This is a genomic window from Veillonella sp. CHU732, assembly GCF_003992085.1.
Taxonomy (GTDB): domain Bacteria; phylum Bacillota; class Negativicutes; order Veillonellales; family Veillonellaceae; genus F0422.
Map to the genome: position 1 here is coordinate 1 of NZ_RQVC01000014.1, position 57,671 is coordinate 57,671.

Below are 57,671 nucleotides of genomic sequence, written 5' to 3' on the forward strand. Positions count from 1 at the left end.
AGAACTTTAGTGATTGCTGCTGTTAAAGTAGTTTTACCATGGTCAACGTGACCGATAGTACCAATGTTAACGTGTGGTTTATTACGTTCGAACTTTGCTTTTGCCATTGTTAAAATAGCCTCCTTCATTACAAAAAAACTAATTACCTTTATTATATATGATTAGATAGAGAAATACAAATACAGTTTAGTTAATTTATAGGAATTACAGGCATTTCTACTCCACTTTTTGATAATTTTTGTGAAAGTCTAACCTATCTCTATAGAGCACTATACTAGACTACGTAGTACCATATTACGATCCCAATAGATATTTAATACATGTACTTACAATTGCTACTCCTACATATAAAGCAAACACTTTCAATTTCGTACTGTCTAATATACGACTCATAATATGTACCTCAACATATACAATCCAAAGTGCTACTGCAGCCGCCACAATAACTAGTAACCAAATCAAATCTCTACTAAGGGGAAGTAACAAGCCACCCAGGATCCATAGTATAGGGATTAAACATGCAATATATAGATCGGAAAAGATTTTTCCATACATGAACCCTTTCACCACATCAGCCCAAGTCCCTGTAGATTTTGTCAGTTTATACAATCCATAGAATATAGCACTACTAAAAAATATAGATACTATTTGAACAATAAATATGAGTATAGCTGCTGCAACAATAATCAAAGACCCATAGGCGGCAATATCAAGATAATGCACAGGCATAAAAAATCCAACTAATGGGGTAACTATAGCACCTAAGAGTGTACAAAATAAAAATTCTAACCCAAAAAATGTGAGCAAACCTTTTTTAATCGTTCCATATTGTGCCACTTGATCGGCCCCTTGCCCCGTAGGATGTAAAATCAGCTCTTTTAAATCACTAAACCATGATGTCATATGTACCGCTCCTCTCGCATAGATATATTATCATTTATAATATGCAATCAATTGCTGAATCGCATAGATATCCACCGCATCTAAATCACCAATTTTGCTTTTGAAGTCTGTTATTATTAATTGCAACGGTTGACTCAGTCTAACAGTTGATGGCTTAGTTAATCCTGCATCACTCCAACGCATTAAATCATATTCCCCAGGATATGTATCTCTCGGCTTATGACTAGTTACTTTCAACGAAATAATAAATGCTTCTTGATTCTCTAATACAACAACTGGTCGTACCTTTGATTCTTCTGAATTTTCAAACTTTACAATCGCCCACCATACTTCCCAACTATTCGGCATAGTCATACTCCTGTGGTAACACTAAATGGTTAGATTCATCTCTTGTCCCAACGAAGTCTTTCTCTGTAAACGGCAATGTAAATTTATCAACAATTTCAATATGTCCATAGTATTCTGTAATTCGATGTTTTGGAATAATTTTATCCCCAGTAGAATAGTACACTTCATACCAAGGAGTCCCTTTTTCGTGAGATTTATTCACCAAAGAAGATGTAGACATTGTGCTATATTTACGCAACACATCTAACAAGTATAATTGCTCTTCTTTGGTCAACGCTTGTCGATCAAATGATTGATTAACAATCCCATTTCTTCCATATTCTTTAAAGGTTTTATAAACAGATTTAACAACCGGGCCTAAATCCCATGCTTCAAAATCTTCTTCAATAAGAGTATAACCTAATGATGAAATGCTCCCAGCTTGAGCAAAGTACAACAATTTATTCAATCGTAAATTAGTCATCGCATCTTCATTAGGAGTATTAGCAACTATTTCAATAAAAAATTTCGCCACATCTATCGCTTTAGCCATAGAGCCACCACCTTTCTATACTCTCATTATACAAACTCAAACTATGGATTTCAATGGATAGCTAATTTTAGGCATAAAAAAATCCTCACCTAAAGTGAGGTTATTGGTGGCGGCACACGGATTTGAACCGCGGACACACCGGGTATGAACCGATTGCTCTAGCCAACTGAGCTATGCCGCCAAGTATATGGAGCTAGTGACCGGGATTGAACCGGTGACCTTATCCTTACCAAGGATACGCTCTGCCGACTGAGCTACACCAGCACATTCAATCACTAACGAATTAACATGGTTGCGGGGACAGGACTTGAACCTGCGACCTTCGGGTTATGAGCCCGACGAGCTACCAACTGCTCCACCCCGCGATGAAAATGGTGGAGGGAGAAGGATTCGAACCTTCGAAGTCGAAGACGGCAGATTTACAGTCTGCTCCCTTTGGCCGCTCGGGAATCCCTCCAAAAAAATGGAGCTGGCGATAGGAATTGAACCCACAACCTGCTGATTACAAGTCAGCTGCTCTACCGATTGAGCTACGCCAGCACATTTACATATATCATTATATATGTTCTTATGTAGTTTGTCAAGAACTTTTTCCTACTCTGTAGTGGTGTTCCTGACTACTTGTATATAATAACATACCTCTATATTATAATGCAAGTGTTTTATAAAAAATTTTTTAACCTTTTTCAGAAAATTTTGTACGCCTCCCCAGAACGCCGTTGGGGATAGGAAATAGCGTGGCGTTCTTTTTGCTTACATATACAAACGTAAGAAGAGCACGACATGTTCCGAAGCAAACCTAACCACTGTATCAGTTTGCGTAGGAATGTGTCGTGCTCTTCCCTTTGCTCAATATTAAGCTAAAACGCCACGCTATTTCTTAGTCGAAACAAGTTGTTTCAACATCTCTATATCGTTCCGTAGTTGTCGATTATCCGATTGTAAATTAATAATAGCCTGTTCTTGACGATCATTTTGTTGTTTTTCTTCTTGTAACGCATCGGATAATACAGAAAGAGATGCATTGTCCCCAAAGGCACCAGCAGCTTTACCTCCCTTACCAAAGCGAAGTGTAGCTCCCAAGTTATAAATCATTTGCCCCTCTGAGAAAGCCGCCCCTGCATTAAACATCGTTCTTTCATTGGTATAGTGCGCCACACCTAAGGCATAGCCTATTTTCTCTTCCTGTTTGCCTATACCTACCATCACTTGTGTTGGTTCATCTACTTTATATTGGATAGGTTTTAGAGCTGCTAAGGCCGCTGTCATAGCATTCCCTTGATGAATTTCACCACGCAATCCTTTAGCCGCTGCATCAATCGTTTTGTATGTAGCTGTTTCCAAGGATTTTAATTGAGCTACATTGACACCATCCGTATCTTCAGAGCCCGCTGCTAGACCTATCAACTGTCTTGTATCTCCTGTTTCCGAATTACCAATGGATACAGCACCTCTTGTAGATTGCCATGTACTTGCCGCAGTATTGCTAGTAGTGCCTTGTTTGGCAGTGCTTATCTGTAATGTCCCAATAGCACCTTTTACTACAAACTCTTCAGATGGATCATACCCCAGGGCACCTTTATTTCGGTTCCCTAATGTATACGATCCTAGTGCCACACTATCAGCCGCCTCTGTTTTAGCCGATGTACCAATAGCTACTGAGCCACTGCTGCCATCCCCAGTAATCGCTTCAAGTCCTATACTAATAGAACCGTTTTCTCCACGCGCCTGAGCCTCTCGTCCCAATGCCAAAGTATTATTACCCATAGCCTGTGCTTTATACCCCATACTGATGGCACCTGCTTTATCACTTCGTGCTTCTCTACCGATTGCTACGCCATAATAATTTGCAGAAGATGCCCCAGCGCCTATGGACACAGAATCACGTTCAATACTCGACGCTGACGCCCCTATCGCTACAGAATTATCTCCAGAAGCATTACCTCCACCAGCTTCATAAGAATCATTACCTGCTGCCTGCACACTTCCTAAACCTATTGCTAAAATACTAGCCATTAGCAAAGGTACTACACAATGTCTTTTCATCACTTACCTCATTTTATCCTATCTTTTATCATATATCTATTATCTTGCCATCTGTTTTAGTTGCTCCACATCTTGGTGCAACTGTTGATTTTCTAGTTCCAACTCTCGTAGTACTTGTTTTTGACGTTGGTTTCTAGTTTGCTCTCGTTGTAATGCTTCAAATAAGCTGTCTATTGATAGATGAGTTCTATCCGCGGCTAAGGATGTCCCTTTTTTGCCTAATCGTAAAGTAGCACCCGCATTATACACCAATTGATTTCCTGAAAGTGCTGCTCCTGCATTCACCATCATTCGTTCATTCCTATAATGAGCTACCCCTAAGGCATAGCCACTATGACCTGCATATTGTCCTACCCCTGCTAACACTTGCGTTGGTTCATTTACTTTATAAGCGACTGGTTTTAGTGCAGCAAGAGTAGCCGTCATCGTATTTCCCTGTCTCGCCTCATTCCGCAACTGTCCAATCGTCCTATCCAATGCACGATGCGCTGCCAAATCTAACGATTTTAGTTGTGCCACATTAATGCCATCAGTATCTTCTGATCCCGCTGCTAACCCTATGAGCTGTCTTGTATCCCCTTTTTCAGAATTGCCAATAGATATTGCGCCTTGTCCAGACCGCCAAGTACCCACTATCTGATTCATTTCTGCTTTCTTATTCGATAGCTCTGCACCTTTTTTCTTTAATAAATCATATTTTTTTTGCGATTGAGTCCTTATAGCATTTAATTCCTCTTGATCTGTCACTTCACCCCGTGTTAATTCACCTATTAATGCTGCTCTTTTTTCAGATAATTTATATATGTCCCCTTGAATCATTTCATATTCTCCTTGCAAAACTTTATATTCTGCTTCTTTAGTTGCTATTTCCGCTTGTAATGCAGTAGGTAGCTGTAAGCTACCTTTCGCGGGATCTTTTATAACAGCTATATTCAAAGGATCGTATCCAACTACACCCTCATCACGGTTAGATACTGTTTGAGACCCTAGTGCAACAGAATTAGTTTCACTCGCCCTTGACGATTCACCAATGGCTATACCATTTTCATCACCAAAGAAAGCACGTGTCTTATACCCAATACCCATCGATTGATTTCCATATAATACAGTCAATCTTCCCAATGCTATCGTGTTGAAAGCACGACCTAATGCATTATATCCAAGATTAGTAGACCCGTCATCACTACTTGCTCCTGCATACGCTCCAATAGATGTACCCTTATCATTCGCTTGTGCAGATACTGTCCCCACCACTACTGCATTATCACCATAAATCTGAAATTCCCCTACTCCGACAGAGTACTCACCCCCGAGCTGTATCCCATACGAAGCATAAGACCCCTGTCCTACTGCCTGCACAGTTCCATACTCTATAGCCAGCACAGCGGTCATCGCAATAGCTGCTATCGACTTACTATTCATACACTTACCTCTCTTACCATCCATTCTATTCACCTACTAATTATATATGAAATACTGATATACAATACCATTCAAATTACATTGTGTCAAATAACTTTTTAGAAACTTACCCCCCCAATTCAAGTTGTAAATTCAAGATACATATGTAGTAGTTTTTCGTTTTAAAATATGGCATACTAAGTATACAAAAAAAAGAGCCATCAACGTTTGATCGGCGTTAGGCTCATCTCAAATAGCTTTAAAATCTGATGAAGCCTAACGTGCTAAGGTGTACTTGACCTTATTCGTTAGGCTTTTTCATTACTTATATAGTAAATCCAAAAGTGCTATGATTAACACATACCAAACGTAAGAAGACCGCAATATACCTCCGAAGAAACATCATGAAATGCCGTTTCTGAGGGGGGTGTATTGCGGTCTTTCCTTCTCCCAAGCGACGCAATTTTGTGTAGTAGCCTTGTGGCGTTGCTACATCATACTTACACAAACACAAGAAGAGCACGGCGTGCCCCCGAACAAACATTATGAAATACCGTTTGTGAGGGGGTATGCCGTGCTCTTCCCTCCCTCCAAGCGACACAATTTTGCGTAGTAGCCTTGTGGCGTTCCCTAACTGACTAAATCACACAAACGCAAGAAGAGCACGGCGTGCTCCGAACAAACATTATGAAATACCGTTTGTGAGGAGTATGCCGTGCTCTTCCCTCCCCCCCAAGCGACGCCATTTTGCGTAGTAGCCTTATGGCGTTGCTACATCATGCTTACACAAACACAAGAAGAGCACGGCGTGCCCCCGAACAAACATTATGAAATACCGTTTGTGAGGGGGTATGCCGTGCTCTTCCTTTTGCATAAATGACGTTATCACAACGCCATAGACTTCATAGACGAAACAAGTTCGCTTTTCTTTTGAGTTGACAACATAATTTCTCTAACAAATTTGTCATCTAATGTAAACAATAGGTAGGTATGTTCTAACACCGGATGGCGATAGCCATAGACTACACCTTTAGTAGTATCATGCTGATTAGCAGGTTCTTCAAAATCTGGCACTCCGTAGAGATAGAGCAGTAAGTATTTAGAATCTCCCAATGAAATGCCGCGTTTCGTCGTACCAAGCGATGAGTTGATCATGACACGAGTGATTTCGTGTTCCTTGTTATATGCGATAACTACATCCTTATACCCTAAAAATTCCTGACCGTACAGCTTGCCTCTTTCTTCCCAAGATCGATTAGGATCATTGGTAAATGTGTCACCTAATCGGTAACCCATCAAAGAGAAATCTGACTCTGTCATTGTATTAGGCTTAAACGTTTCTAATGTAGTGGCTGGTATAGCAAAACGAGGCCAGTCTTGACCCGTAATCATTCCCAAATGTGTCACTTTCCCATCTTTCAATGAAAGCCACACATAACCCACAGAACTGTTAGAACCTGCTAAAGAGTCACTAGTATAAGAGTTCTCCACCAACTGTGAAAACTCCTCCTTTTGCATAGAACTTTTTTTGTTTTTTGTTATAGTTTTTTCTTTACCAAGTTCGCCTATATATAGCCACAGCAATGAACCATCTTTGTTATCACGCCACATAGCCTGTGGTGCGCCCCAAGCAAAGAGCACTTCCCCACGTGTAGCGCCTACATGTACATCTTCATGTAAGAAGATAGTCGATTTATCTGTCCATAATAAGTCGATAGGATATGCAAGAGTTTTAGGCTGTTTCGCATCATGTATGTGCTTTAAAGCCTTTCCATCTGTTGCGGTCCCCTCAGTCATACTAGAAGTTTTATGCTCTCCTGTGCTGTTATCTTTACTATATTTAGGCGCATTAGCTGCATCAGATTTACTTGTCTCTGGCTTATTTCCCGCAGTATCTTCAGACTCCGTCTCTACAGAATCACCTACCCCATCAACATCATTCTCACCTACAGTATCACTAGCATGCATAGTAACGGTTTTCTTTTTACCGATAACGTCTAGCTTTTCTTTCATCACATCCACATCAGGAAATGCCCAAGGTTCATGTTGTTTTGCTTCTATACGTGCTTTCGCCTCTGCTTCGAGTTCTTTAACAAATGCATCGGTAATAACGAGCTGTGGTATACGATTCGCCGTATAGGAAGTACCTACTAGTTCTAAGTTTTCTTCTTCCCCTTCTACAAAAGATGCTTTTTTCTCTTGTAAGAACTTACGCAACGCCAACTCTTCTGCCACCTGTTCTGGTGTTACAGTAAAGGTCGATGTCCCTACGGTTACCTTCCGTTGCACAGTGGTACCATTGTGCTTTGTCTCTAATACGGTTTTCCCTTTCGCCGCATCTGCTGTTGCTACGTTCTTTTCATCCGAATCTTTCTCCTTGGCAATCGATTCAGTCGCCTTATTTACGGCATTTGCACTACCATCTTGTTCAGTAACAACAGACCCCACCTGTTTGTTGATTGTATTTTCACTAGTATCTTGTCCTAGCACAATCTGCGGTTGTACTCCCACCATGCCTACTACTGCCATAGCTGCTAGGGTAACTTTCCAATTAGTTTTCATGGTTACGTCGCTCCTCTAGTTGTTCTTTCACCCAAGTAATCCATGGGGAAAGCCCTTCTGCCTGTGTACAGCTTACTTGAAAGATAGGCACACCTGGTTGTAGGGAGTTAATATCTCGAATAGCCTCATCCATCTTAAATGGTACATAGGGTAATAAATCGACTTTGTTTAATAGAACTGCCGAAGATTCTTTGAAAATCAATGGATATTTTAGTGGTTTATCTTCCCCTTCAGTGATAGAAAGAACAGTGACTTTCATATCTTCACCGATGAAAAATTCTGCCGGGCACACTAAGTTACCTACATTTTCAATGATGATTAAGTCCAACGCATCCAAATCTAGTTCACCTATGGCCTCCCGGATCATATTCGCATCTAAATGGCAGCCGCCTACCGTATTAATCTGAATCACTGGTACCCCGGTAGCATGAATGCGCTCCGCATCTTTATCGGTAAATAAATCACCTTCGATAACCGCAATACGATAGTCCTTAGATAAGGTTTGTAACGTGGCCTCTAATAGAGAGGTTTTGCCTGCCCCTGGGGATCCCAATAAATTCATCACTAAAATATGTTTATCTTTAAATTGTTGTTGTAGTGTTTCTGCAATGGCATCATTTTTTGCCAATACATTTGTCATTACTTGTACTTCCATAGTACTCCTTTAATCCATATCAATGGATGCCACACGCAATTCTCTGCCTTGTAATTCTTCTACGGCAAAGCTTTCACAGTGTGGGCATACATGACGATACTGTTCCATTGAAAATTCTTGGTGACAATCTAAACAACGTCCTTTCATAGGGATTGTTTCTATCTCTAGCTTCGCTCCCTCTGCCGCTGTTCCTTGTGTGACCGCATCAAAACAAAAATGTAATGCCTCTGGCTCTACCCCAGACAACGCACCAATCTGCACTTGTATAGCATGAATGATGGTGCCTTCATTCGCTTTCAATGTATCTAGCGCCACATCTACAATTCCCTCAGCGATGGCCATTTCGTGCATAATACGCCTCGTATAATCCTTCTAACATCATGGTAGTCGTCACAGACCCAACACCACCTGGCACAGGAGTGATGGCAGATGCCACCTCACTAGCAGAGGCGAAGTCCACATCACCTACAGTCTGTCCCTCTAACTCATTGATTCCTACATCAATCACAATGCAGCCCTCTTTCAGCATAGAGCCATGCACCATATGTGCTTTACCAACCGCAGCAATAACCACATCTGCCTGTGCTAGTTCAGCTGCTAAGTTTAGTGTTTTAGAATGACAAATCGTCACTGTCGCATTACGTTCTAGCGCCAGCAATGCCACTGGTTTACCTACCACTTGGCTACGGCCTAGAACAACCACTTTTTTGCCTGCTAGTTCAATGCCATAATGGTCTACGATAGCCATGCAAGCCTTTGGCGTACACGGCACATACCCACCTTTACCAGAACTAACCAATCCAATGTTATAGGTAGTTAACCCATCAATATCCTTCGCTGGATCTAATCCACCAATCACCGCTTCACTGTCAATATGTTTTGGCATTGGCATCAATGGTAATACGCCATAAATGCGTTCATCTGTATTGAATCTATGAATCACCGCCTCTACCTCTTCTTGCGTAGCTGTTTCCGGTAATTCTACTAATTCAGTGCCAAAGTTTGCCCCTTTTGCCACTTTTTCCATGAACGTAGCATACATTTTGGCTGCATTATCGTCACCCACTAGTAAAATACCTAGTGTGATCGTTACACCTTGGTCTACTAGCACTTGCATCTTCTCCAGTAGCATAGCTTTACGAGCCTGTGCTACCGGTTTACCTAATAATTCTATCATGATATCCTCACATTCATAATCTCATAGTGTATCCCTATGTCATATCTATCTCTATGTACCTACACAGCCTACGAATCTTACCGACTAAAATGAACGGTAATCGATTCACCTTGTTCCAAGGTACTGCCCACGCCCTCATCTTGCGAAATGGCATAGCCTGTACCGGTTGGTTTGAACGTTAATCCAGCTTCATGAACCCAATCGCGAACCTCCCCATAGGCATGTCCCACAAAATTTGGCACAATCACAGATCCATCTTTATTACGATGTACTGCTAATACATTAGTTCCACCTTTTGCCTTATCTTTGTCATTGTGTTTACTACGAGTTGGTGAAAGCTTATAGTACCGCACTAATTGTGACATCACATCTTGGAATACTGGCGCTGCAATTTGACTGCCATAGTATGTGCCTTGCGGGTCATCAATCACAACTAAGGCAACAAAGTGAGCATCTTCTACAGGGCCGTATCCAATAAAGGATGCAATATACCGGCCATTCAAGTAACCACCATGTTCGGCATCTAATTTTTGTGCCGTACCTGTTTTACCGGCAAATTGGTAGCCCTCTACGTAGGCTTTATGGCCGCCCCCTTCAGAAACTTCTTTTTCCAAAATATCTGTAATCTGTTTGGCAATACTTTCAGGGATAGGTTGGCCTTGCTCTATATCTTGTGCTTCTCTGAAAGTAGATCCATCTGGGTTCACGATGGATTTAATAATATGAGGTTTCATCATTTTGCCCCCATTTGCCAAGGCCCCATAGGCTTGTACCATTTGCAATGGTGTTACCGCACTCCCTTGTCCGATAGACATAGTGGCAGTATCTAATTTACTCATTGTCTTCGGATCAAATAGGATTCCATCTCCCTCAGCCGGCAGTTCAATGCCTGTGGCTTTACCAAACCCAAATCGTTTGACATAATCTGTCAAAATATCTCCACCGGTAGTCGTACCCAAGTACACCATGCCCGTATTAATGGAATATTTTAGAATATCTAGTAAGCGAACTTTACCTCTGCCTTTACCGTCCCAGTTTTTTATCGTATGCCCATCGATTAGAATGGTACCCGTATCATTGTACACTGTATCTAGTTGCCATTTTCCAGCTGCCAGAGCGGAGGCGGCAATAATCGGTTTGAACGTAGACCCTGGTTCATAAATACTTACCACCGCATTGTTCCGATAATCCTCAAATTTCAGTTTATTCACATCCGTAGACATGCCTCGATTTTTGTTCGCCATTGCCAAGATTTCCCCTGTTTTAGGGTCCATAATAATCATGGCTGCACTGCGAGCCTTTGTATCTGCCATCGCTTTATCCAGTGCACGCTCTGCAATAAACTGCACCGTAGTATCAATGGTGAGATTTACAGATTTTTCTTGATCTGGTAAAAATTGAGACTGTACGGACTCAAAGACAGGTCTACCTGCTGTATCGTTATAAATGCTGACTTTTACCTCATTACTGCGAATCACATCATCTAAGTCTGCCTCTAATCCTGCCTTACCTTCTGCATCGGCTTTGCCATCTTCATTGAATCCCACAAATCCAAGGACCTGCGCTAATAAAGTATCATTCGGATAATAGCGACGGCTCTCTTTATGTAAGGTAATAAAATTGAACTTTGCTTCCTTGATGGCTGCTTCTATACCATTGGAGTTCGGCACATCTAAGAGGCGATCAATCCAGACAAAGGCTGTATCTTCATTTAATTTTTTAATAATTTCTTCTCTGGAAATACGCACATACGGTGCCAATACATCTGCCACCTCTTCCGGCGTTTTCTTAGCCACCACCCGCATCATCGTAGGGTCCGCACTGACGGAGTTAACGGTCACGCTTAATGCCAAGGGGTTGCCATTCCGATCAAAAATAGTACCTCGTGGAGATTGCAATACTCGATCTGTAATAAATTGATTAGAAAACCGCTTTGAATAGGTATCATTAGCTACAATCTGTATATATCCGTAGCGCAATACGATGAGTGACGCGATCACAAATATAAACGCAAACCATCGCAAAGCATACTCATCTAATTGTTTTCGTGCTTGTTGCACTGTCATGGTTACTACTCCTTTTCTTTCAGTCGACGATACTTGGAAAGCCCTGCCTCCTGTAACGCCTCTGGAGTGTTCATAATCTCTCCATTTTGCACACGTTGCAATAACGTTTGCATCACTTCTTTTACATAGGGTTGTACCATAGAGGGCAACCCCTTATCATAGTGTAAATCTTTTGTATGTACGGGCATAGTCTGCGCCATGGACACCATTCTCTGTCCATACATTTCCGATGGGGCTACCTGCTTCGTGCCACCACCAATGACATCGGCTACCCCTAGTTGTTGTAAATATTCCATGGCTACCGTTAATTCTTTTGTTTCGCGGAACACGCCACCCTTTGCTTCTTTCTGCATCCATGTATGTAAATCTGCTGATGCATTTGCCACGTAAAAGTGAAAGCGCATATGTCGTTCCACAAGCCATACCACAAGATTGACAAACTCTTTGCCATAGCCTAACCGTGTCAGTATATCACGTGTCATATTGGCTCCTACCGTATCGTGGTTGCGATCCGTAATCCGCCCATTGTGAAAGCCTCGAACGCCTTCCACACCTTTGCCCACATCATGGAGCAACGCCGCCCACCGCAACACTAAATTGGGTGCCACCTCTCGTACGACGGCTAAGGTATGACGCCATCCATCATGAAGATGATGTTCGGGGGCTTGCGGTAAGTCTACTAAATGGGTTAACTCCGGCAATATAGGAATCCGCCGAGATTGCCCCCCTGTTGTTTGTTGGCAATATTGGTCGTTCAAATGACTGCGCACCAACGCATCTAAGCCGAGGTCCACATGGTCACTGAGCAACATTTTTTCAACTTCTATACGTACCCGCTCTAGGGATAAGCCTTCCACTCGATACAAGTTCGGCTCGATTCCCGCCCATGTGTTCGGGTCGATAGAAAAACCCAATTGTCCAGCAAACCGACATAAGCGAAACATGCGCAACGCATCTTCTTGAAAGCGCTCTTGACTAGAACCAATCGTGCATAAACGGCGATGTTCTATATCTTGTAAGCCACCGACTTCGTCCCGTATGTGCCCACTTTCAGTAAGAGCCAAGCCATTGATTGTAAAATCTCGTCTCCGCACATCCTCTGAGAAAGTCGATGGATAGTGTACAGACACTGGTCGATGACTATCCTCACCATATTGTTCACTCCGATAAGTGGCCACCTCATACGAATGCTCTCCGTAGGATACCACCACCACTCCAAAAGTTGCTCCTACTACATTCGTCGTCGTAAACCCTGAACTTCGCAGCACTTCGATGACCATCTCTGGCATAGCCGAGGTGACAATGTCATAGTCATGAGGAGTGCGCCCCATCTGTATATCTCGCACAGCGCCGCCCACAATATACGCCTCATACTCTGCTGCTTGTAAAGTTTGCAAAATACGTACAGCCCCTTGGTAGGCAGCTGTTTCTCTGTATGCTAAACTCCCCATACTACATCCTCTCTATTTCTGATGCGCCAAGCGGTTCGTAATGTCCATTCCCGTTTTAGTACGTGCTAAACCGCCTTCACTGGTTTCACGAAGTGCTTCTGGTAACGCTCGCCCAATAGAATCCATAGCTCCGATCACCTCGTCTGCTGGAATACGACTACGCAAGCCTGCCATTGCCATTTCTGCCGATGCCAACGCATGAACTGCGTAAATCCCATTCCGCTTCACGCAAGGCACTTCCACGAGACCTGCCACTGGGTCGCAGACCAAACCGAGTACATTTTTCATGCACAAGGTCATAGCCGTTACCACTTCTTCTGTAGTACCACCCATCATAGCTACTGCACAGGCTGCTGCCATGGCTGCCGCCGTACCGACTTCGGCTTGACAACCACCCACAGCACCCGCTACACAGGCTTGGTTTGTCACCACATTACCAACCCCAGCAGCAGCTAAAAATCCATTAATATACGCTGTATCATCACAGTTGTATACTTCTCCCACTGCGTGCATGACCCCTGGTAAAATGCCACAGGCCCCCGCCGTAGGGCATGCCACGATGCGGAACATCTTCGCATTGGCTTCATTCACGGATATAGCATAGCGCAAGGCTCGGTATGTAAGATCACTCAAAAAGACAGGTTTCCGTTCGTCTAACTGTTTCGCCTGACCTCCAGACATACCACTCTTACTTTTTCTTGTATCCTCTATCCCATCACGAACAGATTCTTTGAAAATTTGAATGCGACGGCGTATTTCAGTTAGCACATCCTCTTTTGTAGAGTCCGTACTTTCTATTTCTGCCCGCAAGACCACTTCAGAAAAAGAAATACTTTCACGGTCTGCAAGGCGTACAATATCTTCAATAGTATCGTATAAATAACTCATAGTATCCTCTATTCCAATGGTTCAAAATACATGACAGAAGAAATGCCCGCCACTTTCTTAATTTGTTGTAGCGTCTCTCCTTCCACATCTGAGTCCGTAGAGATAAGCATTACCGCTTCCGACCCTTTTCGTTTCCGGAACACGCGCATGCTGGAAATATTGATACCTGCTAGGCCTAAAATATGTGTGACCCCTGCAATGACACCAGGCTGATCTGTATGGAACACAATAATTTGGTGTTCTTCTCCGGTAATCTCTACATCAATACCATCAATGTTGGTCACTGCTACCCTACCACCACCTAGGGAAGATCCAGTCACGGACATATGCTTGCCATCTTTTCCATACATATTGAACCGCACCGTATTCGGATGGCCTGCATCCACTTCGGACTCGATGAAAGTATACTGAAAGTTCTCTTTTTCTGCCATCTCCAAGGACTCACGGATACGGGCATCATCTGCATCCATGCCGAGTAAGCCTGCCACTAACGCACGGTTCGTACCGTGACCACGGTAGGTTTTCGCAAAGGAACCATAGAGTGTCATAGTGACACTTGCAGGACGTTCATGAAACATAGAGAGCGCCATCTTTCCCAAGCGCGCCGCCCCTGCTGTATGTGAACTAGAAGGACCGATCATAACCGGTCCAATAATATCAAAAATACTACTCAAAGTAGGTACCTCCTATTATCTATGTAGGAATATCTTATGTATTATCTGTATCTTATATCATACCATATTTGGGACCTTCTCGTAAAAAAGAATCCGCACGAGGAACGCCGTTACGAGTAGCAGCCTTTGTGGCGCTCCTTACTACCTAAATCACACAAACGCAAGAAGAGCACGGTGTGCCCCCTAACAAACATTATGAAATACCGTTTGTAAAAGGGTATACCGTGCTCTTCATTTCCCAAAGGAACGCAGTTAGGCGTAGTAGCCTTTGTGGCGTTCTTTACTACCTAAATCACGCAAATACAAGAAGAGCACGGTGTGCCCCCGAACAAACATTATGAAATACCGTTTGTGAGGGGGTATGCCGTGCTCTTCCCTTATGCTAATGAAGAACGCCACAAGGCTGCATAGCGTCACAAGAGACGTCTTAGCCTAGGATTGCTTTCATATCTTCTTCTGGTGTTGTAATCGGATGTAAGTTGAATTTTTCAACTAAGATGCCAAGTACTGTGTTGGACAAGAATTTTGGCAAGGATGGTCCGATATAGATGTTGCGGATACCTAAGGACAATAATGTTAATAGGATACATACCGCTTTTTGTTCGTACCAAGACAATACTAATGTCAATGGTAATTCGTTTACGTCACATTCAAAAGCGCCTGCTAATGCTACTGCTACTTGGATTGCAGAGTACGCATCGTTACATTGACCCATATCTAAGATACGAGGCAAGCCACCGATTTCACCGATGTTAAGGTCGTTGAAACGATATTTACCACATGCAAGAGTCAATACCATTGTATCTTCTGGAGTTTGTTTTACGAAATCAGTGTAGTAGTTACGTCCTACTTTAGCACCGTCGCAACCACCTACCAAGAAGAAGTGTTTAATTGCGCCAGCTTTCACCGCATCAATTACTTTATCAGCTACGCCAAGTACTGTACCATGACCGAAACCAGTTGTTACTTCTGTACCGCCGTTGATACCAGTGAATTGTTGTGGCTCTTTGTAACCGCCTAATTCAATAGCGCGTTCGATGACTGCAGAGAAATCTTTTGTGCCATCTTCGTTGTGTTCCACATGACCGCAGCCATCGAAACCAACCATGTCAGTTGTGAAGATGTTTTTGATATATGTTTGTTTTGGTGGCATAATGCAGTTTGTTGTGAACAAGAATGCACCTGGAACGCCATCAAATTCTTTTTGTTGGTTTTGCCATGCAGTACCGAAGTTACCTTTCAATTGAGGATGTTTTTTCAATTCAGGGTACGCATGACATGGAAGCATTTCACCATGTGTATAGATGTTAACGCCTTTGCCATCAGTTTGTTCCAATAACATTTTTAGGTCGTGTAAGTCATGACCTGTTACGACGATGAAAGGACCTGGTTCTACTGTCAAAGGTACAGTTGTAGGAACTGGAGTACCGTATGTAGTTGTGTTTGCTTTGTCTAACAATGCCATGCACGCAAGGTTGATGCCACCGAATTCCATCAATAAGCCTAACCATTCTTCTGCGCTGTGGTCTTTTGCCATTTCAACAAGGCCTTTTACAAACCACGCATCAACTTCTGGATCATTGTAGCCCAATACTGCTGCATGCCATGCGTACGCAGCCATACCACGCATACCTAATAACAATGTGGAACGTAAGGATACGATGTCTTCATGACCTTTCCACAATTCTTCCCAATCAAAGTTAGGAATGTTCGCATCTAATTTGTTGTGCGCATTGTTGATTACATCGATGAACTCTTGTACACGATCTTCAGAGAAATTTACGTTTGTTACGCACATGAATAAACCACGTTTTAACAATTGTACGTTTTCTAACGTTACTTCTGTAGCTTGCATTGCACGAGCTAAACCAATCAACGCCGCTGTTAATTCGTCTTGTAAATTTGCAACCGGTGCTGTTTTACCGCACACACCTTGTACTGTACAACCATTTGGTTGCGCTGTTTGTTCACATTGGAAACAGAACATACTCATGATAAACCTCCTTGGGAACTTTGCCCTTAATATGTATACTACAACATACTTTTTGTATTACTTTAGATATTTTACTAGACAATCCCTTTCATAGTGAAAGCCCTCTCCAGGGCAATCTAGCAGTGTCTTGTTATCTATACATGTAGTATAGTATACTGAAAGCAGAAAAAACGTATCCTTGGCTACACTTTAAAAACATTTTGAGAAATGAAGAGGGAAGTATATGAGATTTGAAGTTGAAAAAATACGATGCAGAAAAGAAGGATTCGCTGCCGGTAGAGCTAAAGCTATAGCCGAGGGCAAAGCTGAAGTTAAAGCTGAAGTAGCTCTTGGCATGTTAGAGGATAACTGGTCTTTAGAATTGATTTCGAAGTATACGAAACTAACTGTAGAACAAATTATAGAAATTGGTCGAACCCATAGATTGATATAGTTACGTAAGAAAGAATAATGTTATATATCTAAAATATATGGTATAATTTGAATAAGAGCCGGAGGTGATTCTATGCATATCAAACCCTTTGAAGAACTGACCATTCAGGATAACTTTATGTTCCAAAAGGTAATGCGCAATAAGCGTATTTGTAAGGCAACAATAGAACGGCTGTTAGATATCCAGATTAAAGATATCACCTATCTCGAAGAAGAAAAGTCACTGCATATGAACCCAGACAGTAAAGGTATTCGACTCGATGTCTACGTCAACGATGTGGATGGTACTGTCTTTAATGTGGAAATGCAAACTACTAAAAATATGGAGGAATTAGTAAAACGAGTACGATACTATCAAAGTATCATCGATTTACATAACATTGAAAAAGGCCAAGACTACACCGAACTCAATGATACATATATTATATTTATATGCACCTTTCCAGTATTTACTGGGGAGCTCCACAAGTATACTTTCAGAAATGTTTGTTTAGAAAATTACAAAATAGAATTAAACGATGGAACCACAAAACTATTCTTGAGCACTAAAGGTACAGAAGACGATATTTCAAAACCGTTACAATATTTTTTAGATTATGTAGATGGTAAATCACCTGCTGATGAGTTAGTAACGGAAATGGACTCCGTCGTTGATAAAGTACGACATTCTAAAGAATGGAGGTTAGAATATATGACACTCGAAATGGAATTAAGACGTCAACGGAAAGAAGGTAATGCTGAAGGTAAAGCCGAAGTAGTTCTTGGCATGTTAGAAGATAAACTATCCTTAGAAATGATTGCCAAATATACTAAGCTCACCATAGAACAAATCAAGGAAATCGGTAAAGCACACTCTTTAATTTAAGGTTTGCAATATAACGCGATTTATATGGCAGTATATACTGTCTTTGTACGATACAAAAAGGGTCCCTTTGGACCCTTTTGCTATACATCATATGCACAGTCATAGAACATATAGTTATATCACGCTATCATTCTAGTATTCTGTCACTCTATCATCACATGCTTAGAGCACACTTATCATTATATTCCTATACCACATTATAATTTTCTAGTTATCGGAGGTCCCATGTCGACATTACATCCAACGTTAGAAACATACATGAATACGATTCAACAATCTCCCCTATGCGCACACATTGCACCAGAAAATTTATCACTTTTCTTGTCTCAAGCGAATGTGAAAGTACAAAGTTTCAAAAAAAATTCTTTCATTGCCATTGCTGGGGATCCGATGGAAGGCATCGGTATCTTGCTAGAAGGGCGTGCCTTATTAACACGAGAGAACATGCTGGGACAACGAACCATCGTAACGGAACTGCAACCGTCCTCTATGTTCGGGGAAGCTTTGCTCTTTAGTAATCATCCCCTATGGCCAGCTACGATCGAAGCCACGAAAGATGCCATCGTTTTGTTTTTACCAATTGAGACTTTCACCAAAGCATTTCCGGACTGCCAATCCTGTCAAATCCAGTTGCTTACAAACCTCATGCATGACCTGTCTGAAAAGGCGATGCAACTGACCCGCAAAGTGCATTATCTATCCCTAAAAGGGATGCGCGAAAAAATCTTCGCCTATTTTATGGACCTTCACCGAGTGCAAAAAAAGAACATCCTCACCTTGCCACACAATCGGCAAGAAATGGCGGACGTCCTCAACGTGAGCCGCACCGCCCTCAGCCGTGAACTAGGTCGTTTGCAAGACGAACGGATCATCCAATTCCACGGCAAAGAAGTTGAGCTTGTAGATATCGAAACTATTCAAGATTTTTCATTTTAACAATACTAAAAGGGACGCTGTACAACCTGCGTCCCTTTTACTATATTCCAAATATTACCATCCACTAGATATACTATACGAATACCACAACATAAAACCCCCTACCGCTTCCAAGTCTTTCGACCTGGAAGGGTAGGGGCTTGTTGCATTCTATCTAAATATAGATTTAATAATTTCAAATCGACGTAACATATCTTCTGGTAAACGCAAGCAGTTACAATATTTTTTCAATAAATCTTTCATATCTATTCCTTCTTGTATATTCCCTCCTAGCAATATCTCTGCAGAATAATCTTCAATTATAGTTTGAGCTAGCGGTGTACCCTCTGTAAAGATGATCATCATAAGTATCAACCCATATAATCCATTGATACTCCCCTTATCTTTTTTTGAAATATCCCCAGAATATTTTCTAATGACATACTTTGGATATAACCTATACATGGTTTTACCCGGCAATTTAAATCCAGGCTGACATGTAATAAATTTCAGATTATGTGCTGCATAATTCCTAAACTTTCTCAGCCCTTCTAAAAAACTTATAATGAGTTCAATTTTTTCATATACTAACACCGCATCAGATTGTATAAGTAAATTTGCTACTTCCGCTTTATCTTTGGTACTTAAAAATTTAAACATATTAATCGAAATACCAAATGATGCATTTTTTAATAGAATCCATGGCGGAACATGATTATGAGATTTTATATAATATTTAGTAGGTGCTTTACTATGTTTAACAGACAACAACCTCATAATATCTATTTTAAGATTGTTGAACAATAATCCTCCTGCTTTTTTCTTATAATATTTAGGATTTAAATATATCTTTTCATCAACGCCTATATTCTTTGCAATCACATATGATAACTTTTGCTTAAAAATAGTTTCAATGATTAAGCTATATTTTATAGTAAGTGCTTGTACCCTTTTATCTAAATACCAAAATGCAAATAGATCTTCAATACTGGTATTTTTAATATACACCTTATTTTTTATGAATACTTCTTTATATCCATTAACAAGATCATAATATGACACTGTCATTAATATATTTTCTGCTAATACTGGATCTAAAATAATAAGTCCTTTATTTTGTAATACTTCTACTTGTTGAGAAATATCTTGAAACGGTTTATCGTAGTCCATAAGTATCTCCATAAATAAAAAGGACACTGCCAAAGCAGTGTCCTAGTGACCAACGCCCTAAGCGTTGCAGCCAATCTACTAACACAACTATAGCACTATGCAAATAAACTGTCAACAGCTAATACATCTAACTATTAATTATTTTTCTAAATAATTTATTTATGATTCATCCTTATTCATAAAGGACCTCCACAACCCCTAAAACTTTATCTAGTATTTTCATTTTTTGAGCATACTTATAAAGTTTTGCTAAATCTTTATTTGAACTACTTACATAACGATTTAATACTTTCGAAAATATCTGGCTATCTATAGCCTTTCTATTCTTTATTAAATCACAAATCGTTCTTTCTAAATCATATACTCTCACTGTATTGCCATACATCGTTTTACAATCAACAATTCCAAGTTCATGTACTTCTTTTGTTACATAGTGCTTTATAACATTTTCATCCATTCGATGCGGATTATATCCACGATACAAGGTCACCTCTAATTTATTTGGTATACTATCCATCAATTGATGTAGATACAGTGCTGATAGATAAGAAAAGATTGCTACTTTATATCTCTTCTGAAAGAAATAATATCCATCGTACTGTCCCCCTTCCACCATATAAATCCCTCTATCCACTCGCTGTAGACTGCCTTGCTCAACCATTCTTGTTAAATAAATACTCGGTATATTCTCGGATATCACTTCTTCACTCAGCAATATCCCTCCACTTTGTTTTAACTTCTCTTCTAATATTTTTTTATAATCCATATACTACCTACCTATAAAGTTTTATTTGTGCTAACATTATATCATTTTATTAGCACAAATACAACAATAAATAACACAAAAGCCCCTACCGCTTCCGAGTCTTTCGACCCGGAAGGGTAGGGGCTTATTGTATCTTCTGAGGAAGTTACATCTTCAGGACTTATTTCATTCCCATAGCCTGCATCAACATTTTGATTTGTGCTTTCATTTCTTCATTGTCTTGAGCCATTTTGTTGTAAGATTCCTTCATTTCTTGGTTTTCTGCTTTCATACTTGCATTATCTGCCAGTACTTGTTCGTACGCTACTTTCGTGCGTTCGTTCTCTTGTTTCAATGCAGATACTTCATCTTGCATTACATATACAGAGGAGATCGGGCCCGCTTTATAACGTTCAGGAATTGCTTTTTCTTCTGGGCTCCAGCCAAATTTATGAGTCACCCCAGCATTCACCATATTTTGATGTTGACCTAATGTAACACCTACGTGGAACATAGTCGCTTCTTGCGTGTAATGAGCAAGGCCTACAGCCGCTGCTGTTTCACTACGATAATTACCAATGCCCGCCATGATTTGTGTCGGTTCTAATGGATCATATTGTAATGGTTTCAACGCTGCTAAAGCGGCTGCTCTCGCACCAGCTTTATGAGCTTCGCCAGTCGCTTGGTTCAGAACGTTGTTAGCTGTCGCTTTCAACTGATCTACGTTGACACCGTCAGTGCCGTTGATACCAGGCGCCACATTTAGAATGCGATTACCTCCATTATCTAAGCCATTTGCTGTCAATGTCACAGGAGGGTTCGCTTTGCCATTGGAATTGTTGGATTCAATCACCACACCCAATGGTGTCACATTCGTCGTAATCGCTGGTTCAGGTTTACCATCTTTGCCAGGACGATATACAGTGTATTCACTGCCTGATCCGTCATGTTTCACGGTCGTATTAAACTCTGCCGGTTTACCTGTTTTCTCATCGATTACAGGTTTCACCTTTCCATCTTTATCGATGAAAGTAGGTTTAAATACGCCTGTGTAATCAGTAGAACCATCACCCATGTGAACATTTTTCGCCAACTTAACTGTCATAGATGCCGGTGTTTTCACTGTTCCATCTGCATTTTTAACAGCTTCTTTAGCAATGACACCGATATTATTGTCAGTCAACTTAGTCGCATCTGCGCCACCATTGATATTCAATACTTCGCCAAGGCCAACCACAGCCGTCACATCTTTGTTATCGCCTGTGAATTTACGAGCCTCTGCCAAACGGTCGCTAACCACTTTCAATTGATCTTCCGTCGCTGCTCGACCAGATACAACCGTTGGGTTTGCTACATTCCAATCTTTGTTTTGCAAGCCTGTTACAAATCCTTGTTTACCGTCAATGGATACAGCTTTGTCGTCAGCTTTGCCACCACTGAAAGTAGTCACTCCCTTATCTTTGAATTCAACTTTTCCGCTGTTTTCTTTATTCGTAATGGAGTTGATACTTGTTAAGTCGCTAGCTAATTGTACTTTTAACTTGCCATCTACGTTATTCACGCCAATGTTTTTGTCCGTTAATTTCTCTTTATCTGCGCCACCAACAATATCTACTGTTTGATTCAACTTCTTAGCGATGACTTTGGATTTGTCAGCATCTTGTGCATCGTCACCAGCGTATTTCACGCCATCGTCCATCGTAGCTACTTCATGTTTCACCACAATGTCTTTACCAGCATTGTTAGGATCTGGATGTTTCGTTTCATATACGATACGAGTCATACCATCTTTACCATTAGCGCCATCTGTGCCGTCTACACCAACAACACCTTTGTCACCTTTAATGGAAAGACCATTTTTACCATCTTTACCGTTCAAGCCGATAGAGCCGTCCTTACCGTTGATCACAACTGCCGATCCGTCTTTACCGTTCACACCGATAACGCCGTCAGAGCCTGGTTTGCCATCTTTGCCGTTAACGCCTGGTTCACCTTTTTCGCCCACTGTTACCACTGCATCTGTGCCAGGTTTTCCGTCTTTACCGTCTTCACCTTTTACAGTGATTGTATTAGTTGTTAAGGATTTAGATGTTAAATCTTTGTTCAACTTCACAGTGACCGTTGTATTACCGTTAGCATCTTGCTCAATGGATGTTAATACGTTTTTGCCATCATAGTTTTTGTCTGCATCCGTAGCACCTGCTGGAATTTCCGCCGTACCTTGGATTTTCACAGTAGAGCCAAGTTTATTTGTTTTTGCTCCACCAGTGTTTGCATCAAAGACTAAACCTTTGTCGACTAAACCAGTAGTAGCAGATTTCAATTGGTCTTCTGTAGCTGCTCTACCAGATACAAATGTTGGATTTGTTACATCCCAAGTTTTGTTATCTAAACCAGTGATGAAGTTACCTTCTGTTGCTGTTGCATCAGCCGCCGGTGTTGTACCATCTGCACTTGGTGTAACAGATTGTTTACCTACGGTCACGCCAGAGGCTGTCACGGTACCTGCTGTGCCATCCATTGTCACTTGTTTCGTAGCATCCGTGCCCAATGTCACTTTGTCTGCTAAACGAATGTCATAATTATTATGACCATCTTTCGCTGTTGTAACCGTTAAGGAAAGATTTTTATTCACATCTTTGTCTTCATCGTTTACAGACACAGTTGTTTTCGCTTTGCCAACTTCATCTTTTAACTGTTTCACATTAACCGCATCCGTATCATCTGTACCAGCCACTACATTCGTGATTTTATTACCACCATTGTTTAAGCCAGCATTTGTTAAGGATACGCTAGGACCTGTACCTTTCGATGGGCTAATTGTGATACCGTTAGGGCCTGTCACCGTTGTGGTCGTACCATCAGTCGTCGTTACTTTGCCAGCCTCTACTTTCGTTGTCGTTTTACCATCAGCGTTCGTAAATTCAGCGCTTGTTAAGCCTTTCAATTCTTTCGCCAATTTCACTTCCACAGTAGAACCATTCGCATTCACGCCGATGTTGTTATCAGATAATTTAGCCTTATCTGCGCCACCAGTGATATTGAAAGCGATACCGCCTTCTTTATTCAAGGCTTGTGTATCTGTTTTAGACGCATTGTCCGCACCGAATTGGATTGTGTTATTCGCTACTGCTTTCGCTGCATCAGATACAGTTTTCAACTGATCTTCTGTCGCTGCACGGCCAGATACAAATTTCGGATCTGTTACGCTCCAATCTTTATTTTCCAGACCTGTGATAAAGTTTCCTTCTGCCGCAGTGTCTGTAGCTACAGGAGTTTTCCCATCTGCGCTTGGTGTAGCAGATTGTTTACCAATTACAACACCACCAGTGACAGCGCCTGTTGCATCTTTCACACCATTTACACGGGCTACTGTCGGTGCCACTTCAGTCGTATTGGTACCATCTGTGAAAGTCAATCCTGTGCTAGTTACTTTGGATTCGTTAGCACCGTCTTTCACAGTCAAGCCTGCATTGTTCACCACGGAATTTCCTACTGTCATGGAGCCAGTATTCGTTAAGTTTAGATGTTTGTTCAAGCGAAGTGTCAACGCATCTTTACCATCTGCTTCTACTAAGATATTACCCTCAGCGGATGCAAATGTTTTAGCCGCTTCCTTCGTCATACCTTCACCAACGATGTTCACCAATGTGTTCAAGCGATGTTTGTTCACAGTGTCAGAGTTATTACCAGTGAAACGTAAACCGTCGTCCATAGTAGCCACTTGACGTTCTACTACTTTTTCAACTTTCGTTACTGGGTCAACTTCTTTCGTTGTGTATACAATACGAGTGATGCCGTCTTTACCGTCAACACCTTTTTCACCACGAACTCCTGGAACACCATCAACTCCATCAGCACCGTTGTAGCCTTCTTTCATGCCGATATCTAAGGATTTGCCTGGTTTTCCGTCAGCACCTTTAGGTCCCGTTAAGCCGATTGTACCGTCTTTACCGTTGATGACAACAGATTTGCCGTCTTCACCTTTGGCTCCGATTTTACCATCTTTACCATTGATCACAACGCTATTGCCGTTTTCACCTTTAGGCCCAGTCAAGCCAATAGAGCCGTCCTTGCCGTTGATCACAACTGCAGAACCGTCTTTTCCATTTACACCGATAACGCCGTCAGAACCTGGTTTGCCATCTTTGCCGTTAACACCTGGTTCACCTTTTTCACCGACAGTCACTACTGCATCTTTACCGTCTTGACCGTTAGCACCTGGATCACCTTTTACAGTCACAGTATTGGTTGTTAGGGATTTAGATGTTAAATCTTTGTTCAACTTAATAGTAACTGTGCTATTGCCATCAGCACCTTTTTCAACAGTTGTCACTACGTTGTTGCCATCGTAGTTGTCATCTGCTGTTACATTTGCAGTACCAACGATGTTCACAGTGGAACCAAGAGCATTTTCAACAACTTTTTTACCACCAGCTGTGGCAGGAAGGTTCGCACCGAAGGACAATTTGCCTGTACCAATTTGACCTTGAATTACTTTCAATTGTTCTTCCGTAGCTGCACGGCCTTTTGTTGCGAAGTCAGCTGCATCCAACGTTGTATTCGTTAAACCAGTGATATCACCTACAGCACCGTCAATAGCAATTGGGGTACCATTGTTACCAACAGTGACTTTACCTGCTTTGCCGTCGATTGTGACAGTTTTATCACCAGCTGCTGCACCGCTACTGAACGTAGTTACGCCATTAGTACCGAACTCAACTTTACCAGAGTTTGCACCATTAGTAATGGAGTTGATATTTGTTAACTCGCTAGCTAATTGAACTTTTAACTTACCATCTTTCGCATTCACACCGATGTTGTTGTCAGTCAATTTAGCTTTGTCTGCGCCACCAACAATTTCTAAACGTTCGTTTAGTTTTTTGTTGATCACATTCGCTTCTGCTGTGGTTACAGTCGCTGCTTCGTAGTTATCACCGCTGTATTTTTGACCATCGTCCATCGTAGCTACTTCATGTTTCACTGTGATTTCTTTACCAGCATTATTAGGATCTGTATGTTTCGTTTCATATACGATACGAGTCATACCGTCTTTACCATTAGCGCCATCTGTGCCGTCTAAACCAACTGCACCTTTATCGCCTTTCATAGTAAGACCATTAGCACCATCTTTACCATTCATGCCGATAGAGCCGTCTTTGCCGTTGATTACAACTGCAGAACCGTCTTTACCGTTAACGCCGATAGTACCATTAGAACCATCTTTACCTGCTTCGCCTTTTTCACCGACAGTCACTACTGCATCTTTGCCGTCTTGACCGTTGGCACCTGGTTCACCTTTTACAGTTATCGTGTTAGTTGTTACAGATTTAGAAGTTAAATCTTTGTTCAATTTCACAGTTACCGTTGTGTTGCCAGTAGTTGGATCTTGTTCGATAGATGTTAATACGTTTTTACCATCATAGTTTTTATCTGCATCCGTAGCACCTGTTGGAATTTCCGCAGTACCTTGGATTTTCACAGTAGAGCCAAGTTTATTTGTTTTCGCTCCCCCAGTGTTAGCATCGAAGACTAAACCTTTGTCTACTAAACCTGTTGTAGCAGATTTCAATTGATCTTCCGTTGCTGCACGGCCAGATACAAATGTTGGATTTGTTACATCCCAAGCTTTGTTATCTAAACCAGTGATGAAGTTGCCTTCTTCTGGTGCGATAACTTTACCTGGTGTAGGAACAGTTTCTGCTGGTGTCACAGATTGTTTACCAATCACTACGCCGTTAGTCACTGTGCCATCTGTACCATTCATACCGTTCACACGAACTACTGTCGGTGCCACGCTAGTTGTGTTTGCACCATCTGTGAAAGTAGCACCTGCGCTAGTCACTTTAGATTCGTTAGCACCGTCTTTGACAACAGTACCTGCATTAGTCACTTTCGTTTCCTTAGCGCCATCTTTTACAGTCAATCCTGTTGTATCTAGAGTAGATTCGCCAGTCGTTACCTTGCCATCTTTGCCATTGATAGTAACAGTTTTATCGCTTGCTGCGCCACTACTGAAAGTAGTTACACCATTGTCTTTGAACTCAACTTTGCCATTACCCGCTGCATTTGTAATGCTGCTGATATTAGCAAGGTTTTTGTTCATTTTCACAGTCAATGTAGTTTTGCCGTCAGCTTTTACAAGGATGTTACCACTAGCAGATTGGAATGTATCTACTTGGTCTGCTGTAACACCTTCACCTTGGATATTCACCAATGTATTCAATCGGTGTTTATTGATTGTACCAGTGTTATTACCAGTAAATTGTAAGCCGTCATCCATAGTAGCTACTTGACGTTCTACTACTTTTTCAACTTTCGTTACTGGGTCAACTTCTTTCGTAGTGTATACGATACGAGTGATGCCGTCTTTGCCGTCAACACCTTTTTCACCACGAACGCCTGGAACACCATCAGCACCATCTTGACCATTATAGCCATCTTTCATGCCGATATCTAAGGATTTACCTGGTGCACCATCAGCACCTTTCGGACCCGTTAAGCCGATTGTACCGTCTTTACCGTTGATGACAACAGATTTACCGTCTTCACCTTTGGCGCCGATTTTACCATCTTTACCATTGATGACTACGCTATTACCATTTTCACCTTTAGGGCCAGTCAATCCGATAGATCCGTCTTTGCCGTTGATGACAACTGCAGATCCGTCTTTACCGTTTACGCCGATAACACCGTCAGAACCTGGTTTACCATCCTTACCTGCTACACCTGGTTCACCTTTTTCACCGACAGTCACTACTGCATCTTTGCCTGGTTTGCCGTCTTTGCCGTCTTCACCTTTTACAGTTACCGTGTTAGTTGTTACAGATTTAGATGTTAAGTCTTTGTTCAACTTGATGGTAACTTTGCTATTGCCGTCAGTTCCTTTTTCAACAGTTGTCACTACGTTGTTACCATCGTAGTTATCATCTGCTGTTACATTAGCTGTACCAACGATATTCACCGTAGAACCAAGAGCATTTTCAACAACTTTATTGCCACCAGCTTTTGCAGGAAGGTTAGCACCGAAGGACAAGTTGCCAGTACCCAATTGACCTTGGATTAATTTCAACTGTTCTTCCGTAGCCGCACGACCTTTAGTACCAAAGTCTGGTCCTGTTAACGTTGTATTTGTCAAACCAGTGATATCACCTACAGAACCATCGATAGCAATTGGTTTACCATTGTTGCCAACAGTCACTTTACCTTGTTTGCCGTCGATTGTCACAGTTTTATCGCCAGCTGCTGCGCCACTACTGAACGTAGTTACACCATCTGCACCGAACTCAACTTTGCCAGAGTTTGCACCATTAGTAATGGAGTTGATGCTTGTTAACTCGCTAGCTAATTGAACTTTCAACTTACCATCTTTCGCATTCACGCCGATGTTGTTGTCAGTCAATTTAGCTTTGTCTGCACCACCAACGATTTCTAAACGTTCGTTTAGTTTTTTGTTGATCACATTCGCTTCTGCTGTGGTTGCAGTCGCTGCTTCGTAGTTATCACCGCTATATTTTTGACCGTCGTCCATCGTAGCTACTTCATGTTTCACTATGATTTCTTTACCAGCATTATTAGGGTCTGGATGTTTCGTTTCATATACGATACGAGTCATACCGTCTTTTCCATTAGCTCCATCTGTGCCGTCTACACCGACTGCACCTTTGTCGCCTTTCATAGTAAGACCGTTTGCACCATCTTTGCCATTCAATCCGATAGAGCCATCTTTACCGTTAATCACAACTGCAGAGCCGTATTTACCGTTGACGCCGATTGTACCGTTAGAGCCATCTTTACCCGCTACACCTGGTTCGCCTTTTTCGCCTACAGTCACTACCGCATCTTTACCAGCTTGACCATCTTTGCCAGGTTCACCTTTCACAGTCACTGTATTCGTTGTTAAGGATTTAGATGTTAAATCTTTGTTCAACTTCACAGTTACTGTTGTGTTGCCGTCAGCATCTTGCTCGATAGATGTTAATACGTTTTTACCATCGTATTGTTTATCTGCTTCGCTAGCATTCGTTACATCGGCACTACCTACGATATTCACTGTAGAGCCAAGTTTGTTAGTTACAACTTTATCTCCACCAGTTTTCGCAGGAAGGTTCGCACCGTATTTCATGCCTTTATCTGTAGCATCAGTAACTGCTTTAGCAATACTTGCATCAGACGCATTTTTAAGGTCAGATACGTTAACTGCAGATTTTCCTGTTACAGGATCTTTCGCAGCGGCTTCTAATTTTTCTAAGTACGTTGGGTCTTGTTTCGGCTGATTTGTCGCATCTTTCACCACAGCTGTATCGATGGCAGAGCCTACGTTGTCTACACGTTTAGTATCTGGCGTGTTTACTTTCGTATGAACATCACCTTCATACTTAGTACCGTCTGCATTTTTGAAAGTGCCATCTGGTTGTTTGAATACTTGGTTACCAGCGTTATCTACGTAAATCAAGGCTTGGTCTTGCGCCACTTGTTTCGTGTTCAAGGATACCGTTACATCATCACCTTTAGCAGCTGTACTGATGTAGTTTGTATCGCCCTTGATATTGAATTTCACGTTACCATCTTTTAAGGATTTAGCATCTGTTGAGCCAGTAGCCGTATCATCGCCAAGAGCAATGGTGTTGTCTACCTTGGATTTCAAGTCTGACAAATCACTAGATTTAGCAATGCCTGCAATAGTAACTTCAGTTTTATGATTAGCATCCGCAGCATCTTCCACTGTTAACTTAACAGTATTGTCATCGCCTACTGTATATTTACCTTCAGAACCAGCAGTTGGATTCGCCACTAAACGATAGTCACTGCCAGATTTAGCAGTAATAGCTTCGGAGATTTTTTTCAATTGATCTTCCGTTGCTGCACGACCAGATACAAATGTTGGATTTGTTACATCCCAAGCTTTGTTACCTAAACCAGTGATGAAGTTGCCTTCTTCTGGTGCGATAACTTTACCTGCTGTAGGAACAGTTTCTACTGGTGTCACAGATTGTTTACCAACTACCACACCACCTGCTGTTACGTTAGTCGTTGCATTAACAGTACCTTCTTTACCGTTGATTGTCACAGTTTTATCACCAGCTGCTGCGCCACTACTGAAAGTAGTAGCTCCGTCTGCACCGAACTCAACTTTGCCATTACCTGCTACATTTGTAATGCTACTGATGTTAGCAAGGTTTTTGTTCATTTTTACAGTCAATGTGGAGTTGCCATCTGCTTGTACTAAGATGTTACCACTTGCAGATTGGAATCCATCTACTTGTTCTTTTGTAACACCTTCACCAACGATGTTCACTAATGTATTTAGCTTATGTTTGTTTTCTGTACCAGAATTGTTACCAGTGAAACGTAAGCCGTCGTCCATCGTAGCTACTTGATGTTCTTTACCGCCTTCAGTGTATACGATACGAGTGATACCATCTTGGCCGTCCACACCTTTTTCACCACGAACGCCATTTGCTCCATCTGTGTTATAGCCATCTTTCATGCCAATGTTAATGGATTTGCCTGGTTGTCCGTCAGCACCTTTAGGACCAGTTAAGCCGATAGTACCATCTTTGCCGTTGATCACAACTGCAGAGCCGTCTTTACCGTTCACGCCGATGGAACCGTTAGAACCATCTTTACCATCTGCACCTTTTTCACCGACAGTCACTACTGCATCTGTGCCCGGTTTGCCGTCTTTGCCGTCTTCACCTTTTACAGTCACTGTATTCGTTGTTAAGGATTTAGATGTTAAGTCTTTGTTCAACTTCACAGTGACAGTAGTGTCGCCATTAGCATCTTGTCCAACTGTTGTGATTACGTTGTTACCATCGTATTGTTTATCTGCATCAGTAGCATTTTCTAAATGAGCAGTACCCACAATCTTCACTGTAGAGCCAAGTTTGTTTGTTACAACGTCTTTTCCTCCAGCTACTGCAGGAATGTTAGCACCGTATTTCATGCCAGTGTCTATTACTTTTCCAATCACTGCATCAGATGTTTTCTTAAGGTCAGAAACGTTAACCGCTGCATTTGGATGGTTAGTCGCTTTCGCAGCTTCTTCCAATTGTTCTAAGAAGGATGGATTTTGTTTATGTCCTGTACCTTCTGGAACTTTTGTAGTGGCAATCGCAGAGCCTACATTATTAAGGATAGTATCTCCAGCTGTTGTATTTTTTGCTGCAGATTGAATACGAGTTTCTACGTTGGCTTTATCAACTTTTACACCATCATCAGTTACAAAGTTGCCATCTTTATCAATAGTCACTTTTTTACCATCTTTTGTTGTATATACAACAGGTAATTGAGCACCGTCTACTACAGCTTGTTTATTCACTGCCAAGTTATAAGCATGGTCATCATTGCCTACTTTTGTTACATCAACAGTTTTATCAGTAGATGTCACAGTTGTGATCGTATCATTATCTGTGCCTCTTGGTGCACTGATTTTGATCACACCATTTTCTTGGCTAACAGTAACGCCACCAGTACCTTCGATAGCAATTCGTTTGTTATCCGTTGCTTGTGCACCATCTTGTGGTGTTACATTTGTGATAGTATTGCCTGATTTAACAGCCAAGTCCCACAATGCAGTTTTATCTGCTTTGTTATTAACTTCATCGTTAACTGCTTTCAATTGATCTTCTGTTGCCGCACGACCAGATACATAGGTTGGGTTAGCCACAGTCCATGTTGTGTTACCAAGGCCTGTTACATAGTTACCAGTTTCAGGGGTACCACCTGTTGTAGGAGTTGCACCATTGACACCTGGAGTCACTGTTTGCTTACCTACTACAACGCCTGCTGCTGTTACAGAAGTCGCTGCATTAACAGTTCCTTCTTTGCCGTTGATTGTAACAACTTTATCTGTACCACCAGTACCGTTGTTACCGCTACTGAAAGTAGTCACGCCATTGTCATTGAACTCAACTTTACCATTGCCTGTTGCATTCGTAATCGAGTTGATGCTTGTTAAGTCGCTAGCTAATTGTACTTTCAACTTGCCATCTTTAGCATTAACGCCGATATTGTTGTCAGTCAATTTATCTTTCGCTGCACCACCAACAATTTCTAAACGTTCGTTTAGTTTTTTGTTGATCACATTGGCTTCCGCTTTAGTTGCAGTCGCTGCTTCGTAGTTGTCACCACTGTATTTTTGACCGTCATCCATCGTAGCTACTTCATGTTTTACGATAGTTTCTTTGCCAGTGTCAGGGGTTGTATGTTTCGTTTCATATACGATACGAGTCATACCGTCTTTGCCATTAGCGCCATCTGTGCCGTCTAAACCAACTGCACCTTTGTCGCCTTTCATAGTAAGACCATTAGCACCATCTTTACCGTTCATGCCGATAGATCCGTCTTTGCCGTTGATTACAACTGCAGAACCGTCTTTACCGTTAACGCCGATAGTACCATTAGAACCTGGTTTGCCATCTTGGCCATCAACGCCTTTTTCACCTTTTTCACCGACAGTCAGTACCGCATCTTTGGTTTGACCATTACCACCTGGTTCACCTTTTACAATCACGGTATTTGTTGTTAAGGATTCAGATTTTAAATCTTTTTTCAACTTCACAGTCACTGTTGTGTCACCGGTTGTTGCATCCTGACCGATAGTTGTTACTACGTTTTCATCGTTGTAACCTTCATCAGATGTGGCATTGGAAGAGCCTAAGATATGTACAGTAGTGCCAAGTTTGTTTGTGACAACCTTATCTCCACCTTCTTTAGCAGAAAGGTTCGCACCGTATTTCATGCCTTTATCTGTAGCATCAGTAACTGCTTTAGCAATACTTGCATCAGAAGCATTTTTAAGGTCAGATACGTTAACTGCAGATTTTCCTGTTACAGGATCTTTCGCTGCAACTTCTAATTTTTCAAGATACGTTGCATCTTGTTTTGGTTGATTTGTCGCATCTTTTACTACAGCCGTATCGATAGCAGAACCTACATTATCTACACGTTTTGCCTCCGGTGTATTCACTTTCGTATGAACATCTCCATCATACTTATTACCATCTGCATCTTTGAAAGTGCCATCTGGTTGTTTGAATACTTGGTTACCAGAGTTATCTACGTAAATCAAGGCTTGGTCTTGCGCCACTTGTTTCGTATTCAAGGATACTGTTACATCATCACCATTAGCAGCTGTACTGATGTAGTGTGTGTCACCTTTGATGTTGAACTTCACATTACCATCTTTTAAGGATTTAGCAGTTGTTGATCCAGTAGCCGTATCATCGCCAAGAGCAATGGTGTTATCTACTTTGGATTTCAAGTCTGACAAATCACTAGATTTAGCAATACCTGCAATAGTAACTTCAGTTTTATGATTAGCATCCGCAGCATCTTCTACTGTTAACTTAACAGTATTGTCATCGCCTACTGTATATTTACCTTCAGAACCAGCTGTTGGATTCACCACTAGACGATAGTCGCTGCCAGATTTAGCAGTAATAGCTTCAGAGATTTTTTTCAACTGATCTTCTGTAGCTGCACGACCAGATACAAATGTTGGAGTTGCTACATTCCAATCTTTATTTGCAAGACCCGTTACGAAGTTGCCTTCTGTTGGTGTACCACCAGTTGTAGGAGCTACACCAGTTTCACTTGGAGTGACAGATTGTTTACCTACTACCACACCACCTGCTGTTACGTTAGTCGTTGCATTAACAGTACCTTCTTTACCGTTGATTGTAACAGTTTTATCACCAGCTGCTGCGCCACTACTGAAAGTAGTAGCTCCGTCTGCACCGAACTCAACTTTGCCATTACCCACTGTATTTGTAATGCTGCTGATATTAGCAAGGTTTTTGTTCATTTTCACAGCTAATGTAGAGTTGCCATCTGCTTGTACTAAGATGTTACCACTTGCAGATTGGAATCCATCTACTTGTTCTTTTGTAACACCTTCACCAACGATGTTCACTAATGTATTTAGCTTATGTTTATTTTCTGTACCGGAATTGTTACCAGTGAAACGTAAGCCGTCGTCCATCGTAGCTACTTGATGTTCTTTACCGCCTTCAGTATATACGATACGAGTGATGCCGTCTTGGCCGTCCACACCTTTTTCACCACGAACGCCATTTGCTCCATCTGTGTTATAGCCATCTTTCATACCAATGTTAATGGATTTGCCTGGTTGTCCGTCAGCACCTTTAGGACCAGTTAAGCCGATAGTACCGTCTTTACCGTTGATCACAACTGCAGAGCCGTCTTTACCATTCACGCCGATAGTACCATTAGATCCTGGTTTACCATCTGCACCTTTTTCACCGACAGTCACTACTGCATCTGTCCCTGGTTTGCCGTCTTTGCCGTCTTCACCTTTTACAGTTACCGTGTTAGTTGTTACAGATTTAGATGTTAAATCTTTGTTCAACTTGATAGTTACCGTGCTATTGCCATCAGTACCTTTTTCAACAGTTGTCACTACGTTGTTGCCATCGTAGTTGTCATCTGCCGTTACGTTAGCTGTACCAACGATATTCACAGTAGAACCAAGAGCATTTTCAACGACTTTTTTACCACCAGCTGTGGCAGGTAGGTTAGCACCGAAGGACAAGTTGCCAGTACCCAATTGACCTTGGATTAATTTCAACTGTTCTTCCGTAGCCGCACGACCTTTAGTACCAAAGTCTGGCCCTGTTAACGTTGTATTTGTCAAACCAGTGATATCACCTACAGAACCATTAATAGCAATTGGGTTACCATTGTTGCCAACAGTGACTTTACCAGCTTTGCCGTCGATTGTCACAGTTTTATCGCCAGCTGCTACGCCACTACTGAACGTAGTTACGCCATCTGCACCGAACTCAACTTTGCCAGAGTTTGCACCATTAGTAATGGAGTTGATGCTTGTCAACTCGCTAGCTAATTGAACTTTTAACTTACCATCTTTCGCATTCACGCCGATGTTGTTGTCAGTCAATTTAGCTTTGTCTGCGCCACCAACGATTTCTAAACGTTCGTTTAGTTTTTTGTTGATCACATTCGCTTCTACTGTGGTTGCAGTCGCTGCTTCGTAGTTATCACCGCTGTATTTTTGACCGTCGTCCATCGTAGCTACTTCATGTTTCACTGTGATTTCTTTACCAGCATTATTAGGATCTGTATGTTTCGTTTCATATACGATACGAGTCATACCGTCTTTACCATTAGCGCCATCTGTGCCATCTAAACCAACAGCACCTTTGTCGCCTTTCATAGTAAGACCATTAGCACCATCTTTACCATTCATACCGATAGATCCGTCTTTGCCGTTGATTACAACTGCAGAGCCGTCTTTACCGTTGACGCCGATAGAACCATTAGAACCTGGTTTGCCATCTTGGCCATCAACACCTTTTTCACCTTTTTCACCAACAGTCAGTACCGCATCTTTGGTTTGACCATTACCACCTGGTTCACCTTTTACAATCACTGTATTTGTTGTTAAGGATTCAGATTTTAAATCTTTTTTCAACTTCACAGTCACTGTTGTGTCACCAGTAGTTGCATCTTGACCGATAGTTGTTACTACGTTTTCATCGTTGTAACCTTCATCAGATGTGGCATTCGAAGAGCCTAAGATATGTACAGTGGAACCAAGTTTGTTTGCAACAACTTTATCTCCACCTTCTTTAGCAGAAAGGTTCGCACCGTATTTCATGCCAGTGTCTGTCACTTTTCCAATCACTGCATCGGATGTTTTCTTAAGGTCAGAAACGTTAACCGCTGCATTTGGATGTTTACCATCTTTCGCAGCTTCTTCCAATCGTTCTAAGAATGTTGGATTTTGTTTATTTCCTGTACCTTCTGGAACTTCTGTAGTGGCAATCGCAGAGCCTACGTTGTTAAGGATTGTATCGCCAGCTGTTGTATTTTTTGCAGCAGATTGAATGCGAGTTTCTACGTTTTCTGGTTCTACTACAGTATTATCTGATTTGTAGAATTTACCATCTTTTAACGTTAACTTATTACCTTCTTTATCTGTATATACAACTGGTAATTGAGCACCATCTACTACAGCTTGTTTGTTGATTGTTAAAGCATATGCATGGTTACCATCTACTGGTGTATCTTTGGCAGTCAATACGGTTTCATCGGTAGATGTCACTGTCGTAATGGTATCATTATCTGCACCTCTTTCAGCACCGATTATAATAACACCATCCTTTTGCGTTACTTTAACGGCACCACTACCTTGGATAGTAATACGTTTGTTTTCACCTTCAGTAGCAGTTGCTTTTGGCTCTACTTTATCTGTAGATGTGCCATTGTTAACTGCTAAATCCCACAATGCAGTTTTATCTGCTTTGTTGTTCACTTCGTCGTTAACTGCTTTCAACTGATCTTCAGTAGCCGCACGGCCAGATACATAAGTTGGGTTAGTGACAGTCCATGTTGTGTTACCAAGACCTGTTACATAGTTGCCAGTTTCAGCTGCTGGAGTTACACCAGCTGTTGGTTTCGCTGCGATTGGATTTAACGTTTGATTACCTACGACAACGCCTGCTGCTGTCACAGTACCAGCTGTGCCATCCATTGTCACTTGTTTAGCTGCTTCACTGCCTAATGTCACTTTTTCCGCTAAGCGAACGTCATAGTTAGTATGTCCATCAGTTGCTGTAGTTTTAGTTAAGGAAAGGTTTTTGTTAGCATCTTTGCCTTCATTATTAACCGTTACAGTTGTTTTCGCTTTGCCAACTTCATCGTTCAATTGTTTTACGTTAACAGCATCAGAATCACCTACGCCTTTAGATACATTGGTAATTTTGTTACCACCATTATCTAAGCCATCTTTCGTCAAAGAAACTGTTGTTGTCGTACCTGCGGACGGCTTAATTGTGATGCCCTCTGGACCTGTTACCGTCGTTGTTGTACCGTCAGTACTTGTCACTTTACCAGGAGTAATAGTCGTCGTACCTTCTCCATCTTTTGTCACTTCTACTTTCGACAACTTAGTAATAGAATCGTTTAGGCTATATGTGAAGTTTCTGCCATCTTGTTTGATTTTTAGGTTTTTACCAGCGATGAAAGCTACTTCATTATCGTTTGTGACATGTTCGGATGTTGGGTTAGAGCCTGTTGCTTGTTCACCACCATCTACCACATCAGAAGTTGCATACCAACCAAGGTTCGCTTTTAAGTCAGTTGCAGTTTTTGTTAATTGAGATACATTAACCGCATCCTTAGGATCCGTACCTTCTGCCACATCAGTGATTTTTGCACCACCAACGGAGATGGTACCTGGTTTTGTTCCTTCGCCATTGTTAATCGTTAACGTTGTATTACCGTTAGAAATCGTTAATGGGCTTGTACCTTTACCAGCGATGGAATTGATACCTGTTAAAGATTCTGCCAATTTAACTTTCAACGCACCGCCATCTGCATTGACACCGATATTATTATCAGTCAATGTTCCTGTGGCACCGCCAAGGATTTGCAATTGTTCCCCTAATTTCTTAGTGATACCATTTTGCTCAGCTGTTGTACCTTCTGCTGCTTTGTAGTTATCCCCAGCATATTTCATGCCTTTGTTTGTAGCATCAGTGACTGCTTTGGCGATACTTGCATCAGATGCTTGTTTCAGGTCAGAAACGTTAACCGCTGCATTTGGATGGTTAGTCGCTTTCGCAGTTTCTTCCAAACGTTCTAAGAAGGATGGATTTTGTTTAGTTCCTGTACCTTCTGGAACTTTTGTATTGGCAATCGCAGAGCCTACGTTATTAAGGATTGTATCTCCAGCTGTCGTATTTTTTGCTGCAGATTGAATACGTGTTTCTACGTCTTCTGGTTTTACTTCTACCGTAGGATTATCTACTGTATGGAATTTACCATCTTTGTCGATAGTCACTTTTTTACCATCTTTTGTTGTATATACAACAGGTAATTGAGCACCATCTACTACAGCCTGTTTGTTGATGGTTAATTCGTAAGCATGGTTTCCATCCTTACCTTTGTCGCCTACTGTCAATACAGTTTCATCCGTAGATGTCACAGTAGTCACTGTATTATTATCTGTACCAGCTACTGGTGCCCCAATAGTAATCTCGCCATTATTTTGCGAGATAGTAACTCCGCCAGTACCTTTTAAGATAATGCGTTTATTTTCTCCTGTTACCTCTTTTGGAGCAACTTTAGCACCATTTGGATCCTCGCTTGCAATCGCTAAGTCCCACAATGCAGTTTTATCTGCTTTGTTGTTCACTTCGTCATTAACTGCTTTCAACTGATCTTCTGTTGCCGCACGGCCAGATACATAAGTTGGGTTATTGACAGTCCATGTTGTGTTACCAAGACCCGTTACGAAGTTGCCTTCTGTTGGTGTACCACCAGTTGTAGGAGCTACGCCAGTTGTACTTGGAGTGACAGATTGTTTACCTACTGTAATATCGTTAGCTTTCACAGTACCTGCTTTACCATCAAGACTTACAGTTCCTGTTGTGACTTTACCATCTTTACCATTGATAACAACAGGTGTATCTGTACCATTAGCACCGTTGTTACCGCTGCTGAAAGTAGTCACTCCATTATCTTTGAACTCAACTTTACCATTACCGGCTGCATTAGTAATGCTGCTGATGTTAGCAAGGTTTTTGTTCATTTTTACAGTCAATGTTGTTTTACCATCAGCTGCGACTAAGATGTTGCCACTTGCAGATTGGAATCCATCTACTTGCTCTTTCGCAACGCCTTCGCCAACGATGTTCACTAATGTATTCAAGCGATGTTTGTTTTCTGTATCAGAATTGTTACCAGTGAAACGTAAGCCATCATCCATTGTAGCTACTTGATGTTCTTTACCGCCTTCTGTGTATACGATACGAGTGATGCCGTCTTTGCCGTCAACACCTTTCGCACCACGAACGCCTGGAACACCATCAGCACCGTCTGCACCATCGTAGCCATCTTTCATACCAATCTTGATGGATTTGCCTGGTTGTCCGTCAGCACCTTTCGGTCCAGTTAAACCAATAGAGCCGTCCTTGCCGTTGATCACAACTGCAGAGCCGTCTTTACCATTGACGCCGATAGTACCATTAGATCCTGGTTTGCCATCTTGTCCGTTGACGCCTGGTTCACCTTTTTCACCGACAGTCACTACTGCATCTGTGCCTGGTTTACCATCTTTGCCGTCTTCACCTTTTACAGTTACCGTGTTAGTTGTTAAGGATTTAGATGTTAAATCTTTATTCAACTTCACAGTTACTGTTGTATTACCGTCAGTATCTTGTTCAATAGATGTTAATACGTTTTTACCATCGTATTGTTTATCTGCTTCTGTTGCATTGGTTACATCTGCACTACCTACGATGTTTACCGTAGAGCCAAGTTTGTTAGTTACAACTTTATCTCCACCAGTTTTCGCAGGAAGGTTAGCACCGTATTTCATGCCTTTTCCAACAACTTCATCAGCTGTGTTTTTAAGGTCAGATACGTTAACTGCTGCATTTGGATGGTTAGTCGCTTTCGCAGTTTCTTCCAAGCGTTCTAAGAAGGATGGATTTTGTTTAGTTCCTGTACCTTCTGGAACTTTTGTATTAGCAATGGCAGAGCCTACGTTATTAAGGATGGTATCTCCAGCTGTCGTATTTTTTGCTGCAGATTGAATACGTGTTTCTACGTCTTCTGGTTTTACTTCTACCGTAGGATTATCTACTGTATGGAATTTACCATCTTTGTCGATAGTCACTTTTTTACCATCTTTTGTTGTATATACAACAGGTAATTGAGCACCATCTACTACAGCTTGTTTGTTCACTGCTAAGTTATAAGCGTGATCATTGTTACCTACTTTTGTTACATCAACAGTTTTATCAGTAGATTCCACAGTTGTAATCGTATCATGGTCTGTGCCTCTTGGTGCACTGATTTTGATCACACCATTGTCTTGGCTAACAGTAACACCATCAGTACCTTCGATAGCAATTCGTTTGTTATCCATTGCTTGTGCACCAGCTTGTGGTGTTACATTTGTGATAGTATCACCCGATTTAACAGCCAAGTCCCACAATGCAGTTTTATCTGCTTTGTTGTTCACTTCGTCGTTAACTGCTTTCAACTGATCTTCTGTAGCTGCACGACCAGATACATAGGTTGGGTTATTAACAGTCCATGTTGTGTTACCAAGGCCTGTTACATAGTTACCAGTTTCAGGTGTACCACCTATTGTAGGAGTTGCACCATTGACACCTGGAGTGACTGTTTGCTTACCGACTACAACACCTGCTGCTGTCACAGTACCAGCTGTACCATCCATTGTCACTTGTTTAGCTGTTTCAGTGCCTAATGTCACTTTGTCCGCTAAACGAACGTCATAGTTAGTATGTCCATCGGTTGCTGTAGTCGTAGTTAAGGAAAGATTTTTATTCGCATCTGTATTGTCCTTATTAACAGTTACCGTTGTTTTCGCTTTGCCAACTTCGTCAGTTAACTGTTTTACATTAACAGCGTCAGTATCACCTTCGCCTTTTGCAACATTAGTGATTTTTGCGCCACCAACAGAGATTGTACCTGGTTTTGTTCCTTCACCATTATTAATCGTTAATGTTGTATTACCATTGGAAATAGTTAATGGTGTTGTACCTTTACCTGCAATGGAATTAATGCCTGTTAAAGATTCTGCCAATTTAACTTTCAATGCACCGCCATCTGCATTGACACCGATATTATTATCAGTCAATGTTCCTGTGGCCCCGCCAAGAATTTGCAATTGTTCTCCTAATTTCTTAGTGATACCATTTTGCTCAGCTGTTGTACCTTCTGCTGCTTTGTAGTTATCCCCAGCGTATTTCATGCCTTTGTTTGTAGCATCAGTGACTGCTTTAACAATGCTTGCATCAGATGTTTTCTTAAGGTCAGATACGTTCACCGCAGATTTTCCTTTTGTTGGATCTGCTGCAGCTTCGGTTAATTTACCCAAGAATGTAGTATCTGTTGTTGTACCATCTGGATCAATAGCAGAACCTACGTTGTCTACACGTTGAGGTTGAGCTGTATTCACTTTCGTATGAACTGTACCTTCATACTTAGCACCATCTTTATCTTTGAAAGTTCCATCTGGTTGCTTAAATACTTGGTTGCCATTTTCATCTACGAAGATTAACGCTTGCGCTTCTCCCAGTTTTTTAGCATTTACTTTCACATCATACGCATGGTCATTTCCACCTACAGTATCAACAGTGACAGTACCATCAGTAGATGTAACAGTTGTTACAGTATCATTATCTACACCTTTTTGAGCGCCGATTGTAATGACACCATTTTCTTGCTTAACAGTAACACCATCTTCACCTTTCAAGACGATACGCTTGTTGTCACCTTCTGTGCCAGTTGCTTGTGGTTCTACTTTATTTGTAACAGTACCATTGCTAACTGCTAAATCCCATTGATTTGCTTTTACAGTATCTAATGCTTCTTTGGATGCCACATCGTTAATAGTAATCGTTTCAGGAGTACTATCAGCTTGTTTAGCATCTTTGACTTTTAAAGAAATGGTTCCATTATCTACTTTATACGCACCATTGCTACCTTCTACCGGGTTTGCAATTAAACGATAATCTGTTGTAGACGCTGCATCAGCAATGTCTTTTACCGCTTTTAATTGTTCTTCCGTAGCTGCACGATTAGATGTACCAAAACCTGCTACATCTAAAGTTGTATTTTGTAAGCCAGTGATATATCCAGTAGATCCATCAATGGTCACAGGTTTACCATTATTACCAACAATGACTTTGCCTTCTTTACCATCGATAGTAACAGTTTTATCTGTGTTTCCAGTTGCTCCACTACTGAAAGTACTTACGCCATCGGCACCGAAGGCTACTTTGCCAGTACCTGCAGTATTAGTGATAGACGTAATTTTAGTAAGATCACCTGTTACATTCACTTTGTATGGTTTAGCTTCTGTACCTTCACCTTCAACATTTGTATTGTCACCAGCTACTAATTTTGTTTTATCTACAGATACTTTGTAAATCGTTTTACCAGCTGTTGTTGTATCTGGTGTTACATGAACATTATCTGCATTATCTCCAGCTTTTACTTCTACTGCATCTTTAGCGATATTAGCTACTGCTTTTTTAGATACAGCTACGCCATATTTTGTATTCGCTGCATCTTGATCACCAGTCACTGGGCTTACTTCTGCAATATTTTCATCAGTTGTGTCAGTTAATGTTGCTTTCACAACAGATTCTACTTGTTTATCTGCATTGATAATATATGTTTTCTTACCTGTCTTAGGATCTTCCTTAGTTGTACCAAGTGTAATACCTGTACCAGCTTCTATATCAGTACCTAAGCCAGTGATAACTTTTTTACCACCATCTGTGATGTTGGACAAGTCATTTTTCGCAACTCCAGAGATGACTGCTTTCGTATCAGCTACAGCTGTTCCATCTCCATTGACATAAGTTAATGTTACATTACCATTTTTATCTACAGTATATGTTTCTGTATCTGTTGTTGGTTTGATGTGAAGTTCTTTGCCTGCTACTGCATTCAATTGGCTCACGTTAACAGCATCTGTTTCTGCTTCACCATTTGCCACACCAGTAACTTTTGCACCACCAACGGAGAATGTGCCAGGTTTTGTTCCTTCTGGTGCATTGATAGTCAATGTTGTGCCACCATTAGAAATTGTTAATGGACTTGTACCTTTACCTACAATGGAATTGATGCCTGTTAAAGATTCTGCTAAGCCAATTTCTAATATTCCACCATTATTTGTAGTACGAATATTATTGGTAGCCGTGTTACCAGTAACAGTTCCTTCACCTTTAATTGCTAAGGTTTGGCCTAACTCTTTGCTAATTACATCCCCTGTATTACCTTGGAACTTCATTCCTTTTGTAGTAGCATCCTCTACTGCTTTCGCAATACTTGCATCGGATGTCTTCTTAAGGTCAGAAACGTTAACCGCTGCATTTGGTGTATCCGCATTAGCTTTATTTAATTTTTCTAAGTACGTTGCATTTGGTTTTTCTTGACCTGCATCAGTAGTTACTTTTGCTCCGTCAATTGCAGAACCAACGTTATCTACACGTTGCGGTGCTGCTGTATTTACTTTTGTATGTACAGTGCCTTCATACTTAGTGCCATCTGCATTTTTGAAAGTGCCATCAGGTTGTTTGAATACTTGTTTGCCTTTGTCATCTACGAAGATTAACGCTTGCGCTTCTCCCAGTTTTTGAGCATTGACTTTCACATCATATGCATGTGTATTTCCATCTACATTATCAACAGTGACAGTGCCATCAGTAGATTTCACAGTTGTGATTGTATCGTTATCTGTACCTCTTGGTGCACTAATTTTGATCACACCATCTGTTTGAGTTACTTCAATACCATCAGCACCTTCGATAGCAATTCGTTTGTTATCTGTTGGTTTTGCGCCAGGTTGTGGAGTTACATTCGTGATAGTAGTACCTGATTTTACCGCCAAATCCCATTGGTTTGCTTTTACAGTATCTAATGCTTCTTTTGATGCCACATCGTTAATAGTAATCGTTTCAGGAGTACTATCAGCTTGTTTAGTATTTTTAACTTTTAAAGAAATGGTTCCATTATCTACTTTATACGCACCATTGCTACCTTCTACTGGATTTGCAATTAAACTATAATCTGTTGTAGACGCTGCATCAGCAATGTCTTTTACCGCTTTTAATTGTTCTTCCGTAGCTGCACGATTAGCCTTAGCAAAATCTGCAGCAGTTAGAGTTGTGTTTTGTAATCCTGTGATTTGACCTTGTTTACCATCGATAGATACTGGATGATCTCCATCTACTTTCACAACACCATCAGCTGCAAAGCTTACTTTTCCTGTGCCTGCTGTATTAGTAATGGATGTAATTTGAGTTAAATTACCTGCAACATTTACTTTATACGGTTCAGCTTCTGTGCCTTTACCTTCTATAGTTGTATTCGTACCAGCTGCTAATTTTGTTTTAGCTACGGATACTTTGTAGATAGTTTTACCCTCTGTATTTGTATCTTTATCTACAGTAACATTATCTGCATTATCTCCAGCTTTTACTTCTACTGCATCTTTAGCAATATTAGCCACTGCTTTTTTAGATACGCCTACACCGTAACGAGCATTGGCTGTTTTATCTACAGTTCCATCCATCATAGTTACAGTAGCAATATTTTCATCGCCTTCTGCAGCATTGGATTTCGTCACGGATTCAACTTGTTTATTTGCCGCAATTGTAAAGGATTGTTTTCCTGTAGTAGCATCTGGTGTTCCAGGTGTAACTGTAATACCATCTCCTGCATTGATCGTTGGACCTAAGTCAGTGATAACTTTTTTACCTGCATTCGTAATGTTGGACAAATCTTCTTTTGCTAGACCTGTGGCAGCAATGGTCACTTTACCAGCTTCGCTAGTAATATTGATATTATCGCCTTTTGCTAGGTCAATCACACCATTCTTTACTGGCACTTCTGCACCATTAGCAGATAGCTTCCATAGGTCAGATTTTTTAGCCACTCCAGTGATTGTTAATTTATCTGTTGTATCCCTACCTGTCCCATCCACATATGGCATCTCGATAATATCTTTTGTCGCATCCGTTGTTCCAAATGTATACTCACCTGGTTTGACATGACGTTCTTGAGCTTTCAAGTCTTTTGCAGTCATATTCAAATCGTACACATTAACAGCACCAGTAGGAGTAGTTTTTGCTGCTTCTGCTAATTTATCTGTATACGTTGCATTAGCACCAGCAGGCGCTGCCACTTTATTAATACTTGAACCTACATTTGACAACGTAGGTGCAAAGTTATTGCCGGAGGTTGTACTACCGTTAGCATCTACCAGACGAGTTCTCACATCCGTCACAGCCGTATCTCTTCCTGCTACAGGTTCTTTCGTTGTATAGTACTTGCCATCTGTATGTTTATACACACGATTACCTGCTGCATCCGTATAGACTACAATGGAATCTTGTTGTTCGCCCTTGATGGTAATCGTACCACCAGCAGCCGTTACAGTGACACCATTTTCACCTTTCAAGTTAATGCGCTTGTTGTCACCTTCCACGGCTTGAGGTGTTACTTTTTCTGATGTACCATCTGTCGCTACAACGCCTAAGTCCCATAATGCAGTTTTATCAGCTTTACCATCAACAGCATCGCTAACATGTTTCAATTGGTCTTCCGTAGCTGCTCGGCCAGATACTGGTGTTGTCGTACCTACAGTCCACTCTGTATTTTGCAAGCCAGTCACATGACCTGTACTGCCGTCAATAGTAACAGGTTTTCCGTTATTGCCAACAACAACTTTACCTTCTTTGCCATTAATAGTAACAGTTTTATCTCCAGCAGTTCCGCTACTGAAAGTAGATACACCATTCGCACCGAAAGCTACTTTACCATTACCTACTTCATTTGTAATGGAAGAAATTTTATTTAAGTCGCCTTGTACATTGACTTTATATGGATCAGTTTCTGTACCCGTACCACCTACCGTTGTATTCGTACCAACTGCTAATTTTGTTTTATCTACAGATACTTTGTAGATTGTTTTACCAGGTGTAGTTGTATCTGGTGTTACATGAACATTATCTGCATTATCAGCAGGTTTTACTTCCACTGCACCTTGAGCGATTTCAGCTACTTTTTTCTTAGATACACCTACACCATATTTTGTGTTAGCTGCATCTTGAGCGCCAGTCACTGGTTTTACTTCTGCAATGTTTTCGTCATCAGTAGCTGCAGTTGCTTTTACAACAGATTCTACTTGATCTGCTGCAACTATGGCGTAAGATTTTTGACCCGTTGTGTTATCTGTAGTTGCAGTTACCGTAATATTTTTACCAGCAGTAACTGTCGTGCCTAGACCAGTGATAACTTTTTTACCTGCATCTGTAATGTTAGATAAGTCGTTTTTCGCTACACCTTTGATAGTCGCTGTTGTATTAGGTACAACGCTTCCATTACCATCGGAATAGGATAAAGTAACATCACCATTTGCTTTAGGAGTATACTCCATTGGCGTAATATGTAGTTCTTTATTTTTTAAATCAGCCACAGTACTATTTAAATCTTTTACGTTCACCGCTGCCGTAGGGTTATTCGTAGCTGCTACACTTAAACGATCTGTAAACGTTGGAGCTGTATTACCAGTGACGCCTTGTTTTTCGATGACAGACTTAACATTATTGAATACAGTCGCATCTGTTGTCGCTGTTTTACCCGCTCCAGGGGCTGTGTTTACTAAACGGGCTTGAACATCTGCTACCGGTTTTGTACCAGCTGGTGGATTTTCCGTTGTATAGAACTTACCATCTGTATGTTTATACACACGATTGCCTGCTGCATCTGTGTACACCACTGGCATAGAATCTAAAATTTTGCTACCACTAATCGTTACTGTGCTACCACTAGCCGTTACAGAAATACCGCCATCTCCTACTAGGTCAATACGTTTATTCGTATCAGTACTTGGCGCCACTCGGTTAATATTACCATCAGCACCCTTAGCTCCTAAATTCCATGTGATAGCATCTAATTGCGATTTATTGACAGCATCATTAGGGTTAACCCCTGCTTGAAGATTCGTGATTGGCTTATCATTCATGTTGATGCCATTGTAGGAAATGGATGGACCTGCTTCTCCAGTTTGATTATTGCCGTCATATTTATAAGCAGTAAAGCTTTTCGATTTTAATTCAGGGCGCATTCCAATAGCAACTGTATTTCCTGTAGTGAAAGTACCTATATTACCAGTTTCATAACGAACGCCACCATCTGCCCATATAGAATTAGGCTCAGAATTAGTTGTAAATTTTTTACCCGTTACGTTCACGGTATTACTAGTTGCGGTTGGTGTTACTTTAGACCCTTGATCACCTGTAAAGCTAGTAACAAATATACTATTGATTTTATTTTTTATAGACTGCGTCAAATCCATAGTGATTGTATTACCAGCCGCATTCGATGTTAGATAGGTACCATCGCCTACTACATTTAATGTTTGGTTATGCAAACGTACGTCAGCACCTGCCGTTGCTGTAGTATTACCAGCAATTTGCAAGTTCACAGCTTTCAATTGAGCTACGTTTACCGCATCTGTATCATTTGAACCTGCTGCTAAATTTGTAATTTGTCGCTCTTTACCACTAGCACCGATAGAAACAGATCCCAAGCCAGACAGAGAAGCTGCCGCACCAGATACAGCAGTTGTATGATTATTCACACGGCCTGCAGCTGGGTCCCATCCTTTTGTGCCTGCTGCTGCTCCTGCTACGGATTCAGAACCAAGTGCGACGGAACCTGCTACAGCTGCACTCGCGCTATAACCTAACGCAAGTCCATTTACGGCAGATACAGTGGCACCTTTACCAAAAGAAGCCCCGCCTGTTGCACTTTTTTCAACCTTAGCATCTGCACCAACTGCCGTAGAATGTTGACTATAGGCTTGCGCATATCCGCCTATAGCTGTTGTATTTTGATGTTTTGCCTTAGCACCTTGACCAACAGCCACAGCTTGCCAGTTATTACTTCCATCTAACTCAGTGCTAGCTTGATAACCGATAGCAATACTATTTCCGCCTTGAGCCTTCGCCTCTCTACCTAAGGCAACACTATTGGAGCTTGAAACTTGAGAACTTTTACCGATGGCAACACCACTATCAGCTGTTGCTTTAGCCTCTGTACCAATAGCAACGACTTCTTTTTCTAGGGCTTTCGCATAACGACCCATAGCAATACTATTGGTACCAGCACGTTTATTCTCAGCTACTTCTACCAGAGCATTAGAACCGATAGCAATTGAGTTTTCCCCATTAGTTTTTGCCACAGAACCAATGGATACACCATCTCCAGCTTTTGTCACTGAATTGTAACCGATGGCAATATCTTGATCTCGTCGTGCTTCTGCAGATTCACCAATCGCAACAGTACGAGTTCCTGTCCATTGTCCATCTGGAACATCTTTATCTTTATCATCAATAGCTAAACCAGTTTTGGCGGCTTTACCAATCGCAATACCACTTGTTCCATTAGCAAATGCGGTACGGCCAAAGGCAATAGACTCCATTTTTCTCGCATCGGAGTTGCCACCTATCGCCAATGCCCCTGCTTCTCTTGCATTAGACAATGCACCTACTGACATGGCGTCTTTGCCAACAGCCTCAGCGTTTAACCCCATCGCTATAGAGTTCTGTCCACGAGATTTCGCAACTGAACCTATCGCAATGGATTGTTGCCCACCAGCATACACAGTCGAACCAAGCCCGATAGAATATTGACCATATGCACCAGATCCTGTACCAATAGCAATTGCTGAAAGTGCTTTATTATCAACTTTTGCATATTTGCCTAAGGCCATACTCTGCAAAGCTAAGGCTTGATCATTTTGATAGTTCGAATTACGATTTTCAATAGTGTCGCCATCCGCAGCTAAACCGACCTCTGCAGTGGAGCGTTCATTTAATTTTTCTATATTATTCACAGACAAGAAATGAGGATCTGTATCACGCCATGCACGTAATTGCGCTACTGTTACTACATCTGTATCTAATGCACCTGGTGCCACATTGGTAATACGGCGGAGAGTAGGTACCGTTACTTTATTTCCTTCTGCGTTAGTAATCTCAACTTCGCCACCGCCTACGGACACCACACCAAGCCCCTGCTTATCTAAGCCTGCTAACGTTTTTCCTAACTCAGAATTACGTGGTAAATAGGAAGGAACCTCCATAGCATCTTTTTTATACTCTAAAACGACGGATCCATCAGCATTATATACATACTTTTCTTCTGGTGGTAAATTGTCATATGGTTTGACACCCGGTTTTAATTTCGGTGTAGATCCTTCATATTTATCAGTAGAGTTATGTCCTAGTACGATAGAGTTACTATTTGAAGCCTTAGCATTTTCACCAATAACAACCGCACTATCTACGCCCTTAGCGCTAGTACCACCTGTAGCATTATTACCAATAACAATTGAGTTTGTGCCCGTAACAGTCGCTTTTGTACCTAATGCAATCGTATTCACGCCGGTTACATGAGAGCTTTTACCAATAGAAATGCCTCCTTCAGAACCTGTAGAAACGCCTGCTGATGTACCCAATACTAGAGCATTGGATGCATAGTTGTTAGCCTCATTACCAATCGTAATACTGTTGGCCGCACCCAGACCAGAATTAGCATTGTAACCAAAAGACATACTATTTTCTGCTTGGGCTTTTGCTTGCGAGCCTAAGGCTATTGAGTTCTTCGAGCCATCACTAACATTGGTATCATACCCTATTGCAATACTGTTAGATGCATTATTCCCAATATTTGCTTGTTCACCTATTGAAATAGACCGTGTAGAATCTCCCCCAATACGGCTAGTTTTACCGATTGCGGTACCGCTACTGGATAATACAGTGGTATTAAAACCAATGCCTACGGATGCATCGCCTAATACTGTTGATCTGTTACCAATGGCTACATCGCCTGCTCCATATGTCGAGGTACGAACCCCTAATGCAACAGAATTTGCCGCATGCGATTGAGCCCCAGTACCAACAGCAATAGATTGGTCTGCGTTTTTAGCAACATATGCCAACGAACCCATAGCAATACTTGCATCTGCTTTCGTATAAGCACCTACCCCTTGTGCAATACTTGCATTTCCTGTAGCTGATGTATAGTTACCAATAGCTATTGCATTATCACCATCTTTAGCGGTAATCTCCCTAAAATCATTCGCAGGATCTGCAGGGTTTTCAATATGATCTTTATGAACACCTAGGTTTAATTTTTCAGCCGCTTTTTTAGGGTCATTCTTAAGGTTTGTTCCAAGTCCTTCATTCAAGGATTTATTAATAAGATTAGAAACGCCGCCTTGTGTTTCAAGAGCTTTTTTTAATTCCGTGTCATTACTCTCAACGCCTGTAGAATTTATAAGGTCTTTAACACCAGGAATTTTATCTAATGCGGTCTTTTTAGCGCTTACCTCGTTTCTATATTGTCTCACCTGATTAGAGTACTTTTGTATATTAGCAGTATCCTTCGCTGCAACGGCCGCGTCATAATTTTTTTGAGCCTCTACAAAATCTGCCAATTTAGCATAATATTCATTGACTTGTGTAATGGATTCAGGACTAAGAGAGCCAGTAAGGCCTTTAATTGTACTCTCTAAATTATTAGTTGCACTCGCCTTTGTATTCGCAAATGTATTATAACCAATAGCTAGAGATGATTTACCTGTAGCTTGTGTATTATATCCAAGAGCATTACTACCCGATTCATTAGCTGCCGCTTTAGCACCTAGTGCAACAGTATAATCAGCATGAGATTCAGATCTAAAACCAATCGCTACATTATCTGAAATCCCAGGTGCGTATGTATATCCACTTTGGCTATCATATCCGTTTATCTTAGATGAGGCATCTGAGTATTGACCAATCGCAACGGTACCCGTTCCGTCAGCTTTTGAAGCACCACCTAGTGCTATTGCTCCAGAACCTCGAACAAAGGTATTTTCACCACCTGTAATATTGGCTCCTTCATAGGTCACATACCCACGGTTTACATTCAATGGTTTACTCTTTGGATTGTTTGGGTCTTGCGTTCCATAGAAGTCAGTTGACTTTGTTGCCAGCGGTGTATGATAGAACAAACTATACAAATCACGTATCGTAAGATTCAACTCACCTGGTGTTTTATTTAAAATTTTCTCAGTTATCACATTAGTATCAGTACTATACAGGTCACCTTTTGCCCTGCCAGCTTGTTCAAATGCTAACCCCAATAAAGCAGGCGGAATTACCGCATGCACTGTACTAGGCACACTAACTCCAATGCCACCTGTAATCAAGAATGCAATAACAGCCCCTTTGGTATACTGGCCTTTGTCCTTTAATGCTCGTTTCAGAAAGCGTTCACATTCTAAAAATATTTGGCTCGATTTCATACAACCTCCACGCACATAACTATACCTTCAACTCTAACACTTGTGTTCACAATTTTGTAAACTTCCACGATTAGAGAGTCGTATCCTTTGTTTCATCTATGCTAGTCATTACGAATTGTAGATATACGATACGTAACTTTATCATTACACTCACGCGACAATCATTTGCCATTTATAAGCAAATATATCGTCATGCGTTCACACAACATAGCACAGTCTAGTAAAAAAAATTTTAATCATTAGTTTTTATTATACACTAAAACACTAGAGTTTTATAGCATTTTCCGTTAAAAAATAGCATAAAACTTCAAATTGTTGAATTATAATTCCGTTATTTGCTCACTTTTATGAAGAGAAGATGAAGAACTATAATTTTATTCATCTTCTCTTCATCTTTCTCCTCTTACCCCCCCCCATTTATTAATATAACTTATGATAATTATAAGAAAAACAATTGAATACATTGACAAATGCAACCACATTTACAATCACTTTCACAATCACATTGATAACAAAAAAGTTCACCCAACCAGACCTTACATCTGTATTGGGTGAACGTCTTATACTTCACTATTCTATTGTTCTTACACCTTGCAACTCATCGACAATTTCATCCACTAAATATAGGTCAGACCTACAATGCATATCTGCAACACCTTCTCGCATCAGTGCATAAGTATCCGAATGATAAAACAAGTCCAAAGCGCGCATAGTCGTAATCGATAATCTTTCAGCCAATAAAGCTATAATTCTAGCATACTTTTTCTGCAACAATACTGGATGCGCCCTCATACTTCCACACTTCTTTCAAACACCAATTTCGACAACGCCTTTTCTGTCCTAAACGTAATTTGTAAGTTAGTCTCTTCATACATCAATCGTTTAATGGCTTCTGTTTTATCAATCAGTCCATCAAAATAGAGTTCTACCGTGTTAAACACTCGATCATTGGCAACTCCACCTATCACTATATCGTAATCTGTTGTATCTTTACAGGTGCGACATTGCAAAACGAAATCTAGCCACTCTTCAGAATAACTTTTAAATCTTAATACCTTTACATCTGAAAGGGTACTTTCATCAAAGTAATATTCAGACACAATCCCCTTCTTATTCTGTTTACGAAAACGCCTTGCCCATTGTTCAGCTTGCTCATAGATAGGTGTTGTATAAAATCCCTTTCCAAAATCTACATTCTCTCGAGAATGTATCAAGTCTGGATTCATCACCGCTACATATGATCCATGATATACCCTCATAAGCTAACCCCCTTAGCTTTCAGCATGTCTATCAAATCATTTACAATATATTCCTTCCCCTGCGTATGTAACACGTCATAACAAGGTATGATATAGTTTTGCAATATATCTGTTTGCACTGCCAACATGTCGTAGGCCGCAGTTCCATCTACCACTAGTTCTTTTGCTACGTTTTCTATACAGAACACAGCAAACTCCAGTGCTTTAAACTCTTGCGCATTCGTATCAACGCCGGTGTCTATATATCGATTCATCTTTATATCCTTATAAAAAATGGTCAGCCTGCTCTTGCCCACTGACCTCGTCCTATACTGTCATTATAGGGTTCCCCCTAGGGAGTGTCAAGATATAAAAAGTTCACCCAACCAGACCTAACATCTGTATTGGGTGAATGTCTTTCACTGTATTATCTTGTCATTAACTAAACCAAGGAGAGATATCAAAGTCCTCGTGAATGGTTGCTTTCACCATGCTACGGCCTAGGTAAAGCCCCAATAGTGTCAAGTTGAGTCGGCACAATGGGATGCGATTATAGGTTTGGCACAGGTCTAGCAAGACTGGGGAAATGTATTCTAGTACGTCCTCGAAGGATGTGTTGTCCCAGTCAAAGGCTCGGCTAAAAGCTAACCCTGTCAACGCCTGCTGTGTGTCTTGATCAGTAATGCCTGCTCGTTGGAATAAGTTTGGCAACATGTATTCGTCAACAGCTGACAATTTTAGCAAGTTCGAGTTGAGGCTCGGCACGGTAATGGATGTACGTACCGGCGCATGTTGCATAACATATTCTAACTCTTCCATGGTAAAGCCACGGTATTCAAAGACCAACGGATAGGAGTTACGCAAAATTTGCTCAAATCGCACTTCTCCTGCGGACGATGTACAACGCAAGTACTCTAATTGTTGGTACATGTCTTCACGAGTTGGCAATTCGCTAAGTAATGGCTCTAAATATTTTTCTACATAGTGTTGGAAATTTTCCAAGGAATAGTTGTTAGAATTTTTAGAATATTGCACGATTAAGGCTAATGCCAAGGCTTGTAAATGACCTTTTTGCATATTCACCAAGCATTTCAAGGCATCCACTGCCACCAAGTACCAAGTACTGGATTGTGGTCGTTTTACCACATCTCGGAAGGCATCTGCTAGCATGTCTCGTAACCACTCTGTTGGGTTCGTAACATACGCTTTTTGCACTTGCAACAACGCTTCTTGGACAGCAATATTTTCCAACAATGTGGCGATTTCTTCTTCCGATTCGGCGCCCAATTGAGAGAACACGTATTCTGTGATGTATTTTGCCGTCGTTTCTGATGTTGGATTCAGAATACCAAAGGCCGCTACGTACTGTGCCACAGCTTTATCTACGATGCTAACGAATGCAGTCGCCACGGTTTCTTCCGCCACTGGTTCGTCTGCGGTCGGTTCTTCGCTCATCAATTCTTCTGTAATCTTTGGCATAATCCGTGTCGCATCGTCCGCCTCCTCTAGGGGTTGTTCACTAACAGCACGCACTAATTCTTTGGATACAACGCCTTGGGATTCATTCCAATCTGTCGCATCCACTGCTGGCAACGGCATGGTGTAATCACTAGGGTTCATCTCTTCCCAGATTGTGTCATTCGTCTCAGATTCTTCTTTTACAGCATACGGATTCTGAAAGTTCCGTCTCCGCTCTTCATAATATTCTTCATAATTTGATACCGGCTGCTCTGCGTGTTTCTTGTTACTTTTACCATCCCGAAACAAGAAATAGCAACATAGTAAAAATAACAACACGACGCCTACCACGACCACGTAAGGTCCATATTGTAATGAAAGTTGTATCAATCCGTCCATGGGAAGTCCTCCAATTCATAAATGCATGTATACTTCTTTTATTATACCTATTTACGTTGAGATTTGAAAGTGGTCTAAGGCATTCTTCAAAATCTTCTACATCTATTGATTAGGAATCAATAAAAGTGCCTTGTATAAGTCACACCAAAACTGCAGCAAGCAAAAAAGGAACTATCCGAAGATAGTTCCTAGTGTGGTGGACGATGACAGGATCGAACTGCCGACATCCTGCTTGTAAGGCAGGCGCTCTCCCAGCTGAGCTAATCGTCCATATGGTGACCCGTGGGGGAATCGAACCCCCGATACCGCCGTGAAAGGGCGGTGTCTTAACCGCTTGACCAACGGGCCATGTTGTGTAAGTGGTGACCCACCCGCGACTCGAACGCGGGACACCCTGATTAAAAGTCAGGTGCTCTGCCAACTGAGCTAGTGGGTCATGATAGTGTACTAACCGAAAGTAAGTTGGCTCCTCGAGTAGGACTCGAACCTACGACCGATCGGTTAACAGCCGATTGCTCTACCTGCTGAGCTATCGAGGAATAATACAAGAGTTATTATATAGCACTTTCATATAAAATGCAAGTATTTTTTATATATTTTAAATTTTCACTTCGTGTAAATCCATTATATTCGCTAAAAACTCGGAATTATCTAGCTTGCTAGATTGCATAGCATCTTCGATAGCTTCACTCATTAGCTCAGCTGCCAAGGTGCCTACCACATTCACATCAGCTACTATAGGCCTACTTGTGCTACATACGCTTTCACTGGCAACAGAATGTTCACAATGGGCAACACCATTTCCATCCTCTGCATCAACTGCTGTACTAGCACAATGTGTACCGCCACTGCCTCTCATGCTTTCAGTATCCACTGAAAACGCATAGATGGTGTCTCCATCAGACAGGGTTCCTACAGGTCGAATGGACCGTGCATAGCCATTAGTAGCCATCATAGCAATCTTGGTTAGTTCACCTTTATGAAAGGCAGCATTCGTCACGATAGCACCGATGGTAGTATTTCCTTTTTCCATACCTAGGACCGTTTCACATTGGGAATGACCATCCTGTAACGAATCATTCCCCTCGCTAGATATCACAGATGTACCTAACATAGGTTTACTTTCACTAATTCCTTCATATTGGTCAAACATCAGCTGACAAGCATCCAATATGTTCTGGCGCCCTTCGTCCATGACGCCCCCTAGGGCATGTCCATGACGATCATACACATTACCGAAGGCATTCACCACCACGACGGCGCCCACTACGAGGTTCCCTAGTTTCGCCGCCGCATAACCGATACCGCCCTTCATAGCCCGTTCCATGCCGCACACCTTGCCTACGGTCGCCCCTGTACCAGCCCCCACATTGCCAGACACAGGTTCTGTACTTGTGAAAGTCCTTTCACAAGCATCACGGGCCATCTCTACCGTAGGACGTGCCTTCGGATTGCCATAGGATAAATCGTAAATATCACTTTGACAAACGATGGGTACTACACCATAGGCTGTAGGAAAGCCAATATTCCGTGCTTCTAAGGATTGCATGATACCATCGCTGGCACATAGCCCAAAGGCGGATCCTCCACCTAAGACCAAGGCATTCACCGGCGTTGGCGCTGTCGTCGGATCTAGGACACCGCTTTCACGGGCCGCAGGACCACCTCCACTAATGTACAGCCCCCCTTGTGCACCATCAGGAAAGCGCAATACGGTCAAACCCGTTTTACCTATCGTATCTGTAGCATTTCCTACCTTTACAAAGTCTATGTCATTCCATGATATTCGTTCCATCGCCGTTCACTGCTCCTTTTTCTCGTTCTTGCGCTTAGTATCCTAAAGGTGTACAAACTGTCTACTTTGGATTGTAATTTCATTAGATTCGCTTGTTAGACTGCTTTTCAATTTACCTACATTAGATATCAATCCTATGGAATTTAAACCTTTCTACTAACAAGCATCACCTGTATATCTACCACCAGTATTTTATAGGTCCCACAATCTGACTCAAGTTCCTAACATACGCCATGCCATTCTAATATATAGACTAAACATACCCTCATCATAGCACAAACAGGTACCTCTTTCTACTAGAGATACCTGTTGATGATTAGTTATGTGCTTCTACTTTCAAAATCGCTTCAGTCAATAATTCTTCTGTTACTACATACGGGCTGATGACCACATCACGAACGGAGGCTGCTTTTTTCACGATCATCGGGATATGCTCTGTGGTTAATCCCATGTCTGAAAGTTTCGTAGGCCACCCAATTTGACGATACACTGGCAACCAGCGACTTAACTCGTCATCTTGCTTGTCTGCTGCAAACAACACTAATAAGCCATAGGCAACCATTTCGCCGTGAAGGTGGTGTTCTTCCGTATGAGGATCTTCAGCGCAACCATAACACACAGCATGAGCAATGGTACTATTGAAATCTCCTGGCATGCAACCAGATACAATACCTGTGGTCAGTACAACGGCCATCACCAATTCATCAAAAAGGCGGTTACGCTCTCCCTTTTCATTAGCCGTAAGGGCTTCACGACCATGAGCAAAAATTGGTTCCGCACACATCTTAGACAAGGATAAGCCTACTTGTACATTGTAAGACAAATCACGACCACGTGTGGCCATATGCGTTTCATAATGCTTCGCTATGGTATCACCCATACCTGCCCAGAAATATTGACTTGGGGCTTTCACCAAAATGTCTGCATCAATGAATGTATGCACTGCAGGACGTTTTAGGAAGGCTACGCTATCAAAGGTATGGTCCAAAGTATAAATGGCAATCGCCTCCGATGTAGCCGCACAGGTAGCTGCAATAGTAGGCACTGTGATGACAGGAATATCCCCTAATTCAATACTCGTTAATTTCGTCGTATCTAGGGCTTTACCACCGCCCACACCGATAAGAAAATCTGCTGCTTGCAAGGATTCTTTTTTTGCCAACTCATTCGTTACTGCGTATGCACATTCACCGCCAAAATGCACCACTTCTAGCACCTCAACCCCTGCTTGTTCTAAGGCCGGTTGCAACAAAGGTAATGCCACAGATAACGATGTATCTCCACCGATAATAACAGTTTTCTTGCCTAACTGTTTCGTATACTCTCCTATGGTGTCAAAAATTTCGTGTCCTCCAAAGCTATAGCTTGGTAATGTATGTACAGGTCTCATCCAATCATCCTTTCTATGAGTCCATTTAGGGCGTACCATTGTATGTTAAAACGTAATACAAAGTATTATAGGACGATTGAAAGGAAATTGCAATCACTATAGGAGATGTGTATATATAGTGCTATGGTTATATGTGATTTCTATGAATATCTCAGCACACCCGATTCATAGGTTCCCCTTTTAGGAATGCCACAATATTATCCATCACGATGTGAGCCCGTGTGACAAAGGCTTCTTGGCTAGCAAAGGCAATGTGCGGCGTTAATACTGTACGAGGTGCATCGCATAATGGATGATCTGTAGGGATTGGTGGTTCTACTTCAAATACATCAATGCCTGCGCCACGTAATTTACCGGCATGCAAGGCTTTCGCCAAAGCTTCGTTATCCACCACAGGTCCACGCGCCGTATTGATTAACACGGCTGTATCTTTCATCATATCAATGCGTTTCGCATCGATTAAATGGCGAGTTGCATCCGTCAATGGCACATGTAAGGAGAGAATATCTGCTTCTTGTACTACTGTGTCTAGGTCTGTAAAAGTAATCCCTTCTGCCGCTAGTTCAGGTTTTTCTGAACGGTTATAGGCGATGACCTTGCACCCAAATGCTTTTGCAATGCGTGCCACTGCACTACCGATTGCCCCCATGCCTACGACACCAAAGGTTTTGCCGT

28 protein-coding genes and 9 tRNA genes (1 of these 37 running past the window's edge) are annotated in these 57,671 nt (G+C 41.5%); 3 read left to right on the forward strand and 34 right to left on the reverse strand.

All coding sequences use genetic code 11. The annotated features are described in order from the left end of the window. From EO121_RS06870 to hcp, 20 genes are all read right to left on the reverse strand, one after another. A partial coding sequence (locus EO121_RS06870; RefSeq protein ID WP_149306083.1) for a GTP-binding protein occupies nt 1-107 on the reverse strand: 107 nt, incomplete at its 3' end. A 187-nt stretch (nt 108-294) separates the two neighbouring features. Next, entirely contained in the window at nt 295-903 is a 609-nt protein-coding gene (locus tag EO121_RS06875) for a hypothetical protein (RefSeq protein WP_127166985.1), read from the reverse strand. A gap of 30 nt (nt 904-933) precedes the next feature. Further along, entirely contained in the window at nt 934-1,251 is a 318-nt protein-coding gene (locus tag EO121_RS06880) for a type II toxin-antitoxin system PemK/MazF family toxin (protein ID WP_164725886.1), read from the reverse strand. Beyond that, entirely contained in the window at nt 1,241-1,783 is a 543-nt protein-coding gene (locus EO121_RS06885; RefSeq protein ID WP_127166989.1) for a Panacea domain-containing protein, read from the reverse strand. Before EO121_RS06885 ends, EO121_RS06880 begins: the two co-directional genes overlap by 11 nt. Before the next feature lie 104 nt (nt 1,784-1,887). Further along, nucleotides 1,888-1,964, reverse strand: a tRNA-Met gene (locus EO121_RS06890). A 7-nt stretch (nt 1,965-1,971) separates the two neighbouring features. After that, nucleotides 1,972-2,047, reverse strand: a tRNA-Thr gene (locus tag EO121_RS06895). A gap of 25 nt (nt 2,048-2,072) precedes the next feature. Then, nucleotides 2,073-2,148, reverse strand: a tRNA-Met gene (locus EO121_RS06900). 7 nt (nt 2,149-2,155) lie between these two features. Further along, nucleotides 2,156-2,240, reverse strand: a tRNA-Tyr gene (locus EO121_RS06905). 7 nt (nt 2,241-2,247) lie between these two features. After that, nucleotides 2,248-2,323: transfer RNA gene (locus tag EO121_RS06910), tRNA-Thr, on the reverse strand. Nucleotides 2,324-2,656: 333 nt separating this feature from the next. Next, nucleotides 2,657-3,829, reverse strand: a complete 1,173-nt coding sequence (locus tag EO121_RS06915; RefSeq protein ID WP_127166991.1) for a YadA-like family protein — start codon at nt 3,827-3,829, stop codon at nt 2,657-2,659. A 39-nt stretch (nt 3,830-3,868) separates the two neighbouring features. Next, the gene (locus EO121_RS06920; RefSeq protein WP_164725887.1) at nt 3,869-5,251 is read right to left on the reverse strand and encodes a YadA-like family protein; all 1,383 of its coding nucleotides are present in this window, start codon (nt 5,249-5,251) and stop codon (nt 3,869-3,871) included. Between the two features lie 864 nt (nt 5,252-6,115). Beyond that, the gene (locus tag EO121_RS06925; protein ID WP_127166995.1) at nt 6,116-7,792 is read right to left on the reverse strand and encodes a hypothetical protein; all 1,677 of its coding nucleotides are present in this window, start codon (nt 7,790-7,792) and stop codon (nt 6,116-6,118) included. Next, the gene (hypB, locus tag EO121_RS06930) at nt 7,782-8,447 is read right to left on the reverse strand and encodes a hydrogenase nickel incorporation protein HypB (protein WP_127166997.1); all 666 of its coding nucleotides are present in this window, start codon (nt 8,445-8,447) and stop codon (nt 7,782-7,784) included. The genes EO121_RS06925 and hypB overlap by 11 nt, the downstream gene beginning before the upstream one ends. A gap of 9 nt (nt 8,448-8,456) precedes the next feature. Then, on the reverse strand, nt 8,457-8,798 hold the full coding sequence (hypA, locus tag EO121_RS06935; protein ID WP_127166999.1) for a hydrogenase maturation nickel metallochaperone HypA: 342 nt from the start codon (nt 8,796-8,798) through the stop codon (nt 8,457-8,459). Beyond that, entirely contained in the window at nt 8,776-9,624 is an 849-nt protein-coding gene (locus EO121_RS06940) for a bifunctional 5,10-methylenetetrahydrofolate dehydrogenase/5,10-methenyltetrahydrofolate cyclohydrolase (protein ID WP_127167000.1), read from the reverse strand. Before EO121_RS06940 ends, hypA begins: the two co-directional genes overlap by 23 nt. Nucleotides 9,625-9,701: 77 nt before the next feature. Beyond that, on the reverse strand, nt 9,702-11,690 hold the full coding sequence (locus EO121_RS06945) for a penicillin-binding transpeptidase domain-containing protein (RefSeq protein WP_127167002.1): 1,989 nt from the start codon (nt 11,688-11,690) through the stop codon (nt 9,702-9,704). 5 nt (nt 11,691-11,695) lie between these two features. Next, on the reverse strand, nt 11,696-13,141 hold the full coding sequence (locus tag EO121_RS06950) for a CCA tRNA nucleotidyltransferase (protein WP_127167003.1): 1,446 nt from the start codon (nt 13,139-13,141) through the stop codon (nt 11,696-11,698). A gap of 12 nt (nt 13,142-13,153) precedes the next feature. Beyond that, on the reverse strand, nt 13,154-14,029 hold the full coding sequence (gene sdaAA / locus EO121_RS06955; protein ID WP_127167005.1) for an L-serine ammonia-lyase, iron-sulfur-dependent, subunit alpha: 876 nt from the start codon (nt 14,027-14,029) through the stop codon (nt 13,154-13,156). 8 nt (nt 14,030-14,037) lie between these two features. Continuing rightward, the gene (gene sdaAB / locus EO121_RS06960; RefSeq protein ID WP_127167007.1) at nt 14,038-14,703 is read right to left on the reverse strand and encodes an L-serine ammonia-lyase, iron-sulfur-dependent subunit beta; all 666 of its coding nucleotides are present in this window, start codon (nt 14,701-14,703) and stop codon (nt 14,038-14,040) included. A 427-nt stretch (nt 14,704-15,130) separates the two neighbouring features. Continuing rightward, on the reverse strand, nt 15,131-16,696 hold the full coding sequence (gene hcp, locus EO121_RS06965) for a hydroxylamine reductase (protein WP_127167009.1): 1,566 nt from the start codon (nt 16,694-16,696) through the stop codon (nt 15,131-15,133). Between the two features lie 223 nt (nt 16,697-16,919). Between hcp and EO121_RS06970 the strand changes: the two genes are divergently transcribed. From EO121_RS06970 to EO121_RS06980, 3 genes are all read left to right on the forward strand, one after another. Beyond that, nucleotides 16,920-17,129 (forward strand): hypothetical protein, encoded by a 210-nt coding sequence (locus EO121_RS06970; RefSeq protein WP_127167011.1) that lies wholly within the window; start codon nt 16,920-16,922, stop codon nt 17,127-17,129. A 72-nt stretch (nt 17,130-17,201) separates the two neighbouring features. Beyond that, nucleotides 17,202-17,993, forward strand: a complete 792-nt coding sequence (locus tag EO121_RS06975; protein ID WP_127167013.1) for an Rpn family recombination-promoting nuclease/putative transposase — start codon at nt 17,202-17,204, stop codon at nt 17,991-17,993. Nucleotides 17,994-18,218: 225 nt separating this feature from the next. Continuing rightward, nucleotides 18,219-18,929 carry a Crp/Fnr family transcriptional regulator gene (locus EO121_RS06980; RefSeq protein WP_127167015.1) on the forward strand — a complete coding sequence of 237 codons (711 nt, stop codon included), beginning with the start codon at nt 18,219-18,221 and terminating at the stop codon, nt 18,927-18,929. Between the two features lie 150 nt (nt 18,930-19,079). On the opposite strand, the gene EO121_RS06985 is transcribed toward EO121_RS06980, so the two are convergent. The 14 genes from EO121_RS06985 to EO121_RS07050 form a co-directional block, all read right to left on the reverse strand. Then, nucleotides 19,080-20,078, reverse strand: coding sequence for an Abi family protein (locus EO121_RS06985; RefSeq protein WP_164725888.1), 999 nt, complete (start codon nt 20,076-20,078; stop codon nt 19,080-19,082). Between the two features lie 172 nt (nt 20,079-20,250). Next, complete coding sequence (locus EO121_RS06990) at nt 20,251-20,844, reverse strand: type IV toxin-antitoxin system AbiEi family antitoxin domain-containing protein (protein ID WP_127167018.1); 594 nt, start codon at nt 20,842-20,844, stop codon at nt 20,251-20,253. Nucleotides 20,845-21,004: 160 nt separating this feature from the next. Next, complete coding sequence (locus tag EO121_RS06995; RefSeq protein ID WP_127167020.1) at nt 21,005-50,716, reverse strand: YadA-like family protein; 29,712 nt, start codon at nt 50,714-50,716, stop codon at nt 21,005-21,007. A gap of 570 nt (nt 50,717-51,286) precedes the next feature. After that, a complete protein-coding gene (locus EO121_RS07000) occupies nt 51,287-51,508 on the reverse strand; it encodes a DUF3791 domain-containing protein (RefSeq protein ID WP_127167022.1) in 222 nt (73 codons plus the stop codon). Then, the gene (locus EO121_RS07005) at nt 51,505-51,975 is read right to left on the reverse strand and encodes a DUF3990 domain-containing protein (protein WP_127167024.1); all 471 of its coding nucleotides are present in this window, start codon (nt 51,973-51,975) and stop codon (nt 51,505-51,507) included. The genes EO121_RS07000 and EO121_RS07005 overlap by 4 nt, the downstream gene beginning before the upstream one ends. After that, nucleotides 51,972-52,229: a DUF3791 domain-containing protein gene (locus EO121_RS07010; protein WP_127167026.1), complete on the reverse strand. Its 258-nt coding sequence runs from the start codon at nt 52,227-52,229 to the stop codon at nt 51,972-51,974. Before EO121_RS07010 ends, EO121_RS07005 begins: the two co-directional genes overlap by 4 nt. Before the next feature lie 163 nt (nt 52,230-52,392). Next, nucleotides 52,393-53,811, reverse strand: a complete 1,419-nt coding sequence (locus tag EO121_RS07015) for an LPO_1073/Vpar_1526 family protein (protein WP_127167028.1) — start codon at nt 53,809-53,811, stop codon at nt 52,393-52,395. Nucleotides 53,812-54,005: 194 nt separating this feature from the next. Then, nucleotides 54,006-54,081, reverse strand: a tRNA-Val gene (locus tag EO121_RS07020). A 3-nt stretch (nt 54,082-54,084) separates the two neighbouring features. After that, a tRNA-Glu gene (locus EO121_RS07025) sits at nt 54,085-54,159 on the reverse strand. 12 nt (nt 54,160-54,171) lie between these two features. Continuing rightward, a tRNA-Lys gene (locus EO121_RS07030) sits at nt 54,172-54,247 on the reverse strand. 27 nt (nt 54,248-54,274) lie between these two features. Beyond that, nucleotides 54,275-54,350, reverse strand: a tRNA-Asn gene (locus EO121_RS07035). A 59-nt stretch (nt 54,351-54,409) separates the two neighbouring features. Next, entirely contained in the window at nt 54,410-55,606 is a 1,197-nt protein-coding gene (locus tag EO121_RS07040) for a P1 family peptidase (protein WP_127167030.1), read from the reverse strand. Nucleotides 55,607-55,922: 316 nt separating this feature from the next. Next, nucleotides 55,923-56,996 (reverse strand): iron-containing alcohol dehydrogenase family protein, encoded by a 1,074-nt coding sequence (locus tag EO121_RS07045; protein WP_127167032.1) that lies wholly within the window; start codon nt 56,994-56,996, stop codon nt 55,923-55,925. 151 nt (nt 56,997-57,147) lie between these two features. After that, nucleotides 57,148-57,671, reverse strand: the 3' portion of a protein-coding gene (locus EO121_RS07050) for a 2-hydroxyacid dehydrogenase (RefSeq protein ID WP_127167034.1). 433 nt of this gene lie beyond the right edge of the window; 524 of the gene's 957 nt are visible here — the last part of the coding sequence; its start codon lies beyond the right edge, outside the window — the gene reads right to left on this strand; it ends in the stop codon at nt 57,148-57,150.

Excerpts from the sequence above, each read along its gene's own strand:
- EO121_RS07000 (WP_127167022.1), bottom strand. The coding sequence starts at position 51,508 with ATGAGGGCGCATCCAGTATTGTTGCAGAAAAAGTATGCTAGAATTATA.
- EO121_RS06950 (WP_127167003.1), bottom strand. The coding sequence starts at position 13,141 with ATGGGGAGTTTAGCATACAGAGAAACAGCTGCCTACCAAGGGGCTGTA.
- hcp (WP_127167009.1), bottom strand. The coding sequence starts at position 16,696 with ATGAGTATGTTCTGTTTCCAATGTGAACAAACAGCGCAACCAAATGGT.
- EO121_RS06925 (WP_127166995.1), bottom strand. The coding sequence starts at position 7,792 with ATGAAAACTAATTGGAAAGTTACCCTAGCAGCTATGGCAGTAGTAGGC.
- EO121_RS06920 (WP_164725887.1), bottom strand. The coding sequence starts at position 5,251 with ATGAATAGTAAGTCGATAGCAGCTATTGCGATGACCGCTGTGCTGGCT.
- hypB (WP_127166997.1), bottom strand. The coding sequence starts at position 8,447 with ATGGAAGTACAAGTAATGACAAATGTATTGGCAAAAAATGATGCCATT.
- EO121_RS06990 (WP_127167018.1), bottom strand. The coding sequence starts at position 20,844 with ATGGATTATAAAAAAATATTAGAAGAGAAGTTAAAACAAAGTGGAGGG.
- EO121_RS07040 (WP_127167030.1), bottom strand. The coding sequence starts at position 55,606 with ATGGAACGAATATCATGGAATGACATAGACTTTGTAAAGGTAGGAAAT.
- EO121_RS06875 (WP_127166985.1), bottom strand. The coding sequence starts at position 903 with ATGACATCATGGTTTAGTGATTTAAAAGAGCTGATTTTACATCCTACG.
- EO121_RS07005 (WP_127167024.1), bottom strand. The coding sequence starts at position 51,975 with ATGAGGGTATATCATGGATCATATGTAGCGGTGATGAATCCAGACTTG.
- EO121_RS06880 (WP_164725886.1), bottom strand. The coding sequence starts at position 1,251 with ATGCCGAATAGTTGGGAAGTATGGTGGGCGATTGTAAAGTTTGAAAAT.
- EO121_RS06995 (WP_127167020.1), bottom strand. The coding sequence starts at position 50,716 with ATGAAATCGAGCCAAATATTTTTAGAATGTGAACGCTTTCTGAAACGA.
- EO121_RS06885 (WP_127166989.1), bottom strand. The coding sequence starts at position 1,783 with ATGGCTAAAGCGATAGATGTGGCGAAATTTTTTATTGAAATAGTTGCT.
- EO121_RS06975 (WP_127167013.1), top strand. The coding sequence starts at position 17,202 with ATGCATATCAAACCCTTTGAAGAACTGACCATTCAGGATAACTTTATG.
- EO121_RS07015 (WP_127167028.1), bottom strand. The coding sequence starts at position 53,811 with ATGGACGGATTGATACAACTTTCATTACAATATGGACCTTACGTGGTC.
- EO121_RS06915 (WP_127166991.1), bottom strand. The coding sequence starts at position 3,829 with ATGAAAAGACATTGTGTAGTACCTTTGCTAATGGCTAGTATTTTAGCA.
- EO121_RS06945 (WP_127167002.1), bottom strand. The coding sequence starts at position 11,690 with ATGACAGTGCAACAAGCACGAAAACAATTAGATGAGTATGCTTTGCGA.
- EO121_RS07010 (WP_127167026.1), bottom strand. The coding sequence starts at position 52,229 with ATGAATCGATATATAGACACCGGCGTTGATACGAATGCGCAAGAGTTT.
- EO121_RS06985 (WP_164725888.1), bottom strand. The coding sequence starts at position 20,078 with ATGGACTACGATAAACCGTTTCAAGATATTTCTCAACAAGTAGAAGTA.
- hypA (WP_127166999.1), bottom strand. The coding sequence starts at position 8,798 with ATGCACGAAATGGCCATCGCTGAGGGAATTGTAGATGTGGCGCTAGAT.
- EO121_RS06940 (WP_127167000.1), bottom strand. The coding sequence starts at position 9,624 with ATGATAGAATTATTAGGTAAACCGGTAGCACAGGCTCGTAAAGCTATG.
- EO121_RS07045 (WP_127167032.1), bottom strand. The coding sequence starts at position 56,996 with ATGAGACCTGTACATACATTACCAAGCTATAGCTTTGGAGGACACGAA.
- EO121_RS06970 (WP_127167011.1), top strand. The coding sequence starts at position 16,920 with ATGAGATTTGAAGTTGAAAAAATACGATGCAGAAAAGAAGGATTCGCT.
- EO121_RS06980 (WP_127167015.1), top strand. The coding sequence starts at position 18,219 with ATGTCGACATTACATCCAACGTTAGAAACATACATGAATACGATTCAA.
- sdaAA (WP_127167005.1), bottom strand. The coding sequence starts at position 14,029 with ATGAGTTATTTATACGATACTATTGAAGATATTGTACGCCTTGCAGAC.